60 protein-coding genes and 1 riboswitch (1 of these 61 running past the window's edge) are annotated in these 57,671 nt (G+C 31.7%); of the genes, 22 read left to right on the forward strand and 38 right to left on the reverse strand.

The features are described from left to right. Both K337_RS18375 and K337_RS20290 read left to right on the forward strand, forming a co-directional pair. A partial coding sequence (locus K337_RS18375) for a YadA C-terminal domain-containing protein (RefSeq protein ID WP_037029855.1) occupies positions 1–1,237 on the forward strand: 1,237 nt, incomplete at its 5' end. Positions 1,238–1,266: 29 nt separating this feature from the next. After that, positions 1,267–2,220: an OmpA family protein gene (locus tag K337_RS20290; RefSeq protein ID WP_051251756.1), complete on the forward strand. Its 954-nt coding sequence runs from the start codon at positions 1,267–1,269 to the stop codon at positions 2,218–2,220. 45 nt (positions 2,221–2,265) lie between these two features. Here K337_RS20290 and K337_RS0111650 read toward each other — a convergent pair whose 3' ends face one another. After that, complete coding sequence (locus tag K337_RS0111650; protein WP_028856763.1) at positions 2,266–3,753, reverse strand: SulP family inorganic anion transporter; 1,488 nt, start codon at positions 3,751–3,753, stop codon at positions 2,266–2,268. A 132-nt stretch (positions 3,754–3,885) separates the two neighbouring features. Here K337_RS0111650 and K337_RS19265 point away from each other — a divergent pair, with 132 nt between their 5' ends. After that, complete coding sequence (locus K337_RS19265) at positions 3,886–4,305, forward strand: MarR family winged helix-turn-helix transcriptional regulator (RefSeq protein WP_051251757.1); 420 nt, start codon at positions 3,886–3,888, stop codon at positions 4,303–4,305. A gap of 159 nt (positions 4,306–4,464) precedes the next feature. On the opposite strand, the gene K337_RS0111660 is transcribed toward K337_RS19265, so the two are convergent. Then, positions 4,465–4,782, reverse strand: coding sequence for a hypothetical protein (locus K337_RS0111660; RefSeq protein WP_028856764.1), 318 nt, complete (start codon positions 4,780–4,782; stop codon positions 4,465–4,467). 200 nt (positions 4,783–4,982) lie between these two features. Between K337_RS0111660 and K337_RS0111665 the strand changes: the two genes are divergently transcribed. The 6 genes from K337_RS0111665 to K337_RS19270 all read left to right on the forward strand — a co-directional run bounded on the left by K337_RS0111665 (position 4,983) and on the right by K337_RS19270 (position 8,401). Then, a complete protein-coding gene (locus tag K337_RS0111665; RefSeq protein ID WP_028856765.1) occupies positions 4,983–5,270 on the forward strand; it encodes a putative quinol monooxygenase in 288 nt (95 codons plus the stop codon). A gap of 31 nt (positions 5,271–5,301) precedes the next feature. Then, positions 5,302–6,117 carry an aldo/keto reductase gene (locus K337_RS0111670; RefSeq protein WP_028856766.1) on the forward strand — a complete coding sequence of 272 codons (816 nt, stop codon included), beginning with the start codon at positions 5,302–5,304 and terminating at the stop codon, positions 6,115–6,117. Between the two features lie 61 nt (positions 6,118–6,178). Beyond that, positions 6,179–6,814 carry a flavodoxin family protein gene (locus tag K337_RS0111675; RefSeq protein ID WP_028856767.1) on the forward strand — a complete coding sequence of 212 codons (636 nt, stop codon included), beginning with the start codon at positions 6,179–6,181 and terminating at the stop codon, positions 6,812–6,814. A gap of 129 nt (positions 6,815–6,943) precedes the next feature. Further along, a riboswitch (cyclic di-GMP riboswitch) is annotated at positions 6,944–7,030 on the forward strand. 18 nt (positions 7,031–7,048) lie between these two features. Then, positions 7,049–7,420, forward strand: a complete 372-nt coding sequence (locus tag K337_RS18390) for a tetratricopeptide repeat protein (RefSeq protein WP_028856768.1) — start codon at positions 7,049–7,051, stop codon at positions 7,418–7,420. Positions 7,421–7,529: 109 nt separating this feature from the next. Further along, positions 7,530–7,904 (forward strand): hypothetical protein, encoded by a 375-nt coding sequence (locus K337_RS0111685; protein ID WP_028856769.1) that lies wholly within the window; start codon positions 7,530–7,532, stop codon positions 7,902–7,904. A 152-nt stretch (positions 7,905–8,056) separates the two neighbouring features. Then, the gene (locus K337_RS19270; protein WP_051251758.1) at positions 8,057–8,401 is read left to right on the forward strand and encodes a TehB-like domain-containing protein; all 345 of its coding nucleotides are present in this window, start codon (positions 8,057–8,059) and stop codon (positions 8,399–8,401) included. Between the two features lie 47 nt (positions 8,402–8,448). Here K337_RS19270 and K337_RS0111695 read toward each other — a convergent pair whose 3' ends face one another. The 3 genes from K337_RS0111695 to K337_RS0111710 all read right to left on the reverse strand — a co-directional run bounded on the left by K337_RS0111695 (position 8,449) and on the right by K337_RS0111710 (position 12,298). After that, a complete protein-coding gene (locus K337_RS0111695; protein ID WP_028856770.1) occupies positions 8,449–8,937 on the reverse strand; it encodes a flavodoxin in 489 nt (162 codons plus the stop codon). Positions 8,938–9,257: 320 nt separating this feature from the next. After that, a complete protein-coding gene (locus tag K337_RS0111705) occupies positions 9,258–9,932 on the reverse strand; it encodes a response regulator transcription factor (RefSeq protein ID WP_028856771.1) in 675 nt (224 codons plus the stop codon). Next, a complete protein-coding gene (locus K337_RS0111710) occupies positions 9,929–12,298 on the reverse strand; it encodes a response regulator (RefSeq protein WP_028856772.1) in 2,370 nt (789 codons plus the stop codon). The genes K337_RS0111705 and K337_RS0111710 overlap by 4 nt, the downstream gene beginning before the upstream one ends. Positions 12,299–12,476: 178 nt before the next feature. On the opposite strand from K337_RS0111710, the gene K337_RS18400 reads away from it, so the two are divergent. The 3 genes from K337_RS18400 (at position 12,477) to K337_RS18405 (ending at position 15,920) form a co-directional block, all read left to right on the forward strand. Continuing rightward, positions 12,477–13,811, forward strand: a complete 1,335-nt coding sequence (locus K337_RS18400; RefSeq protein ID WP_051251759.1) for an APC family permease — start codon at positions 12,477–12,479, stop codon at positions 13,809–13,811. Continuing rightward, positions 13,812–14,510 carry a gamma-glutamyl-gamma-aminobutyrate hydrolase family protein gene (locus K337_RS0111720; protein WP_028856773.1) on the forward strand — a complete coding sequence of 233 codons (699 nt, stop codon included), beginning with the start codon at positions 13,812–13,814 and terminating at the stop codon, positions 14,508–14,510. It begins immediately after the preceding gene. A 126-nt stretch (positions 14,511–14,636) separates the two neighbouring features. Then, complete coding sequence (locus K337_RS18405; protein ID WP_037029858.1) at positions 14,637–15,920, forward strand: APC family permease; 1,284 nt, start codon at positions 14,637–14,639, stop codon at positions 15,918–15,920. Positions 15,921–15,969: 49 nt separating this feature from the next. On the opposite strand, the gene K337_RS0111730 is transcribed toward K337_RS18405, so the two are convergent. The 12 genes from K337_RS0111730 to iolG (K337_RS0111785) form a co-directional block, all read right to left on the reverse strand. After that, positions 15,970–16,791 (reverse strand): class II fructose-bisphosphate aldolase, encoded by an 822-nt coding sequence (locus tag K337_RS0111730; protein ID WP_028856774.1) that lies wholly within the window; start codon positions 16,789–16,791, stop codon positions 15,970–15,972. A gap of 8 nt (positions 16,792–16,799) precedes the next feature. Further along, positions 16,800–17,810, reverse strand: coding sequence for a 5-dehydro-2-deoxygluconokinase (gene iolC / locus K337_RS0111735; protein WP_037029860.1), 1,011 nt, complete (start codon positions 17,808–17,810; stop codon positions 16,800–16,802). 15 nt (positions 17,811–17,825) lie between these two features. Beyond that, positions 17,826–18,899: a transaldolase family protein gene (locus tag K337_RS0111740; RefSeq protein ID WP_028856776.1), complete on the reverse strand. Its 1,074-nt coding sequence runs from the start codon at positions 18,897–18,899 to the stop codon at positions 17,826–17,828. An 89-nt stretch (positions 18,900–18,988) separates the two neighbouring features. Beyond that, positions 18,989–20,431: a CoA-acylating methylmalonate-semialdehyde dehydrogenase gene (mmsA, locus tag K337_RS0111745; RefSeq protein ID WP_028856777.1), complete on the reverse strand. Its 1,443-nt coding sequence runs from the start codon at positions 20,429–20,431 to the stop codon at positions 18,989–18,991. Between the two features lie 9 nt (positions 20,432–20,440). Further along, complete coding sequence (gene iolG / locus K337_RS0111750) at positions 20,441–21,451, reverse strand: inositol 2-dehydrogenase (protein WP_028856778.1); 1,011 nt, start codon at positions 21,449–21,451, stop codon at positions 20,441–20,443. Positions 21,452–21,470: 19 nt separating this feature from the next. After that, positions 21,471–22,367 carry a myo-inosose-2 dehydratase gene (iolE, locus tag K337_RS0111755; RefSeq protein WP_028856779.1) on the reverse strand — a complete coding sequence of 299 codons (897 nt, stop codon included), beginning with the start codon at positions 22,365–22,367 and terminating at the stop codon, positions 21,471–21,473. A gap of 12 nt (positions 22,368–22,379) precedes the next feature. Beyond that, the gene (gene iolD, locus K337_RS0111760) at positions 22,380–24,302 is read right to left on the reverse strand and encodes a 3D-(3,5/4)-trihydroxycyclohexane-1,2-dione acylhydrolase (decyclizing) (protein WP_028856780.1); all 1,923 of its coding nucleotides are present in this window, start codon (positions 24,300–24,302) and stop codon (positions 22,380–22,382) included. 30 nt (positions 24,303–24,332) lie between these two features. Next, on the reverse strand, positions 24,333–25,127 hold the full coding sequence (locus tag K337_RS0111765) for a 5-deoxy-glucuronate isomerase (RefSeq protein WP_028856781.1): 795 nt from the start codon (positions 25,125–25,127) through the stop codon (positions 24,333–24,335). Positions 25,128–25,167: 40 nt separating this feature from the next. Next, positions 25,168–26,190, reverse strand: coding sequence for an ABC transporter permease (locus K337_RS0111770; protein WP_037029861.1), 1,023 nt, complete (start codon positions 26,188–26,190; stop codon positions 25,168–25,170). Between the two features lie 16 nt (positions 26,191–26,206). Then, complete coding sequence (locus K337_RS18410) at positions 26,207–27,733, reverse strand: sugar ABC transporter ATP-binding protein (protein WP_211226103.1); 1,527 nt, start codon at positions 27,731–27,733, stop codon at positions 26,207–26,209. Positions 27,734–27,845: 112 nt separating this feature from the next. Next, positions 27,846–28,814 carry a substrate-binding domain-containing protein gene (locus K337_RS0111780; RefSeq protein WP_028856783.1) on the reverse strand — a complete coding sequence of 323 codons (969 nt, stop codon included), beginning with the start codon at positions 28,812–28,814 and terminating at the stop codon, positions 27,846–27,848. Between the two features lie 66 nt (positions 28,815–28,880). After that, entirely contained in the window at positions 28,881–29,903 is a 1,023-nt protein-coding gene (iolG, locus tag K337_RS0111785; RefSeq protein ID WP_028856784.1) for an inositol 2-dehydrogenase, read from the reverse strand. A gap of 301 nt (positions 29,904–30,204) precedes the next feature. Between iolG (K337_RS0111785) and K337_RS0111790 the strand changes: the two genes are divergently transcribed. Continuing rightward, complete coding sequence (locus K337_RS0111790) at positions 30,205–31,179, forward strand: LacI family DNA-binding transcriptional regulator (protein ID WP_028856785.1); 975 nt, start codon at positions 30,205–30,207, stop codon at positions 31,177–31,179. A 92-nt stretch (positions 31,180–31,271) separates the two neighbouring features. Here the strand turns inward: K337_RS0111790 and K337_RS0111795 are convergent, their stop codons facing one another. Beyond that, a complete protein-coding gene (locus tag K337_RS0111795; RefSeq protein ID WP_028856786.1) occupies positions 31,272–32,171 on the reverse strand; it encodes a DMT family transporter in 900 nt (299 codons plus the stop codon). Between the two features lie 588 nt (positions 32,172–32,759). On the opposite strand from K337_RS0111795, the gene K337_RS19275 reads away from it, so the two are divergent. From K337_RS19275 to K337_RS0111810, 3 genes are all read left to right on the forward strand, one after another. After that, positions 32,760–34,109 (forward strand): pyridoxal-phosphate dependent enzyme, encoded by a 1,350-nt coding sequence (locus K337_RS19275; RefSeq protein WP_028856787.1) that lies wholly within the window; start codon positions 32,760–32,762, stop codon positions 34,107–34,109. Positions 34,110–34,295: 186 nt separating this feature from the next. Continuing rightward, entirely contained in the window at positions 34,296–34,496 is a 201-nt protein-coding gene (locus K337_RS0111805; protein WP_028856788.1) for a cold-shock protein, read from the forward strand. A gap of 243 nt (positions 34,497–34,739) precedes the next feature. Next, positions 34,740–35,834, forward strand: a complete 1,095-nt coding sequence (locus K337_RS0111810) for a leucine-rich repeat domain-containing protein (RefSeq protein WP_028856789.1) — start codon at positions 34,740–34,742, stop codon at positions 35,832–35,834. Positions 35,835–36,205: 371 nt separating this feature from the next. Here K337_RS0111810 and K337_RS0111815 read toward each other — a convergent pair whose 3' ends face one another. The 20 genes from K337_RS0111815 to eutS all read right to left on the reverse strand — a co-directional run bounded on the left by K337_RS0111815 (position 36,206) and on the right by eutS (position 51,312). Next, positions 36,206–37,327 (reverse strand): 1-propanol dehydrogenase PduQ, encoded by a 1,122-nt coding sequence (locus K337_RS0111815; RefSeq protein ID WP_028856790.1) that lies wholly within the window; start codon positions 37,325–37,327, stop codon positions 36,206–36,208. A 9-nt stretch (positions 37,328–37,336) separates the two neighbouring features. After that, a complete protein-coding gene (locus K337_RS0111820; RefSeq protein ID WP_028856791.1) occupies positions 37,337–37,780 on the reverse strand; it encodes a cupin domain-containing protein in 444 nt (147 codons plus the stop codon). Between the two features lie 5 nt (positions 37,781–37,785). After that, positions 37,786–38,889, reverse strand: a complete 1,104-nt coding sequence (gene eutH / locus K337_RS0111825) for an ethanolamine utilization protein EutH (RefSeq protein WP_028856792.1) — start codon at positions 38,887–38,889, stop codon at positions 37,786–37,788. Next, positions 38,879–39,157 carry a hypothetical protein gene (locus tag K337_RS0111830; protein WP_028856793.1) on the reverse strand — a complete coding sequence of 93 codons (279 nt, stop codon included), beginning with the start codon at positions 39,155–39,157 and terminating at the stop codon, positions 38,879–38,881. Before K337_RS0111830 ends, eutH begins: the two co-directional genes overlap by 11 nt. Next, complete coding sequence (locus tag K337_RS0111835; protein WP_028856794.1) at positions 39,150–39,410, reverse strand: EutN/CcmL family microcompartment protein; 261 nt, start codon at positions 39,408–39,410, stop codon at positions 39,150–39,152. Before K337_RS0111835 ends, K337_RS0111830 begins: the two co-directional genes overlap by 8 nt. Before the next feature lie 4 nt (positions 39,411–39,414). Then, complete coding sequence (locus K337_RS0111840; protein ID WP_028856795.1) at positions 39,415–39,987, reverse strand: hypothetical protein; 573 nt, start codon at positions 39,985–39,987, stop codon at positions 39,415–39,417. Further along, entirely contained in the window at positions 39,984–40,604 is a 621-nt protein-coding gene (locus K337_RS0111845) for a phosphate propanoyltransferase (protein ID WP_028856796.1), read from the reverse strand. The genes K337_RS0111840 and K337_RS0111845 overlap by 4 nt, the downstream gene beginning before the upstream one ends. Beyond that, entirely contained in the window at positions 40,594–41,349 is a 756-nt protein-coding gene (locus K337_RS0111850; protein ID WP_028856797.1) for a hypothetical protein, read from the reverse strand. Before K337_RS0111850 ends, K337_RS0111845 begins: the two co-directional genes overlap by 11 nt. Before the next feature lie 8 nt (positions 41,350–41,357). Next, complete coding sequence (locus tag K337_RS0111855; protein ID WP_028856798.1) at positions 41,358–42,812, reverse strand: acetaldehyde dehydrogenase (acetylating); 1,455 nt, start codon at positions 42,810–42,812, stop codon at positions 41,358–41,360. Positions 42,813–42,822: 10 nt separating this feature from the next. Next, positions 42,823–43,338, reverse strand: a complete 516-nt coding sequence (locus tag K337_RS0111860; RefSeq protein WP_037029868.1) for a BMC domain-containing protein — start codon at positions 43,336–43,338, stop codon at positions 42,823–42,825. Positions 43,339–43,407: 69 nt separating this feature from the next. Continuing rightward, complete coding sequence (locus tag K337_RS0111865; RefSeq protein WP_028856800.1) at positions 43,408–43,695, reverse strand: BMC domain-containing protein; 288 nt, start codon at positions 43,693–43,695, stop codon at positions 43,408–43,410. A 20-nt stretch (positions 43,696–43,715) separates the two neighbouring features. After that, the gene (locus tag K337_RS0111870) at positions 43,716–44,111 is read right to left on the reverse strand and encodes a BMC domain-containing protein (protein WP_028856801.1); all 396 of its coding nucleotides are present in this window, start codon (positions 44,109–44,111) and stop codon (positions 43,716–43,718) included. An 11-nt stretch (positions 44,112–44,122) separates the two neighbouring features. Further along, positions 44,123–44,776: an ethanolamine utilization microcompartment protein EutL gene (gene eutL, locus K337_RS0111875; RefSeq protein ID WP_028856802.1), complete on the reverse strand. Its 654-nt coding sequence runs from the start codon at positions 44,774–44,776 to the stop codon at positions 44,123–44,125. Positions 44,777–44,788: 12 nt separating this feature from the next. Further along, positions 44,789–45,655, reverse strand: a complete 867-nt coding sequence (gene eutC / locus K337_RS0111880; RefSeq protein ID WP_028856803.1) for an ethanolamine ammonia-lyase subunit EutC — start codon at positions 45,653–45,655, stop codon at positions 44,789–44,791. A 12-nt stretch (positions 45,656–45,667) separates the two neighbouring features. Further along, entirely contained in the window at positions 45,668–47,029 is a 1,362-nt protein-coding gene (locus tag K337_RS0111885) for an ethanolamine ammonia-lyase subunit EutB (protein ID WP_028856804.1), read from the reverse strand. 19 nt (positions 47,030–47,048) lie between these two features. Further along, positions 47,049–48,473 (reverse strand): ethanolamine ammonia-lyase reactivating factor EutA, encoded by a 1,425-nt coding sequence (eutA, locus tag K337_RS0111890; RefSeq protein ID WP_028856805.1) that lies wholly within the window; start codon positions 48,471–48,473, stop codon positions 47,049–47,051. 100 nt (positions 48,474–48,573) lie between these two features. Then, positions 48,574–49,971, reverse strand: coding sequence for a sensor histidine kinase (locus tag K337_RS0111895; protein WP_028856806.1), 1,398 nt, complete (start codon positions 49,969–49,971; stop codon positions 48,574–48,576). Further along, positions 49,952–50,545 carry an ANTAR domain-containing response regulator gene (locus K337_RS0111900; protein ID WP_028856807.1) on the reverse strand — a complete coding sequence of 198 codons (594 nt, stop codon included), beginning with the start codon at positions 50,543–50,545 and terminating at the stop codon, positions 49,952–49,954. The genes K337_RS0111895 and K337_RS0111900 overlap by 20 nt, the downstream gene beginning before the upstream one ends. Continuing rightward, complete coding sequence (locus K337_RS0111905; protein WP_028856808.1) at positions 50,542–50,964, reverse strand: EutP/PduV family microcompartment system protein; 423 nt, start codon at positions 50,962–50,964, stop codon at positions 50,542–50,544. The genes K337_RS0111900 and K337_RS0111905 overlap by 4 nt, the downstream gene beginning before the upstream one ends. 3 nt (positions 50,965–50,967) lie before the next feature. After that, complete coding sequence (gene eutS / locus K337_RS0111910; protein ID WP_028856809.1) at positions 50,968–51,312, reverse strand: ethanolamine utilization microcompartment protein EutS; 345 nt, start codon at positions 51,310–51,312, stop codon at positions 50,968–50,970. Between the two features lie 1,672 nt (positions 51,313–52,984). Between eutS and K337_RS0111915 the strand changes: the two genes are divergently transcribed. The 6 genes from K337_RS0111915 to K337_RS0111940 form a co-directional block, all read left to right on the forward strand. Beyond that, entirely contained in the window at positions 52,985–53,608 is a 624-nt protein-coding gene (locus tag K337_RS0111915; protein WP_245584895.1) for a GntR family transcriptional regulator, read from the forward strand. Positions 53,609–53,973: 365 nt separating this feature from the next. Then, entirely contained in the window at positions 53,974–55,278 is a 1,305-nt protein-coding gene (gene citS, locus K337_RS0111920; protein WP_051251761.1) for a citrate/sodium symporter CitS, read from the forward strand. Positions 55,279–55,472: 194 nt separating this feature from the next. After that, positions 55,473–56,858, forward strand: a complete 1,386-nt coding sequence (locus K337_RS0111925) for an oxaloacetate decarboxylase subunit alpha (protein WP_028856812.1) — start codon at positions 55,473–55,475, stop codon at positions 56,856–56,858. 13 nt (positions 56,859–56,871) lie between these two features. Beyond that, positions 56,872–57,177: an OadG family protein gene (locus K337_RS0111930; protein WP_028856813.1), complete on the forward strand. Its 306-nt coding sequence runs from the start codon at positions 56,872–56,874 to the stop codon at positions 57,175–57,177. Positions 57,178–57,195: 18 nt separating this feature from the next. Further along, positions 57,196–57,540, forward strand: a complete 345-nt coding sequence (locus K337_RS20395) for a biotin/lipoyl-containing protein (protein WP_028856814.1) — start codon at positions 57,196–57,198, stop codon at positions 57,538–57,540. 10 nt (positions 57,541–57,550) lie between these two features. Beyond that, positions 57,551–57,671: the start of a sodium ion-translocating decarboxylase subunit beta gene (locus K337_RS0111940; RefSeq protein WP_028856815.1), read on the forward strand. 992 nt of this gene lie beyond the right edge of the window; only the first 121 of its 1,113 coding nucleotides appear in the window; the start codon lies at positions 57,551–57,553; the stop codon falls past the right edge of the window.

A 57,671-nucleotide genomic window follows, 5' to 3' on the forward strand; every position in this document is an offset into this window, starting at 1 on the left:
TAATCAAAAACAAATTACTGACAATAAGAATAGTCAAAATGTAATTAATACTAAACATGAGAACCTTATTGGGGCTAATACTACTGCTACTTCTAATGAAGTTTCTAGAGCTAAAACGGCAGAAGAAGTTAATCAAAAACAAATTACTGACAATAAGAATAGTCAAAATGTAATTAATACTAAACATGAGAACCTTATTGGGGCTAATACTACTGCTACTTCTAATGAAGTTTCTAGAGCTAAAACGGCAGAAGAAGTTAATCAAAAACAAATTACTGACAATAAGAATAGTCAAAATGTAATTAATACTAAACATGAGAACCTTATTGGGGCTAATACTACTGCTACTTCTAATGAAGTTATAAGAGCTAAAGACGCAGAATCAATTAATGCAAAAAAAATAGCTGCAACATCTTCTCAAGTCAATAATATTGGTACCCTAACTGTAGATAAAAATGGGAATCCAACTCCCCTTATTGGTAAGAGTTCAGATCAATTTGATCTCACTGGTAGTAGTGGACAATTAAAAGCTCTTGCAAGTGCTCATAATAAAAATGCTCAAGAAATTGGAGATTTAAAAAACTTAGAACACGATCAGATTAGATCTATCTATGCTGATCCTGTAACTGCACCTGCATCACCTACACCTGGTTCATCTAGTACTGTCTCTAGTGTTCCTCACGCCAACAGTAACGGAGAAATTTTACAGAGAGGCGGGCAAGACCTTACCGTTGTAAAGGCTTTCAATACTTTAGATAGTGATATCCTTATAAATCATGAAGATATCATAAAATTAAATGATAAAACTGTGAAAAACACCGGAGAAATTTCTGACAATAAAAATAACATTGCACAAAATAAAAGTGATATAAACAAATTACAAAGTCATTCTAATTCAAGTGCAAAACATATCCAAAACAATGACAAGAGAATTACTAAAAATACCCAGGATATTCATCATAACACAGAGAGAATAAATTCAGTAGAAGCACAGATGAAAAAAGGAATTGCAGATGCTGTTGCTGTTGCTGAAATTAAATACCCTAAGATGGAAAAAGGTGAGATGGGAATCGGAGCTGGATATGGAACCTATGAATCTGAAAATGCTATAGCTATAGGAGTAGGTTTACAGGCTACCGATAACTTATTTATCAATGCTTCAGTAGGTGCGACTTCTGGTGCAGATGACAGTGTAGTTGGCGGAGCTGGAGTTTCATATAAATTTAAAGTATTTTAAAAATATAAGTTTATTTCAAGGAGGAAAAAATGAAAAAAATTATTCTATTAGCTATGATATTAGCAGCAGGATCTACTAGTTATGCTGATGGTTTTCAATTAAATCTGGGTTATGATGTCTGGAGGTCTGTTTCTGATGTCCCCAATGGTGAAAAATCTGGATCCATGGATCAAGGGTATACTATCGGTGGAGAATACATTTGGGACTATCAGGATAGGTTTCATTATGGAATAGGAGGAGAATTTAGATCTAAATTAAAAAATGAAGATATTACTCTCAACGAATCTGTCCCTGCATATCTGGTAGGAAAGTATGATATTTTAAATCACCAGTTATATTTTGTGGGCAGATTGGGATATAATATAGGTCTTAGTAACGCTGACGGAGGCTACTATGCAGGTATTGGTATCGGGAAAAATGTAGGCCTTATTAATATAGAAATATTATATGAAAATATGGGTTATACCCTAAAAGAAAAAGAAGACATTGATGGAACTCACAGCAGTGTAGGAATAAAATTTGGATTTAAATTAGGAGATATCTACAATGCATTTACAAATTCTTCTGAGGATCTCCCTGAGGCAGAAGCTGCTCCAGAGCCAAAAATTATCGAACCTGAAGTTATTAAGCCAGAAGTAATTGTAGAAGAGAAAGTTATTCAAAAAACTGTGATCAGGGGACAACACTCTAATTTTTCTTTGAATAAATTTTCGTTGAGTACAGATGAAAAAATACAATTAGATCGTTTAAAAAAAGAAGAGCTCAGTGGAGCTAAAAAACTTATAATTACAGGTTATACAGATCATGAAACAGGTACAACAAAATATAACCAAAAACTATCTGAGGAAAGAGCAGAATCGGTGAAAGACTATCTTCAAATTCCTACTAATGTAGAAGTCCAAGTAATTGGAATGGGAGAAAAAGAAACATTAGGAGGAAGTCCAGAATTAGATAGAAGAGTAGAGATCGAAGTAATTAAATAAAAAATATTAAATAAAAAATGAAAGGATTAATCTCCTTTCATTTTTTTATAAACTGTCTATGGCAAATTTAATAGATCCTATATTCTTTGCATTTTGTAACAACATTCTACAATTCTCATTTGGTCTTATTAGGGTGAATGTCTTCCCCAGAGCCTCATATCTTTCTGCAATTGCATTGATTGTTTCTATCCCAGAGAAATCCATTACCTTAGCATATTTTAAGTCTAAAATTACATCTACAGGATCCTTATTTACATCAAATATCTCTTTTAATTTATAAACTGAACCAAAGAATAAAACACCATTTATCTTATAAATTTTTTCTCCATTCTCACCAGTTTCAATATTAGCATATATGATCTTTCCTTTTTCCCAGGCAAACATAAGAGCCGATAAGATAACTCCTACAATAACTGCAGTTGCCAGATCTTGAAATATAGTTATAAAAGTTACTGCTAAAACAACTATTACATCGGACCTGGGAATCTTTCCTCCATATTTTAAACTCTCCCATTTGAATGTACCTACAACTACCATGAACATAACTCCTACCAATCCAGATAATGGAATTGCATTTGTAAAGGCAGAACCAAATAACATGAATATCATTAGGGTAACCGAAGCAATGATTGCTGAAAACCTAGTTCTCCCTCCTGATTTAACATTTATAATTGACTGGCCGATCATGGCATCTCCACCCATACCTCCGAACAGACCATTTACTAAGTTTCCTAAACCCTGAGCAAAGAACTCCTTATTAATTTTACTTTTAGTATTAGTCATCTCGTCTATTACCCTTCCAGTTAACACAGCCTCAGTAAGGCCTACAAGTCCCCCTGTCACAGCATATGGAAAGATTATTTTAAATGTCTCCAGACTAAAACTTACATGGGGAATATAGAATTTTGGAAGATCTCCCTTTAACTCCATCCCTGCAAAATCCTGGACGGTTCTTAAAGAATAAATATCATAGTGGCTCATAAGACTGGAAATAATTGTCACAGAGACTATAGCAACCAGACTTGACGGTATTGCACTGGTTATCTTTGAAGTAAAGTGAATTATAGCCATAGTTACCAGTACAAAGATAATCATAATCAATAGATCTTTTGTTGGCAGCCAGTTCCCGTTAATTTTAAACTGGGAAAACTGAGCAAGAAACATAACAATAGATAATCCATTTAAAAATCCTAACGTTACTGAATATGGAATGATCTGGGTATACTTCCCAAGTTTAAAAACTCCCAATAATATCTGGATGATCCCCATTAAAATAACTGTAGCAAATAAATATTCCAAACCATGAGTTGCTATTAAAGATGCAAAAACAACTGAGATGGCAGCTGTAGAAGAACTTATCATTGCCGGTCTTCCAGTAAAAATAGCCGCGACCAATCCCATAACTACTGCACCTTTTAAACTTAAAATTGGGCTTACCCCTGCAACAAAAGCAAAGGCGACAGATTCAGGGATAAGTGCCAATGCAACGGTTACTCCTGATAAAACTTCATTTTTTAATATTTTACTAAACATACTAACCTCCTTAAATTAAGTTGTTCGAACTTGAACAACTTAGACACTATAACACACTTCTCAACTTTGTTCAACTACGAACAAAAAAACCGTGTGGTATAATAGATATATATTAAAATTAAAGGGGGAAAAATGAAAAATAGTGTAGTAGAACTGATAAAATGTGTAAATAAAAGATTTAATGATAATTTAAAAGCAGAGTTTAAAAGCAAAGATATCCCAATAAAATTAAAACATATCGACCTTTTTATGATTTTATATGAATATGGAGAAAAAATAGAATTTAAAAATTTAGTTAAAATCTGGGGTATCTCTAAATCAACTGTATCTGAAACTATAACAAGATATGTTAAACTTGAGTTATTAAAAAAAGAGAACACGACTACAGACAAAAGACTGGTATATATATCCCTTACTGAAAAAGGAAGTGATTATACAAAAAAAATAAATGATATTACTCATGAATTTTCAGCTAAGATCAATGAATTATTAGGAGAAGATAAAAATAATTTAAAAAATATTCTTAAAGAGATTATAAAATCAGACATATAAAAAAGCGACTGGACGTTGTATCCAAGGAGCTCTAACTATTTATGATGCCGCTGGCTGGCAGTATCTTGAGATACTCTTGCAGGTATAATTTCTTCAACTAAAAAAAGATAAAGCTCACGAGATGAACTTTATCTTTTTTTAAATAATTTAAAACTAAATCTATCTACGCATATTTACAATCATAAACTCAAAATCAGCAATTATTCCTAGACATACAAGGATCATAAATAACATATATCTGCCATTTATTCGTTTAGATTTAATGAAGTCATCTTTAGCTTTTCCATCTACTGATATAATATCTTTTAAATAACAATGGTAGTTATTATCAAACCAAATGATATAATCTAAACAGGTATAATCTCTTTCAAACTTAACAATTTTACTTTTTTTTATCTTTTTATTGTGATCATAAAATTCAACTAACCCAGTTAATTTTTTTATTTCCTTCCCTTTTAACCTTAAAATTTCTTCCATAACATCTCCTTTTATACATTTTTTTAGTGTTTTTTAGTATTTTTTTAATCGATTGATTATATTACAAAGTTAGAAAACAATCAATACTTTCTATATGGAAACTACCTAACTATATGGAAACTACTTCACATATAAAACTTTTAATGATATTGTTTTATTGTGAAGAAAAAAACTAAAAAATTTTAGGAGGATCTCAAAATATGATTGCAATGGTTGTAAAAATAATAACAGAAACAAATGATATTCAAAGAATAAAAGAAGTTGCAGAAAAATTGGTAGTGGAAACTAAAAAAGAAAAAGGATGTATAGAGTATGATCTATATATAAATATAGAGGATAAAACATCTATGTCTTTTATTGAAAAATGGGAGACAAAGGATGACCTGGAAAACCATTTAAATTCTGAACATTTCAAAAGGTTGTATCCAGAGATCTGTAAATATAAAATTGACGGTGAAACAGTTTTATACGAAAAACATAGTGTATAGTCAGTTAATATAAAAAATTTGGAGGGGAATTATGCAGAGAATAACTTTGAACAATGGTATAGATATTCCTATTATTGGACTGGGAACATTCCGTGCTAAAGAAAAAGATGTTTATAATGCTGTAAAAACAGCTTTGGATTCTGGGTACAGACATATCGATACTGCTATGATCTATGGCAATGAAGTAGAAGTAGGAAGAGCTATCAAAGACAGTGGAGTTCCCAGAGAAGAACTTTTTATAACAACTAAATTATGGAATTCAGATCAGGGTTATGAAACTACTAAAAAAGCATTTGATGACTCATTAAAAAAATTAGGGCTAGAATATATCGACCTATACCTGATCCATTGGTATAAAGGGGAGGAAAAAGCCGCTGATTCATGGAAGGCCATGGAGGAACTCTATGAAACCGGCCATATAAAATCCATAGGAGTATCCAACTTTAATGTAAATCATATTGAAGATCTGTTAAAAACAGCCAAGATAAAACCTGTGATAAACCAGGTAGAGATCCATCTGGGGCTGCCCCAGTATAATTTGCAAAAATACTGTGAGTCCATGGAAATAAAGTTAGAAGCATATGCTCCTATGCAGTCAGGAGGAATTTTTGCCAATGAAGATATTAAAAAAATTGCCCAAAAACATAATAAAACAATAGCTAATATAGCTTTAAAATTTTTAGTAGACCGTGGAATAATTGTCCTTCCTAAATCTATCAAAGAGGAGAGGATCCTAAATAATAAAAATATTTTTGATTTTTCATTGGATGAAAATGATCAAATAATTTTAGAAAAGCAATGTAACGGTATGAGACTGTTCCCTGACCCAGATAACTGTTCTTTTTAATAAAAAAGAAACGCGAATTTACATCCAAATAATAATAAATTTTAGGAGTTGAGATATATTTATGAAAGTAGTAGCATTTAATGGAAGTCCCAAGGTAAATGGTAACACTAAGCAGGCTATCGATATTGTAGCAGCTGAATTAAAAAAAGAGGGAATAGAAGTAGAAGTTATCCATGTTGGAAATAAAATCATCAGAGGCTGTTTAGCATGCGGTCAATGCAGAGTCAAGTTAGATGATAAATGTATCATAAAAGATGATAACCATGTAAATGAATGGATCCAAAAAATGAAAGAAGCAGACGGTGTAATCTTAGGTTCCCCTGTACATTACTCTGCTATTGCAGGGACAATGAAATCATTTTTAGATCGTGCATTTTATGTGATGGGTGGATCATCTATGTTAAGAAATAAAGTAGGTGCCTCTGTTGTAGCAGTCAGACGTTCTGGTGGAATACCGACTTTTAATCAGCTGAATAACTTTTTAAATTATTGTGAACTAACTATGCCTACTTCTAACTATTGGAATGTAATCCACGGTACAGCACCTGGGGATATCGAACAGGATGAAGAGGGAAAACAAATCATGAGGGTTTTAGGGAAAAATATGGCTCACCTATTGAAATTAGTTGAAAATGGAAAAGGTCACGTAGAATCTCCTGAACTTGAACCCAAAACATATACTCACTTTGTAAGATAAAGAAGAGTTAAAATAATAATCTTCCTCCTACCTGTAGAGAAATCTAGTTTTGTAGGAGGTTTTTTTGATAAATAATGTTATTTTTAACGTTTTTTGCTATAATATGAACATAATGTATTAAAAATATGATTTTGAAAAAGGCAAAACAAGGGAAACTTTGTGACGCAAAACTATAGGGTCTAAATCTCATAATGGATATGACAGCCAGTTACCAAAGTTTCTTTAGGGGGCAATATGCTTAAGATTCTTATCAAAAAAGTTATTCAAAATGATTATTTAGATGAAAAAATAAAATTAAAAGAGGAAAATAGATTACTAAAAAATTGTGATAAAACCATTAAACGTAACCCAGATAATCCAATTAGTTATTTTAACCGAGGAAATCTAAAGTTTAAATCAGGAGATTATCAGGGTGCAATGAAAGATTATAATGCAGCCATAAGACTGAATCCTGAATATTTAGAGGCATATCATAGTAGAGCAATAATAAAAGAAAAATTAACTTATTATAACGGAGCTATTGCTGATTATAACTTTATTTTAAAAATAGATTCATTAGATCCATTGGCACGAAAAAATAAAAATATTATCCAGCAAAGATTTTAATCAACCTATAAAATAAATTATAGAGAAATCATAAAAAATTTGGAGGAACTTATCACTTCTTTAGTATATGAAAGGTGTAATAATATTATTTTTAAAAAGGAGTAAATATATGAAAAAAATTATTTTTTTATTTTTTATTTTATCTTTTATCTCATTCGGTTCATTTAACCCCTTCAGTCATCAAAGGTATAACTTTACCCTGGATAAGGTCTCACTTTTAAACGTTAAACTAAGTGAAAAAATTGGAGGAAGAAAATATTTTGAAGGAATCATTAAAAATAATACAGATAAAAAAATTGTAAAAGCTGAAGTTACTGTTATGTTTAAAGATAAAAATACTCCATATCATGTTGTGGGAAGGATGAATTTTTATAATTTAAAACCTAATGAACGTTCTAATTTTTTTGGGCAGAGTGTTCATGTGAATAATATTAAGGGAGAAAATTTTAAAGTTGAACTCAGTGAAGTTGTAATGGAAAAATAAATTTTTTGTATTACACTTTACTACTTTCCTCTAAATTTATAGATAGAATTATATTTATTTGCGATGTAACATGTGTTACAGAAAATATGTTAAAATCCTGGTAGAATATCCTTAAGTTAAAAGTTCAAATATAAATAAAAGAGGTGATCTATATGTTTTCAAAATTAAAACTTCCAAAGAATACAAATAAAATGGGTGAAACGCCTATTATGAATGAAAAAAATGTTTTCCCTGAAATATTAAATAAACACATGACTCCCAAGGGAAAATGGGCACAAATTGTCGTAATTAACGGTAACCTTAAATATATCCATGACGATGAGCCTGAAAAGATATTAGTAGCAGATAAGAATCATTCGATAGTTATAGAACCTGAAAGATATCACCATGTTATTTTAGATGGTAATGTTGAATTTAAAGTTGAGTTTTATAAGGTTCCGGAAAATTTAGAAAATTTTGATGATAAAGCTTCTAGACCGGGGGAAAATTTCTTATAAAATAAATAAAAAAGAACTTCTAATCTATAGATTAGAAGTTCTTTTTTCTATATCTCTTTTTTTAATTGATCTATCCACTCTTCAATTCTAGAAGATGTAAGATTATCCTGGTTATTTATATCCAGTGCCAGACCAACCAATTGATCATTTTCCAAAGCTTTACTGTCGGAAAAACTATAGCTTTCTCTTGAAGTCATACCAATTATTTCCCCACCGGCATCTCTTGCCGCTTTGGCTATAATACCTAGAGCATCACAGAAAGTATCCCCATAAGATTCCTGATCACCAGTTCCGAAAACACCTATTTTCTTTCCTGACAAATTCACATCTTTTAAAATTTCGATCCTATCACTCCAATCATCCTGAAGTTCACCATATCCCCAAGTAGAAGATCCAAACAAAATTAAATCTAAACAGTCAATATTTTTTACTCCCTGGGATATAGGCACAACTTCTGCTTCTAATTTTCCACCTAAGATTTGAGCTATTGATTCCGTATCACCTATTGTACTTCCATAATAAATTCTTACTTTCATCTTGCCCTCCTTTTTGCTTTCCAAAAGATTTGTAATTCAAAGTATTTTAACTTAAAATCATTATATGAATAAAGGGATAAATTGTCAAGAAATATATTTAAAATTAAGAGAACTTTACAGTTCCTAAAAAATCACAAAAAAAAGCAGATAGGATAACCTATCTGCTTTTAGTTTAAACTAATATTTTATTTTAAAATTTTAATTACTCTAAAATCCCCATATCACTTACCTTATGAGGTTCTGTATTTTTTTCTTTTAAGAAAAAATGAAGAATAGTCATCACCAATGGCTCCAACAAATCAACTTAAAAACTTCTAAGTTTACAACCTTTCCCTCAAAATATATCCCCTTCCCTGGAGAGATTCAATGTGGTTATCAAAGGTAGAAAGTTTATTCTTGAGTTTTCTTATATACACATCTATAATTCTATTCCCCTGAATAAATTCATCCTCCCATACCCTCTCATAGATATTTCTCCTGGCAAGAGCCACTCCCCTATTTTTTGCTAAAAAAACAAGGAGGTTGTACTCAGTTTTAGAGAGTTTGATCTCCTGACCATCTTCCTTCACACTATTAGCAGAGAGATTGATAAGAATATCTCCTATCTGAAGAACCTCTACCGTAGCAGTATTTTTTCGTTCCACAGCTCTTATCCTAAGGATCACCTCATGGATATTAAATGGCTTTTTTACATAATCATCTGCCCCTTTAGTAAAACCGTCTACTATATCCTGCTCCTCAGTTTTTCCTGTGAGCATTATTATGTGGGGAGCCCCGTAAACTCTCGGGTGACTTCTTATCTTTTCACAGACCTCCAGGCCATCTATCCCCGGCAGGTATAGATCCAAAAGTATAAGCTCTGGGCTCATATTTACTATCATCTGTAAGGCAGCTTCCCCAGATGAAGTTGTACTCACATCAAATCCCTCTTCCTTTAAAGCTTTTTCCAAATGATTTCTTGTTATCAGACTGTCTTCTACAATTAATATCTTCATATACTATCCCCTTTTTCAATTCTCTCCCTTAAACTATTCCATCTAATTTCTATATTCTTTAAATATTTTATTTTTTGTTCTAAGTTTTCTGAATCCCTTTCAATTTCTTCCAAAAGAATTCTTATTTTATCCTCTTTCAGATATGAAAATTCTCCTTTAAGTTTATGGGCATAATATTTTATTTTCCCATAAGATTTTTCTTCCAATGCTTTTTTCAGCTGGGAAATCCCTTTTGGTATTTCCTTTAAACAATCAGCTATTATCCCTTCGCTACCCAACTCATCGACTAATCTTTCAACCTTTAGTTGAGGTATAAGATTTTCAATGGCCTCTATAAGATCATCTCTTTGAAAAGGTTTGGTCACATAGGCATCCAATGATCCCTTCAGAGCTTTTATTCTATCCTCCAAAAACGCATTCGCAGTTATTGCCACAACAGGTAGTTTCATATCTATTTTTTTTATTCTCTCAGCCAATTCATATCCATCCATCTCGGGCATCTGTATATCTGTAAACACGATATCAATATCATCTGTCAGCAATTCCAGTGCTTTTGAACCTCTCGAAGCAGAAATAACAACTATCCCAATCTTTTCTAAAAGCTCTTTTAACACATTTAGGTTTAAACTACTATCATCTACTATCAAGGCTTTGATATCTCTTTTTTTTGCCTCTACCTCTTCCACTTTTATTTTCTCCATACTTCTATAGATCTTCCAGTTAAACAATGGATTCATACAAATAACAGACACTTTTTTCAGTTCTACAGGAGAATCAGATATCACTGTACAATCTAAACTATGTTTTTCCGGCAGGTATCTATCTTCTCCTATAAAGATATGAGGATAGTCCTGAATTACTTCCTCATCCTCAGACAGATCCACAAATGCCTCTTCATCGGATATAATTATATAAGGACGGTTGTAATCATCTCCAAATTGTTGAAAGATCTCTTTTATCTCTTTAGAAGCTGTGTACAAAATAAAACCTTCGGTATTCATCTCTAACTTATCTTTTCCCTTGGGAAGGGATAAATTAAAATAAAAACTACTTCCCATCCCCACAGTACTTTCAACCATGAGTTTTGATCCCATCAAAGATAAGAATCTTGATGTTATTGCAAGACCCAATCCTGTTCCCTCATATTCCTTTGAGTTCCCTTGCTGTCCCTGAATAAAATCTTCAGTTATCTTCTCTACCATCTCTTCCGGGATACCTATCCCGGTATCTGTTACTCTAAAATAAATATCTTTAGATTCATTTATTTTAACATAAATCGTAATTTCCCCCTCATGGGTAAACTTGACTGCATTTCCAACGAGGTTTATAAGGACTTTCCTCAGAGCCAGCCTATCCCCTACCACAAAATGGGGGATATCTTTTGCACAAATACAGATAAGTTTTAAATTTCTCCTATTTATTATACTCTCAAATATTTGAAGCACCTCGGTCAACGTTTCTCTTAGAGAAAACTGGTTTCTGTGAATTTCTATTTTATTTGCTTCAATTTTAGAAAAATCAAGGATGTCATTTATAATCTCTAATAAATGATGGGAAGCTCCACCTATAACTCCTATTTTTTCACTGATCTTCCTGTCCATGGGGAAATCTTTAAGAGTTTCTATAGTTCCTATTATCCCGCTGAGAGGAGTCCTTATCTCATGGGACATATTTGCCAGAAATCGGCCCTTTTCTAGACTGGCCTCCTCTGCCTTGAGCCTCGTTTCTATAAGTTCCTTTATCAGCTTTCGTCTGCTTATTATCAGATAAAACATAATGAAAGAAACTATTATTGTCAAATGGAAGGAGATTATTATCTTATTTAAATTCCTCTTGTCTATCACAAAAAAGTGTCCGTCCATATTATAAAAGGAATATCCTCCCTCTAAAAGAAAATAATTTAGTTTATATTCTTTTGCCTTGGGGTAGTTAAAAAACAACCTTTCCCTTAGAGAGGAACCACTCTTTTTTTCGTTGGGATAGAGTACCATAGCAAACTCATCTTTAGGAGTATAACTATACCCATAAACAGGATAGTTAAGTTTTTTTAAATCCGAGGTTTCCCTCCTATCTTTAACAACCAATGCTCTTGTTGTTCCAAATTCTTTTCCATTTTTTTCCATGGAAAAATTTGAAAATTCTATCTTTTCAAAATGCTTCTTCAAACTATCAATTTCTTCCTTTTTAAAACCTAAGAGATAGATCTCCTCCGTTGAAGGCTGAAGATAAAGTATTCTTTCAAAATAAGACTCCAACCCATGAAAATTTAGGAGGATCTTCCCATTTTTTTCCATATTTATTGCAGATTCTATTCCAAATGCTGACATACATATTATTATATATAAAAACATAGTTATTCTTTTCATCTATTTCCTCCTCAAAAGCATTATATCTTTTTTAAAAAATAAAATCAAAAATTAACAAAATGTTAACAAGTTAATATTATACTTATTTTGAACTTAAAGTTCTTAAAGAAGTCGTATTGGTATGAAATTTATCAATATTTTTAAAAATTATCACATAATATATTTAGGGAGGCAATGTATGAAAGGAAAGTTAGGATTTTGGAGTATTGTACTTTTAGGTATCAACTGTATAATTGGTACGGGGATTTTTGGATTACCCAATAAAGCTTATGCTATGATTGGTGAAGCCAGTGTAGGAGTTATTATTTTTGACGCACTATTAGTTATATCTATTGCTCTGTGTTTTGCAGAAGCAGCAGGTCGTTTTAAAGTAAATGGGGGTCCTTATATCTATGCTAAGGAAGCCTTTGGAACATTTTTTGGTTATGAAGTTGGACTTATGAAATGGCTTATGGGAATTATCGGATGGGCTACATTTGCAGTATTTTTAGGAAACAGACTTGCTCTAGTTTTTCCAATGTTTGATACATCATTTGGCAGAATGGCTATTGCAATCTTTAGTATCCTTTTCTGGAGTGTAATCAACTTGATGGGAGTTAAGTCTTCTAAAATAGTTAATAATATAGTTACTATGGGAAAATTAATACCATTATTTTTATTTATCTTTGCAGGGATCTTCATGTTTGGTAAGGTTGATCCAACAACTTTAACTGAAACTGCTGCCATAGCTGCACCTAATGGAAATACCTTAGTAGAAGCCGCGATATTATTTTTCTTTGCTTTTACAGGTTTTGAAGCTATCGGTATCGCAGCCGGAGATATGATCAATCCTCAGAAAAATCTTCCTAAGGCTATAGTTGTAGTAATGTTAATTGTATCAACTGTTTATATTGCTATCCTATTAATATGTATGAAAGTGCTTGGACCATCTCTTGCCTTTAGTAAGGCTCCTGTTGCAGATGCAGCCGGTGTTCTTTTAGGAAGTGCTGGAAAATCATTTATCATGGCAGGTATATTGGTCTCAATAATAGGTATAAATATGGCAGGTTCTTATACTTCTACAAAATCTGGAGTAGCTTTAGCTGAAACTGGTCTTGTTCCTGAGTTCTTCTTAAAGACTAATAGTAAAGGGGTTCACTATAACGCAGTTCTAGCATCTATGATCGGAACTATGGTATTAGCAATGAGTGGTAGTTTTACTGTTCTTGCATCTATCGGTGTTATTGTTAGATTTATCCAGTATATTCCTACTTGTGCTGCTGTTCTGATCTTTAGAAAAAGAGATAAGGAAAGAGGAATAAAGCATGACGGCTTTACAATTCCATTTGGTCCAGTTATTCCTGTTATTGCTCTAGTTGTAAGTGTAATCCTATTAATCAAAGCAGGGATAGCTACTCCTCATAAAATTGTTTATGGTTTAGGAGGATTGGTTGTTGTAGCTCCATTCTATAAGTTCTCTAAGGACAGGATGGAAAGGGTAGAAAGAAAAGAAGCCCTGGGAGGTGCCCAATAGATGAAGGTAATTGGTATTTCAGGAAATAAAAAACTTTTAGATGGTTTCAACAGAGATTATGTTTTTGATCATTATTCTACTTGTATTGAAAAAATTGGTGCTGTACCATTAATTTTACCAATAACCGATAAAAAAGAGGTTGCCAAAGTATATATCGATAAGATAGATGCCCTGATTATGACAGGTGGGATCGATGTAAACCCTTTCCTATATGGTCAGGAGGCAGTAAAGGAAACCGAGGTTCCTTTCACTCAGAGAGACACCTTTGATTTTCTGCTTATCGAGGCTGCACTGGAGAAAAATATCCCTATTTTAGGAATATGCAGAGGGATGCAGATCATGAATGTATATTTCGGTGGTTCACTGCATCAGGATATCAAATATTACGGGGAAACAAGTATACAACATGTACAGGGATCAAAACACCATGAACCTGTCCATCTTGTTGATGTTGAGAAGGATTCTATCCTCTATACTCTTATTGGGGAAAAACAAAAAGTTAACTCAGTACACCACCAGTGCATCAACAAATTAGGGACGGGACTGGTAGCTTCAGCAGTATCTTCTTCTGATAAAATAATTGAAGCCTATGAATCTAATGGGGAAAATAGGATCTTAGGTATCCAGTGGCATCCTGAGATGATGTTTGCTGAGGGAAATAACGAGATGGAAGATATCTTCTCATTTTTAGTTAAGTAATCTCAATAACTATATATTTAAACAGAGGGGTCTTTTAAAAGAGAACCCCTCTTTTAAATTATAGATACAGATGGTATACTATTTAAAATATTATAAATATCAATTTTTATATCAGGGGGACAGATCATGACAAATAAATTAGGTTTTTGGAGTATTATATTACTTGGAATAAACACTATTCTTGGGTCAGGGATCTTCCTCCTTCCTGGAAGTTTTTATATAGCTTTAAATGAAAGAGGGATCTTCCCTACACTGATTGTTATTGCTACTGTCCTTTCTATCTCCCTTTGTTTTGCAGAAGCCTCTGGAATTTTTGAGGGTTATGGGGGCCCATACATATATGTAAGGGAAGCCATGGGAGAATTCATGGGTTTTCAGGTTGGATTTATGAAATGGGTTATCTCCCTTCTTGCCTGGGCAACTATGGCTGTTGCCTTTGCAGATCTTTTAGTGGCTTTTTTAGATATAGGTCATATCCCTTATATTGAAAAAATTCTTGCGGGACTTCTTATTATCATTCTTTCCTATATCAATTTTTTAGGAGTAGAGTTAACAAAGAGTCTAAATAATATTGTTTCCCTGGGAAAGATGGTACCAATTTTATTATTTGTTTTTATAGGAATTAAATATATAGGACAAAGCAACCTTCTCCTTATAACAAGGGGGCCAGAAGGATTAATCACAGGGATCAAGGACCCAATCTTAATCTTATTCTATGCATTTACAGGTTTCGAATCAATCGCAGTAGCAGCTAGAGATATGAAAACACCTCTTAAAAACCTACCAAAAGGTATTATTGGTGTGATGATTGGTATAACAATACTTTATCTGATTCTAATTTTTTCTATACTGGGAATTTTAGGAAGAAATATAGACCCTGATTCATATCCTATATTTCATGCAGCCTATCTTCTTTTGGGACCTCTAGGAGGGAGTTTTTTCTCATCGGGAATAATAATGTCTATTATTGGTATCAATATTGCATCCTCATTTACAAGCCCGAGATCTATCGTAGCACTGTCTGAGAAAAAAACTATGCCGGAATTTCTTTCCAGAAAAAATAAATATGGTACTCCCGGTGCTGCTATCATCCTTACTGGGGGTCTTTCATTACTTATAATTCTTATTGGGAATTTTAACACCTTAGTTTCATTTTCTGTAATTTCGAGAATTTCCCAATATCTGCTTACATGTGTGGCTGTCATTATATTTAAAAAACGGGGTATTAGAGGCTCTTTAGTCTTACCAGGAGGATACCTGATTCCTCTCATTGCCTTAGTAACTATGGGTATTTTATTTTATAACTACCTGATCTACATAGCTTCTGTATTTTTAATATTTTTTCTGATTGGAAAATATTTTTATAGCTATGATGGTAAATCTTATAAAGGCTTTAGAACTAATCCTTAATTTTAAAGTTTAAGAGAACAAAAAAAGTGCCGCATTTGCAGCACTTTTTTTAAAACCCCAATAATTTATATTTTTCTAAAATAACTCCCTCTATATCTTTCATAGGTTTTTTAAATAACTTTATTCTGTCAAACTCATCTGTTTCAAATTGAGATTTTAAGCTTTCGCCAAATTTCATTCGAATGGCTGTACCTATATTTACTTTTTTTACAGATGTATGAGACAACTTAGTTAAATCATGATCTTTAACTCCAGTAGATCCGTGAATTACAAGGGGAACATCCAATTTTTTTTCTATATTATTTAAAAGCTCATAGTTAATAACAGCTTCCTGCCCGGTCATCCTGTGAAGAGTTCCCACCGCTACCGCCAAAATATCTACTCCTGTTTCATTATAAAATGCCTTAGCTTCTTCCACGTCTGTATATTTCCCCTGGATCTTTATGCTTGGGTCACTATATCCCACTGATCCAATCTCAGCTTCTACACTTACATTATATTTTTTAGCAAACTGAACTATTTTGTGTGTATTTTCAATATTTTCATTGATAGGAAGACTAGATCCGTCATACATAACAGATGTATAACCTGATTTTATGGCTTCTTCTATCTCTTCCATAGATTTTGCATGATCTAAGTGAATACAGATCGGTATATCATAATCTTTACTGATAGATTTAAGTAAATTGCATAAATTTCTCGAACCCATATGCATAACAGCATCTCTATTTATCATAAGAACAGCAGGAGCTCTCAGCGAAGATGCCACATCTAATATCACTTTAGCATCCTCATAACCATATACATTAAAAGCAGGAACCGCTTGATTTTCACCTAATTCATTTATTATTTTTTTTAAAGTAACTAGCATACTTCCTCCTATCCTCTGGCAACCATTTCTCCAAATTCAGATTTTTTAAGATCTATAAAATTTTGAATTTCATCTGCAGTAGGCATATCCTCTGAACAACTGTGACTTGCTACCAGCATAGCAGCCGAAGCACTTCCAAATTCCAAGGCATCGATGATATCCCAACCCTCCATTAATCCATAGATAAATGCAGAAGCATATGCATCTCCTCCGCCAAAGGATTTAAGCAGTTTTACCGGGAATGGTTTAATCTTATAAGATGAATTTTTAGTGTAGGCAACGGATCCTTCTTTTCCATGTTTTATAACAACAATTTTATTTTCATAAGCTAACCATCTATTGGCAATTGCTATATCACTTTTATCTTCAAAGTTAGCAATTCCTTCCATCAATTCAAATTCTTCCTTAGAACCTATTATCAGGTCACTTAATCTTCCTATCAATGAATAATAGATCGCCACTTCTTCCTTAGATTTCCAGGTATAACTCCTATAATCCACATCAAATATCACAATAGTTCCATGTTTTTTAGCATATTCTACTGCTGTAAAACAGGCTTCTCTCGACGGGCTGGCCGATAATGCTGTTCCGGATACAACAATTGCTTTAGCATTTTTAATATACTCTTCTGAAATTTCATTGGATTCCAGCATAAGATCGGCAATACCATTTCTATACATCAATATAGAACTTTCAGTTGGACTTTTTATTTCAGTAAATGTAAGTCCAAGAGATTCACCATTTTTACAAGTTGCTACCTCTGATGTATCTATATTATTTTCTTTAAAAAAATTGGTAACAAACTTTCCAAAACTGTCATCTGAAACTTTTCCGATAAATCCCACTTTTTTGCCAAGTCTCGAAAGACCTACTGCTATATTTGCAGGTGACCCTCCAACATACTTATTAAAGTTTTTACTTTCCTCCAGGGGTTTATGGATATCTGTAGGATTAAAATCTATTGCAACTCTTCCAATAGGGATGATGTCCATAGGTCTGTTTTGATCAAATTTTAACATAATTTCCTCCAGTTTTTATCTGACTATAAGCATGTATCCTCTAATGATTGAAACCAGTTCATCATACCCTTCGCTGAATTGAAGCAGAGTTTTTGTTACTGCTCCATAGTTATCAAATTCTTTTTCTTCCATTCCCTCCGGAAGATAGGCTTTTTTGAAGTCATCAAACTTATAGAGAAGTTCATTTATTATCTCAGGTGCTACTGAATCACCTATTCTCTCCTTCACCTCTATATTTGAACCGTTGAATCTCTTCTGCCATTTATACGGGATAGTCTCCAGTATATCTCCTCCAATAAACTGAGACCATTGATGATGGTTTCTATAAGCTGCTGCCAGGAGCTTGGTTTTATATCCTCTTTCCTGGAATATATTATAAGCATTTTTCATTACAGCGACACCGGCCCATTCAAGATATTCTGGATTTGTAATTATATGATCTCTATTAGCTACATCTTTTAACCAGTCATCTACCCTTCCAACCATGATGGTACACACAGGGTTTATATGACTGTTGTCCAATCCCTCTTTTTCTCTTCTATTAAGACCTCTTTCTACCGCTTTTGCTACAGCTATAGCTTGTGGAACTGTAAAACTAACCGTAGCATTGATGCTTACTCCTCTATATGTAGACTCTTCAAAGGCTTTTATTCCTGCACTTGTAGCCGGGATTTTTACCTGTATATTTTCAGCAAGATCGCTAAAGTGGAGAGCCTGTTCTATAAGAAGTTCTGACTTTCTATAATATTTGGTATTTGTCTGGATGGAGATCCTTCCCCTCCCTGTCTCAGGATCAAAAACAGGTTTTAGGAGTTTAGCTCCCTCCACGGCCATATTTTCAATAAGTACCCAGGCGATCTCATCCTCTGTTGCCTCTGGATTATTGGCAATGAGCTCTTTTACCTGTTCCTCATAGTTTTCAAGCTCTGCCTTTAATACATTTTTAACTATCACGGGATTTGTAGTTGCTCCTACAGCACCATTTTCTATTGCATAGGATAATTCATTTATAGAACAAGAATCATTCCAATAATCTGTTTTAGTAGTAAGAGCCATCTCATGAAGAGGTCCTCTATATTTTTTTTCCATATTTCCCCCTCAATGGAACCCACTTAATACTTTGGGTTCCATTTTACAGTTATTTTTTATTAAATTTTAGTTGTATTCATTATTTTTTATTAACTCATCCAGTCTACTTTATGCTCTGGATTCCATTTTGTAGTTATTTTTATTAAATTTGTCCAAAAATCTATGGAAGAAACCCCTGTAATATCTCCGTATCCAAATTTAGAATCTTTTATCCCCCCAAATGAGAACGGCTCTCTTGGAACAGGTACTCCGATATTAACCCCTAACATTCCTGCCTGGAATTCTCTGATAGCTTCATCTACAAATCTACCATTTTGAGTAAAGATTGCAGCGGCATTCCCATATGGTGACTCATTTTGAATAGCTGCAGCTTCAGCTATTGTATTAGCTCTTCTTATTTCCAAGACAGGTCCGAAAATCTCTTCACCACTCATATTTTTACTGTTGCCCCAGTCAATAATAGATGGTCCTATAAAGTATCCCTCATCTGTTTTAACCTTTCTTCCATCAACTACAATTTCAGCTCCATTTTCCTGGGCATAATCTAAGTAGTCCTCTATTTTTTTTATAGCCGCCTCCGAGATAACCGGAGGAAGATCCACACCGGGAACCATATTTTTAGCTTTATTAATAACTTCTCCATATACGTCGTCTATACTTCCTACACCGATCATTACCGATACAGCCATACATCTCTGTCCCGACATTCCAAAGGCAGATGAAATAATATCTCTACTTCCTGCATCTTTATTGGCATCCGGCATTACTACAATGTGGTTTTTTGCTCCACCCAATGCTAAAACTCTCTTGGAGTTAGCCGATCCTCTTTTGTGAACAATTTGGGCTACAGGTGTTGATCCCACAAATGATACAGCTACGATATCCTTGTTGTCACAAATCCCTTCAACAACTTCTTTTCCACCGTTAACTACATTAAAAATCCCTTCAGGTAATCCTGCCTCTTCCCAAAGTTCTGCCATTTTCATAGCTGAGACAGGTGTTAATTCAGACGGCTTTAAAATTATTGCATTTCCTAGAGCTATTGCATTTGGAACGGTCCAATGGGGAACCATTACTGGGAAGTTAAACGGAGTAATAGATGCCACAACTCCTAAGGGTCTTCTTTCTTCCTTACAATTGACTCCTCTACTGACATCCTGGGTTTTCCCAGAAATTAGCTGTGGAATAGAACAAGCAAATTCTGTTAATTCAATGGCCTTATCCACACCGGCATAGGCCTCTTCCATTGATTTTCCATTTTCTTCACAGTTAACCACAGATAATTCTTCTCTATACTTCATAAGTAATTCTCTATATTTATAAATAACCTTAGATCTGGATTTTGCAGTTAAACCTGCCCAAGATTCCTGAGCAGCCTTAGCTTTAGTTACGACTTCGTCCAATTGAGCTTTAGTCGCAGCTTTAAATTCACCAATAATTTCTCCGTTGATAGGAGCATAGATATCATATTTTTCTCCCATTCCTGATACAAACTTACCATTTAAATAATTTTTAATTTCATTATATTTCATCTTTTCCTCCTAAAATATTTCAGAGATCTTTACAGGTCTCTTTTCTTCTAAAGATTTTTTTGCCGCTAACCCAATCAATACAGGTTGTAATCCGTCATTTGCATTAACAGGAACATCTTTATCGTTAACTATTGCCTCTACAAATTGATTTACTTCTTCTCCAAATGACTGCATATATCTCTCCAAGAAGAAATAAAGTGGTTTTTCTGATACAATACCGTCTTTTGTTGAGATAACTGCCTTTGATCCGCTGTCATTTGAGATAGCCACCGAACCAAGTGATCCGAATACCTCTGCTCTCTGGTCATACCCATAAGCTGCTTCTCTGGAATTATCGATTACACCTAAAGCTCCATTTTTCAACTTCAATGTTATAATAGCTGTATCTATATCTCCGGCTTCTCCAATCTCAGAGTTTACAAGTACCCCTCCAAGGGCATAGACTTCCTCGACTTCACTTCCAGATAAGTGTCTTACCATATCAAAATCATGGATAGTCATATCCAAAAACATTCCACCAGATACCTTAACATAGTCTATTCCCGGAGCTTCAGGATCTCTGGAAGTTACCTTTATAATGTGAGGTGTCCCAATTTTTCCTTCTGTAACAGCATCCTTTATAGCCTTGAAATTATTGTCAAATCGTCTATTAAATCCAACCTGATATTTTATCCCGGCTTTTTCTACCTCTTCCAAAACCATCTGGATCTTTCCCAGGTCATGATCGATTGGTTTTTCACAGAAGATATGTTTGTTAGCTCTTGCTGCCTCTATTGATATAGATGAGTGAGTATCTGTTGAAGAACAGATCAAAACAGCATCGATCTCTTTATTTTCCAATATTTCTTTATAATCAGTAGTTATATTTTCTATTCCAAGTTCATTGATCCATTTTATTTTATCTTCATTCATAAATGGATCTGCAATCATATGAACAGTAGCATTTTTAACATTATTGGTGATACTTGTTGCATGTACCTGCCCAATTCTTCCGGCACCTATAATTCCTAACTTTAGCATTTTTAAACTCCCCCCTCTATTAAAGACCTGTTTTTTCAGCAATAAATTTTCTAGCTCTTACAGCATATTCAAATGGATTGGCAAGTGCAGGATCCTGTTCTGCCTCTACAACCATCCAACCAGTATAATCAGCATCTTTTAATGTTTTGAATATAGGATCAAAATTAATTATTCCATCACCAGGAATAGTAAACGCACCTTTTTTTACCCCTGTTAAGAAGGAAAGATTGTTTTCTTTAACTTCTCCTAATATATTTTCTCTCACATCTTTTAAATGAACATGAGCAATTCTATCTATATATTTATTTAAAACCTTTTCAACCGATGATTGAGTTCCTTCAGAATAGTACATATGACCTGAATCAAATAATAAATAAACATTCTCATCAGTTATTTCCATGAATTTATCCACTTCTTCCGGAGTCTGAACACCTGTTCCCATATGGTGGTGAAGCGATACTTTCATTCCTTTTTCTTCAGCTAATTTAGCTAATTTATTGTATCCGGCAGCCAATCTATCCCATTCTTCATCTGTGAAAACAGGCTTTTCATTGAATATCGATTTATCCAGTCCCTGAATACTGTGTGACTGCTCGGAACACCCTATAACCTCAGCACCCATAGTATGTAAAAAATCTCTATGTTTAATAAATTCAGCAATAGTTTCCTCTTCTTTTCCTACAGCAAAGAAGGTACTAAACCATGCATTACAAATTTGAATTCCTCTGATATCTAACTTTTCTTTTAAGAGATCAGTATCTTTAGGATATTTATTTCCTACTTCACTTCCAGTAAATCCGGCTAACGCCATTTCAGATACACACTGCTCGAAAGTATTTTCACTCCCTAGTTCAGGCAGATCGTCATTTGTCCAGGCAATTGGTGCAATTCCTAATTTTACTTTTTTAGAATCCATTTTATTCCTCCATTAATACTTTTTTATTTTTTTCTTTTCCTGCTTCGATGCTTCATATGCCTTATTTATTTTTTTATTATCAGATACTGAAGCATTCCCCACATGCCACCATGAATCATATCCATCTGTCATTGTTTTAGGTAACACCTTTATATCTATTAATGTCGATACTGTCTGCTTTTTACTGTCTTCCAGTGCCTCTATTAACTCCTTCTCATTCTTAACATTATATGTCTTACATCCATAAGATCTTGCATTCATAGCAAAATCAATGGGGATCAGTTCCCCGTCTAAGTTTCCTGTTTCTGCATTTCTATACCTAAATTCAGTTCCAAAACTTCCCATTCCATTTCCCATTTGAAGATTATTTATACAACCAAAAGCCATATTATCCATTAAGATTATATTTATCTTTTGTTTTTCCTGAATAGAAGTAACCAGCTCCGAGTGCAGCATCTGATATGATCCATCTCCAACCAGGGCATATACCTCTTTAGTCGGTTCAGCTATTTTAACCCCCAGAGCTCCTCCAATTTCATATCCCATACAGGAATAGCCATATTCCATATGATAGTCATTTTCACCCCTGGTTTTCCACATTCTCTGCAGGTCTCCAGGTAAACTTCCTGCAGCTCCTACAACTATTGAATTTTCCAGATTTTTATTTAATACCCCTAAAACATTAGTCTGGGTCAGGGATGAATTGGTATCTTTTTTAAACTCTTCCAATACATGGTCCAGTCCTCTTACTTCCGGAATAAAGTTTTCACCATAAGTTATATCCGCTAATCTATTCCACTCTTTTTCCCAAAGTTCCTTAAGGTCTTTAATTTCATTTTTATACTCTGTTTTATAACTGTCCAGCAAAGATTTTCTTAATTTTTTTAATGTCTTCCCGGCATCAGCAGTAATTTTAATCCCGTCTAGTTTTTGTGAATCAAAACCAGCAATATTAATATTTAAAAATTTTACATTTGGATTTTGAAAGATCCATTTAGATGCAGTTGTAAAATCAGTGTACCTCGTTCCTACTCCTATTATTAAATCTGCATCCTTCGCTATTCTGTTAGCTGCTAAATTCCCAGTTGTTCCCAGTCCTCCCAAATTCATACTATGATCTGAGGAAATAGCTCCTTTCCCAGCTTGAGTTTCACCAAAGGGAATATTAAATGTCTCACTAAATTCTTTAAAAGTTCCCTCTGCCTCGGAATATTTCACTCCTCCTCCACAGATTAACATAGGTTTTTTAGAAGCTTTAATAGCTTCTATTGCATCCTTTATCATGAAATCTGTAGGCATTATTCTTTCTATCCTATGAATTCTTTTTTTAAAAAATCCATGTGGATATTCATAACTTTCCCCCTGAACATCTTGTGGCAATGATATTGTCACAGCACCTGTATTTATAGGATCAGTCAATACTCTCATGGCATTTAACAGAGCCGTCATAAGCTGCTCAGGTCTATTAATTTTGTCCCAGTATTTAGATACTGGTTTAAAAACATCATTTGTTGATATCGTTAAATCATGAAATTGCTCGATCTGTTGTAATACTGGGTCAGGCTGTCTGCTTGCAAATGTATCCCCAGGAAATAAGAGTAACGGTATCCTGTTTGCAGACGCAGTTGCCGCTGCAGTCACCATATTTGCAGCTCCCGGACCTACTGAACTTGTACATGCTATTATCTTTTTTCTCTTATTTTGTTTTGCAAAGGCCGTTGCTGCATGAGCCATTCCCTGCTCATTTCTTCCCTGATAGACTTTTAAACCATGGTTTCCTTCTTCCAAGGCCTGGCCTAATCCAAGAACATTACCATGCCCAAAGATTGTAAAAATTCCTTCTATGAATTTACTCACTTCTCCATCAAATTCAACATATTGATTATCTAAAAATTTAACAAGAGCTTGAGCTGTTGTTAATTTAATTGTATTCATATTTACCCTTCCTATTTAGATTTGATATTTTTATTTTTCAGGCCAAATTTTATTTTCCTTATCATGCAGCCATGTATGTGCATCATCGTCAATTCGTTTTGTCCAAGGGTTTTTGTCTAAATGTCTGATCATCCAGCAATAATACATCCCATATCCCGGAGCTGATGTTTGAGGATGTGTAAAACCACCATCTATCATTAAAGCTGAGTTATTTTGTATTTTATATACATTTTCTCCTACAAATGCTCCTCCAAAACCCTGAGGTTTTGTGAATTTATAAAAATAAATTTCCGGCTGAGCATGACTGTGGGGTGGATAACTTGACCATTTCCCAGGATATGTTATTACTTCTCCTAAAACCATATTTGAATAGGGAGCATTTTCATATTTAAAAATATCCCTTACAAGTCTCCTTGCAGTTCCATCCATTATCCCGTCTCCAAAAATATTATCTTTGCAGTCTTCCGGGGTATATAATTTGGAATCAAATAAATTATGATTTATGGTTTTTTGAACTCCTATTTCTCCGTCTTCGATAAACTCTATAATCACCTTTTTATCATTTGAAACATGCAGTGTGTAAGGACCACAGTCAAAAACATTTTCCCTTTCCGCAAGCAGTTCTTCCCCTTCCCATAAAAATTTTATTTTCCCCTGAAAAAGGATAATTGCCGTTTCTTTATCCCTGTCATATAATTCTACTTTTTCTCCAGCCTTCATTTTGTATACACCAAAATCCATAAGCATTGATCTATTTTTTCCATCATCTTTTGATATAGAATTATATCCGTATTTAAATTCATTATTACTTTGATGCTCAAGCATAATTAGTTTCTCCTTTTGAATTTTATAAGTTTCTTTTAATTTAAGATTTAATTTTATTCTTTCTCATATCAAATACAACTGCTGCTACTATAATAAATCCTTCTACAATTTGCTGGATAAATGCATTGATTCCCAAAAGGGTGAATCCATTTGCCATTACTCCCAATATTAAGGCTCCTATTACAACACCCCATACAGTTCCTAAGCCTCCTGAATGACTGGTTCCTCCTATTGTTGCCGCTGCTATGGCTGTAAGTTCTATCCCAGTAGCTGCTGCCGGCTGAATACTTCCGCCTGTTCTTCCCATAAAGATTACTGCACACAGACCCGCCATCAATCCGGCATAAGCATAGATAAGCACTGTATTTCTTTTAACCTTAATCCCTGATATTTTTGCTGCATTTATATTCCCGCCGATTGCATAAACACTTTTTCCAAATTTTGAATAATTCATAATAATAAATGTAATAATTATCATAATTCCATAGATAATAACCGGAACAGGAATGACATTAAATATTCTAGATCCAAAAAATGTTATGGAATGATTAATACTGCTTATTGGTTTCCCGCCTGTATACATAAGTGCTGCTCCCCTTGCTGCAGTATACATTCCCAATGTTGCGATAAAAGCTGGCACCCCGGTATAAGCTATCAGTCCACCATTTATGGCTCCACATAGGGCTCCCAATAATAAAGCTACTATTATCGGCACTATTATCGGCAGTTCCGGTAAACCCGGAAACATCCTGTCAAAGGCGTCCATTGTCTGTCCCAAACTCCCTGCCACAACTCCGGCAAATGCAAGAACCGATCCTACAGAAAGGTCTATTCCCTTAGAAACAATTACAAGAAGCATCCCCAATGCCAATATCCCATAGATAGAAGACTGGGTTATTAAATTAAATATATTTCTAACGGACAGGAAATTAGGTCTTAAAATGGATAAAACCAATACCATACCCATAAGAATCAAAACTATTCCATATTTTTTCAGTAATTCATTTGTATTTTCATTTAGTAAAAATTTTTTTTCATTTTTTATAACAGTTTCTACTGCCATTCTTTAGCCTCCTTAATTATATTAATGTCAATTTTAATTTTTCTTTATTTGTAATATTTCTGTAATCATTTTTTTTATTGGTTGCATATTCCATGAGCTTTTCTTGGGTCAACTCATCATCATTATCAAGAATCCCTGTAATTTTCCCCTCATGCATCACTACCACACGGTCAGCCATCCCTAAAATTTCAGGCAATTCCGAAGAAATCATTATTACACTCTTTCCTTCACAGGCTAATTTTGATATCAATCTGTGAATTTCAGATTTTGCTCCTACATCTATTCCCCTTGTAGGTTCATCTAAAATAAGTATATCCGGATCTGTTAAAAGCCACCTTGCTATCAGTACCTTTTGCTGGTTTCCCCCGCTTAGATTTCCTATTTTATGGTTTAAACTTGGAGTTTTTATCCCCAACGCCGATATATACTTTTCTCCGTCTTCTTTCATTTTTTTATAATTTATTAATTTGTTAGGATTTATATAGGCATCTATATTGACTATAGTCATATTGTCTTTCACCGACAACATCGGAAAAATACCCGTTTCTCTCCTATCCTCTGTCAATAAGGCCATTTTATTCTTAACAGCTTTAGATGAGGAATCCATATTTATTTTTTCATTGTCTATTAAAATTTCTCCATTAATAATCGAACGAACACCGAACAGGGCTTCCATTACCTCTGTTCTCCCGGCACCAATCAATCCGGCAAAACCTAAAATTTCTCCTTTTTTCAGGTTAAAAGAAACATTTCTAAAATGATTTCCATCACTTAAGTTTTTTACCTCTAATTTTGTTCCGGATATCTCACTGGGTGTCTTGGGAAACAAGTCCTCTATGTCACGTCCTACCATCATCTTGATCATTTCATCCATGGACATATCTTTGCTGGGCTTGCTGCCTATATAATTCCCATCACGAAAAACCGTAATCGTATCAGCTATCTTAAATATTTCATCTAATTTATGGGAGGTATATATTATGCTTCTTCCCTCAGATTTCAATTTAAATATTATTTTAAATAACTGATCTATTTCTCTGTCTGTAAGTGCTGAAGTTGGTTCATCCATTATGATTAACTTGGCATCGTATGATATTGCTTTTGCTATTTCTATCATTTGTATCTTTGCAATACTTAAATCTTTCATCAAAGTTTTAGGGTTTATGTCCAAATTTATCATCTTCAATACTTCTACGGTATTTTTATACATAATCTTGTGATCAATTAAACCCAATTTATTCTTAGGTTCTCTCCCAAGCCAGATATTTTCCATGATAGACCTGTATAATATCGGACTTAATTCCTGATGTATCATTGAAATCCCTGATTTTAATGCTGTTTCTGTATCATATTTTTTCATTTTTTTACCGTTAAAAATAATCTCTCCCGATGTCTGTCTGTGTATCCCTATTATGCACTTCATAATAGTTGATTTTCCGGCACCATTTTCTCCCATGAGAGCATGAATTTCTCCGGTTTTAACCTTTAAATTAACTCCCTTCAATGCCATTACACCTGGAAATTTTTTAACTATCTTATCCATTTCTAAAATATATTCATTAACCTCCACTACATCACTCCTTATCCTATTTAAAATTCAAAGAATGTTAACTTAAAATCATATTTTAAGTTAACATAATTTCAAATAATATTTTTTACTTAAAATCATTTAAATTTTCTTTGGTAATAAGTTTGAATGGAATATAAGTTATTTTATTTGCAACTAATTTTCCTTGAATAACATCAATAACATTTTTGGCTGCTGTTGACCCTTGACCTTTAGCATCTTGAAATACCGTAGCACTAAGTTCTCCTTTTTCCACGGAATTAAGAGCATCAGGTGTAGCATCTAACCCAATAACTTTAACTTTTTCTAACAAACCATTACTTTTTAAAGCTTCAATTGCACCCAATGCCATCTCGTCATTATTTGAAATAATTGCAGAAATATCATCTCCATATGTTGTAATCCAGTTTTCAGCAATTGCTAATCCTTTGTCTCTTTGCCATAAACCAGTTTCTTCTGCAAGTACTTTAACTTCAGGATATTTTTCTTTTATTACTTCTTTTACACCGAGAGTTCTCTTTAGGGCACCTTCATTTCCTAAAATTCCCATAAGAATTGCAATATTTCCCTTACCATTCATTTCTTTCCCTATAAAATCCATCTGCATTTGTCCGCCTGTAATTTCATCGGCACCGACATAATAAACATTTTCAGGCATTTTATCTTCTTTTCCTGCATATGGATTTCTATTTACATAACATAGAGGAATTTTGGCGTCTATGGCAGCATCGGTAATAGGTCCCATAGCACTTGTATCAGTAGGAACTACTATTATAGCGTCTACATTTCTTTCTATTAACGAATTTACTAAGTCTTGCTGCTTGATAACATCTTCTTTTGCATTTTCTATAATAAAATTAACATCATTTTCTTCTGCATAGGCTTGTGCTGCATCTAATATAAAGGTCTGGAATGTGTCATTTAAATTATTGATAACGTAAGCAACTGTTGGCTTTTCGTTGTCTATTTTTTGAGCTTCCTCCTTGGATGATTCTCCGCATCCCTGAAGTAATCCCATTGTCAAAACTAACCCTATTATCATTAATAATTTTTTCATTAATTTTCCTCCTAAGTTAAAATCATGAAGTTCCCATAACAAAATTTCTAATCAACATCTATTTTATTAATTTTCTTGAATATCAATGAGTTTACCTGTCTCAAATGACTCCTTGCAGGCATAGGCTATAATTGTAGTTCTTGTCCCATCATATACAGTTACCTCTGGTTTTCTTTTATTTATAATACAGTTTACAAATTCTTTTAATTCATCTACATATGCAGTTTCAAATCTTTCCAAGAAATCCTGGGAACATTCTTTTCTCACACCACTGGGATCCAAAACTTCCACTAAATTTTTCTGGGGGACATTGGCAATTCTTAATATTCCCTCTGTTCCAATGATTTCAGTTTCAACATTATATCCGTGAGGAGCCGTTCTTCCGGCAAAGATAAATGCCATTGCATCATTTTTAAATTTTAAAAGTGCAGATACATTGTCCCCATCTTTATGTTTTCCAAACTCATCATGCTTATAGCATCCGCCTATCCCCCATGTTTGAATGGGTTCGGAATCTAGAAGCCATCTCGAAAGGTCTATATCATGTACTGCCATATCGATAAATTGCCCCCCTGAATGTCCTGCATAGGCAATTGCTCCGGCTATTGCAGACTCTGGATCCTGGCTGTATCCTCTGAATAAAAATGGTTTCCCTATTTTCCCCTGGTCTATCATCTTTTTAGCGTATACATATGAAGGATCATAGCGTCTCATAAATCCCAGCATAAACACCTTATCTGGATGGTTTTCAATGGCCTTTTCTGCTCTTTTACACTCTTCCAATGTTATTCCCAAAGGTTTTTCAGAAAAAACATGCAGCCCTGCCTTCAATGCTTTTTCAATCTGGTCACAGTGCAGATGTGATGGCGAACATAGGAACACTGCATCTAATTCATTGTTTTTAATCATCTCGTCAAAATCAGTATATCCATATGGGACACCCCATCTTGTTTTAACTTCTTCTACTCTTTCCTCTTCAATGGCACAAATAGCAGTCAATTCTGCTTCAGGAATTTTAAAAGCAATGTTTTCAGCATGTTGAATTCCAAGTCTTCCAAGACCCACCATTCCAAACTTAATTTTTTTCATTATTCATCCTCCTAAAAGTTTTTCCAATAATTTAAAACGTTTTAAAAAAGTTTCTATTAATTAAATACTTCTTTTTTTTTTATTTGTCAAATCTTTTTATAACTTATTTAGAACAAAAGAACCAAAAAAATATACAAATATGTCTTTTAACTGCTATTTTTACTGATTTAGATTAAATTATTGCAAGCTGAAATATTGTATTAAGTTATTTTTTTAACAGTTTTTTATTTAATAATTTGATATTTAAAACGTTTTAAGTTATAATTTTAAAATAAGAATTAAAATTATTGGGGGAATCCAGATGGGAGTTACACTTAAAAATATTGCCAGCCAGTTAGGTTTGTCTTATACCACGGTATCCAGGGCTTTAAATAATCACAAAGAAATAAAGCCTTCTACCAGAAAACTGGTAAAAGAAACGGCTGATTCCATGGGATATGTACCTAATTCAATAGCCCAGGGATTGGTTATGAAAAAAACCAAAACTCTTGGTCTTATTCTTCCGGATATAACCGATGGCTTCATGGCAGAATTAGCAAGGGAGATTGAAATAGTTTCTAACCGTGCCGGGTATACAATATTTCTCTGTAATACCAACTGGAGTAAGGAACGGACAAGGGATTATGTAAAGAAATTAATAGAAAGAAGGGTAGATGGTATCATTATGATCCCTACATCCAATGATATAAGTTTTTTAGAGACTGCTCTGAAATATGATACGAGAATTATATTTATAGGTTCAAGTTTGAAAAAAATAGAGGTTAAGTCCATCCAGATAGACAACTACAAGGCGATAAAAATAGCTATCTTTCATCTTCTAGGGAAAAACAAAAGAAAAATCGCTTATCTTGGAGGGGGAAAAGAACTTTTTGCCAACGAGGAAAGATTTTTGGCCTTTAAAAAAATATTAACAGATAATAACCTGTTTGATCCGAAACTTATAGCAAACTCACACGAATTTAGAAAAGATGGTTATTTACTGGTAGAAGAACTCTTAAAGAAAAAAATAAAATTTGATTCAATTATCGCTTTTAATGACGTTATCGCAATGGGAGCCATAAAAAAATTAAAAGAATTGAATATAAAAGTCCCAGAAGACGTAGCAGTTATTGGATTCGATGACAGTCCAATTTCTAAATTTTTAGGAGACGGATTATCTACTATAAAACAACCCATCGAAGAAATGGCCAAATTAGCCTTCAATGAAGTTATAAAAAGTAAGGATAATAAAAGAATTCTGCTAGACCCTATTTTTATTCAAAGAAATAGTTCTTAACTATTTAGCAGTGTAAATAATTTTTAGATATTCGAATAAACTTTAAAGGATAAATAAAAAATCCACCTAGGAATCTACCTAGGTGGATTTTTTTATGCTCTTTTGTGTTTAGAACCAATCAATTTTTTATTCTTTTGTCCAGTACTCATACTATACAAAAAAATACCTAATCCGATAAAGATAATTCCTATAATCATATTTGTACTTAAAACTTCTCCGAAAACCATAACAGAAATAAAAATAGTAGAAATACTCTGGGTAGACAATATTACAGAAGCTTTTTCAGCATCTACAAATTTTAGTGCTTGATTCTGTGCTGTATATGCAAAAGCTGTAACTACAATACTCAGATATAATATATTCATTGTTAAAGCTTTCGTCAAAGGAAAAGGCTTTTCATTAAACACATTAATAAATATCAAAGAAAAAAAGCCGCATAAAAACATCTGGATAACAGAAAGTTTTTTATAGGACATCTTATTAGAATTTTGTTCTAAATATACTATGTTTAAAGCAAAACAGAAACCACTTAAAATCGAATAGAAGTCCCCTATACTAAATCCATTGAGCGAAAGACCATTTTTATTGACATAGAAGATCCCAATTATTATGAGGAGTGAATAGGATATATTTATTGCACTAAATTGCGCTTTTTTTAAAACTCTTTTAATTATTAAGGTGAATATTAAATAGGAAGAAAATAGTGCAGCACCTCTTGATGATGATATATAGAGTAGCCCATAGCTCATAGTAAAGAACATTATAAATACAAATACAGATGACCAAAAACATATTTTTATCTCCTCTATACTTAACCCTTTGAGTTCTTTAAAATATATTATGGATAATATCAGTCCACCGATAAAAAATCTAACAGTCAATAAAGAGAAGACCCCTACCCCTAAATTAAAAGAATATTCCATGGAAGGATAGGCACTCCCCCAGATTAATGAAGCAAAAATCAATAATACAGTCCCATATAAATTGGCCACTTTATTTCCCTCCCTATTTAAAAATAAAATTTCTTCAAATATTATTTCAGTACAATTCTCTTTAAATAAAAATTTCCATCTTTTTTAATCGCGATTAACTTATTAGTAAGGTTATAGTTCATAAATTCACACAAGTCAATACAGCAGCCTGATGAAATAAAGATTTTAACTAATAAACAAACTAAAGCTTACTAAATATAGCTGAACAGATAGATTTTTTTATTTCATTTAATCCTCTCTATTCTTTTATTTTAAAAAAAAAATTAATTTTAAACTTTTTCCACCTAAGTGGCGTCTGATAAGTATAAGCAAATGAAAATAATATTTTTTTCATTTCTTTCTTTCCTTAAAATAAAATATAAAAATAAAAACCTCTTAACTGTGTGACTATTACAGTTAGGGGGTCTTTATTTTTTTGACTATATTTAAAAATAAATTCCATAGCAGATTAAGTCCCCTATAATTTATAGGTATATCCAATGACTTAAATAAAATCTAATATAGATCTTAGAGGATTTAGGTTGCTCATTCCGTAATAATATACATGAGTTTTAATAACTATTAATTGCTGGAAAAGGAGGATATAACATGTTAAAAAGTGGGAGAACACCCTTACTGAGAGCACATAAACTTGAGAAGCTGTTAGATGTAGGAGAGATCTATATAAAATTAGAAGGTGCAAATCCAGCGGGTCATAAGCATGACAGGATAGCTGAGGTACTAGTAAAAGATGCCATTGCTCACAAATATACAGGAATTGTTGTAAATGGTTCAGTCAGTTATATTAATTCTATCTTATATTACGCTGCTCTGGAAAATTTAGATATTGTGATTCCCTTATTTAAGGGAGAAAGGTGGAAAATAGTAAAATTTAAAGATCAGGGAATCCTGGATTTAAGATCTTTAAAATATAAATCACAATTAGAAATAATAACAAAAACTGCAGAAGATAAAGATTATTACCTGGCAGCTGAAGGTTATACCAATACTCATATAAACCAAATGATCTTGGAAAACTTAACAGATGAGATTTTCAAGAAGCTGAATTATAGAGTAGATACTATATATACCCAGTTAAGCTATGGGTATACATTAACCAGTATACATAACTATTTACTAAAAAAATGGATGAATGGTGAAATAGAAAACTTTTCAAATATTATATGTGGAACCTGGGGAAAAGGAAATGCAGTATTTCAATACTTTCAAAGGACTAAAGAAATTAAAAATAACGTTCTTGAAGGATTTAAAGATAAAGAGTTATCAAGAAATCATATATTATTGGATATAGAATTATTGGAACAGACTTTTCTCGACATCAATGAAACCGATGGTGAGGTTATTTCCATCAGCAAAGAACTGTTAAAAGAAAGTGTAAAAATTTTAAGACAGAAGGAGCAGATAAAGGTAAATGAACAGGAGGCATATTCTTTTGCAGCTTTTTATAAATTAGTTAAAGATAAAAAAGTAAAAAATGGAAGACATGTAATTATCCTGAATGAGGGCAAGAGTATCATAAATATTGAAAATTTAAATGACTACGATGAGGTTTCTAAAGACAAATTGGTCAAATTAACCCGGGAATTACTGGTGCAATATTCAGATTCTGTAGCAGAAACAGAGGATGCAATAAAAAATGCTATCGATAAAGGGTTTATATTATTAGCTTCTCGTAACGGTATATATGAAGGTGTCTGTATTATTGTCAATCTGGGGTTTGAAGAATTCATACCAAAATATCATTTGGCATATATCGGAACCAATAAAGTAAGCAAGGGAAGGGGAGTCGGAACTGAATTAATACAACGTGCTATTGATCTAACCGATGGCAATCTATCGCTCCATGTAGATTTAGATAATAAAGGAGCTAAAAAACTATATAAAAGGCTCGGATTTAAACATGCTTATAATCGTATGATCTACCAGGGTGAAATATAGACTTATTCTAAATTGAAACCTCACTGAAAAATAAAACTTTACTTTCTGTAACATTTATGGTATTATATTTGTAGTAACAGAGAGTCAGACAAGAGCTTCATTGGTTAAGAAACCCTTTCAGAGGGTTGAAAGTTAAATGGATTTTAAGAAAAACTTATCTGTATTAAAATTTTACGGAGGTAACAAATGTTAAAAGGAACAGTTAAATGGTTTAATGAGGAGAAAGGATTTGGATTTATTTCAGCAGAAGACGGAAACGATTACTTCGCACATTTTTCTCAAATCAACAAAGAAGGATTTAAAACTTTAAACGAGGGAGAAGAAGTAACTTTCGAAATCACTCAAGGCGATAAAGGTCCTCAAGCTTCAAAGATCGAAACTGTATAATTATATATAATTTTGAATATTCAAAGTGGTAGAAATTTCTACCACTTTTTTTATTTTAAATTTTTCCACAATCATTGCATCAGAATCATATATTTACCTAAGTAATTATAGCCTGTTATGATAAGTAATAATATTTTTTATGAACAATTTAGTAACTTTTGAAGAGGAATAAAAAAAAGTGATTGTATATTATAAGAGTAAATATTTAGTGCATAATTGGTGGTATCAAGAGGAGGAATAAAAATGATTTTACCGATATCAAAAATAGTAGAAATTAAGTGGACTGCCGTAATGATAGATGACGAAAGCCTTAGGGATTTAATCTGGGAGGCATTGAAACTGGCGGCAGCTGAGAAAGATGTCACTCTCTCATCCAACCCTTATAACTTGTTCACACATGAACTGATGCTGATAACAAAGTTGACAGCAATAAATAAAGGAATTATAGAGCTGAAGTGGATAGATCATCTCGTGAATCTGAGAGAACTTGATCTCAGTCAAAATAAGATAGTAAATCTAGAGGGAGTGAAGTTCCCTGGCACCCTGACAGAACTTAATCTCAATCACAACCAGATAGCGAACCTGAAAGGTGTAAAGTTCCCTGATAGCCTGACAAGCCTTGATCTTAATAACAACAAGATAGCTAGCCTAGAGGGAGTAAAGTTCCCCGGTGGTCTAATAGAACTTAATCTCAAGCACAATCAGATAGCTGACTTGGAGGGTCTAAACTTCACCGGTCTTGATAACCTGACTATTCTTGGTCTTAATAACAACAAGATAGCGAGTCTTGAGGGGATGAAGTTCCCCGATAGCTTGACAACTCTCCATCTTTTTAGCAACCAGATAGCTAACTTGGATGGTCTAGACTTTACTGGTCTTGATAACCTAGCTGTTCTTGGTCTTAATAACAACAAGATAACGAATCTCGAAGGGATAAAGTTCCCCGATAGCCTGACAACTCTCCATCTTTTTAGCAACCAGATAACAAACCTAAAGGTAGTAAAGTTCCCCGATAGCCTGCAAAGCCTTGATCTTCTCAGCAATAAAATAACGAGCTTAGAGGGGGTGAACTTCCCTAATAACCTACAGAGTCTCGATCTCCTCAGCAACCAGATAACGACCTTGGAGGATGTAGAATTCCCTGATAATCTACAGAATCTCGATCTTTCTAATAACCAGATAGATACAGTTGCCGGATTTGAAAAAGCATTCTCTAAACTTAATAAGTTTTTTCATGTCTGTATGCGTAGCAACCCTATCACAGAGAATTCAGAATACCGTACGGTAACACTTAAGATAGAAGCAGATAACCCACACATCAACTTTACTCCTAGGTAGATAAAAGATAGGTTCAGCAGATTTATACAATGATAATTGTGAAGAGGCAAGAATTAAAATAAATTTTGCTAATTTAAGTACTCAAAAAAAAGTCTACCAATTAAGGTAGACTTTTCTTATTAAATATAATTTAGGAGTATTTAAAAATAAATTCTCTGCAACCTCTTTATTTTCAATGATTTTTATAGATACAAATCTATTCCCACTCTGTAATTTTAATCTTTTTTGTACTCTCAACCTCTGTTTTTGATACTTTATATCCCATTATTCTCACATAAATCAATTTTAAATTTATGTTTCAAAAAATATTAGTACGTTTTTAGTACTTTATTTTTTTTAAATTCTATTTTTAATAATCCCAAAAGTTACTATCATCTACACTGTCCATAATAAATTTTGATTAATAGCTCAATATACTCTTCATTATTAAATTGATTAGGATTTCCAATTGTACAAATATCTTTTTCTATATCTCTTAAAAAGTTTGGAATTAGTTTTTTATAATCTTTAAACTCTATACCTAAATCTTTAAAAGAATTTGGAATTTTCATTTCCTTTTTTAAAATACTAATCAACGCTATCAAAGAATTCTTACCTTCCTCTATATTTTCTGAAGGCAACCCTAACATTTTAGAAATTTCAAAATAATATTCATGAGCATTTTTATTACTTTCTATTACATAAGGCATTATTATTGCGTTTGATCTCCCATGAGATAAATGAAAATTAGATCCCAAAGTATGAGCTATACTATGATTTATCCCTAAAGAAGAATTATTAAAGGCTAGGCCGGCCATGCATGAAGCATGCTGTATTTCTTCTCTAGGTTTTAATAATTCAGCATTCCCATAATGCTTTAATAAATTTTTATAAACTATTTTAATTGCTTCTAAAGATAAAGCATTCGTAAACGAATTCCTAGAAGTAGATACATATGCTTCTATTGCATGAGTTAATACATCCATTCCAGTATCAGCAATTACGACTCTAGGTAAAGTTTTCATAAACTCCGGATCTAATATTGCCATAGTTGGTAACATTTCATCATCAGCTAAAGCTATTTTATTATTTTTATTTGTAATAACACTATAAGAAGTTACTTCTGAACCTGTCCCACTAGTTGTAGGAATTGCTATAAATGGAATTCTTTTTATATCTCCTTTATGTTCTTTTTGAATTTTATAACTAAAATAAATTATCCCTTTACAGGCATCTATAGGAGAACCACCTCCTAATGCTATTATTACTTCAGGATTAAACATAAAATATTCTTTTATTCCATCTTCTATAACTTCTATAGTTGGATTAGGTTCAACTTTATCAAATACCTTTACTTCTGATCCATTTAAATTAGATATTACTTTATCAACTAAACCTAATTTAACCATAGTCTTATCCGTCACTATAAGAATTTTTTTTGATTTCAAATTGTTAATCCATACTAAAGATTCGCACCCGTACTTTATTTCAGGTTTTAATTTAAATTCTTTCATTTTATCCTCCTAGTTTTGTTCTTGCCAATTAGCTGGATAAACAACATAAATAAATTTAGCGTAATCTGGAGCACTAAATTTAATTTTTGAACCTTTAGGAATTAGCATTACATCTCCCTTCTCTCCAATTATTTCTCTTCCATCAATAATAATTTTTAATGTTCCTTCAATTATATAATCTATTTCATCATAATTTAATGTCCAGTCAAAAGTAGATTCTTTCATCTCCATCATTCCTGCCCCTATTCTTGGACTTTCAGTTAATGAAAATAAATCAGTAACATAGACTTCATCATTAGGATTTCCAGTATCAAATCTTTCTTGTTCTATTTTATTTGCTTTTATTACTCCTATGCCACTTGGATCAAAGTATTTATTTTTTGAATTTTCCTTATTACCTAATTCTGCTTCAATAACTTTTTTTATTAATATTTCTAATTCTTTTTGATTTATATCCATTATACTTCTTCACCCACTATTTTTTTATTTTTAGATGCACTATACATATATGATGCCAATGTCACAGCAGTAATTCCTCCTACTAATTTTCCTACTACCATTGGGAATATCATACTTCTATCAACTCCTGCAGTAAATCCTAAGTGATCTCCAAAAACAAAAGCAGCACTTACTGCAAAAGCAACATTTAGTACTTTCCCTTTCTCATCCATATCTTTCATTAATCCAAACATAGGAATACTATTTGCTAAACTTGCCACCATTCCTGTTGCAGAAGTTTCGTTCATTCCTAAAAGTTTTCCAAACTTTAATAAGGGTTTGTTAAATACTTTAGTAATAAAATGAACTAATGGAAACGCTCCTGCTAACGTTATTGAAACAGCCCCTATTATTTCAATTCCTTCAGATATTGGTGCCATTCCTGGTATAACTACTATTCCTGTTAAAGTTTCTATTACTATTGCTGCCAAAGCTAATGTAATAACAATTACTACTCCTTGACCAAAAATTGTAAACCCTTTTATCATTTTAGCTGGAATTTTCCATAATCCTAAAGCTATTATTCCAGCAAACAAAATTATTGGAATTAAGTTAACTAAAATTAACTCTAAACTAAATCCACCTACTAATCCACCTACTAAACAACCTAATGGTATAGTTACTACTCCTGCTAATACACCTTTTGCAAGAAATTCCCTATCTTCAACTTTTATAATTCCTAAAGCTACTGGTATTGTAAATACTATTGTTGGACCCATCATAGCTCCTAAAATAAGACCTGCAAATGTTCCTGCTTCTGGAGTTTCTGCTAATTGCATAGCTAAAGGATATCCTCCCATGTCATTAGCAAGTAATGTTGTTGCAAACATCGCAGGATCTGCCCCTAACATTTGGTATAGTGGAGAAACTATTGGTCTTAATACATTAGCTAATACTGGAGCTAACGATATAACTCCTACCATTGCTAGCGCTAGCGCTCCCATAGCCATAAATCCTTCCTCAAATTTTTCTCCATATCCATATTTATTCCCTATACATTTATCAATAGCGCCTACTGCCATAAAAAAAACCATTATATAAATAATAATATCGTTAATTCCCATTTTTTATCATCTCCTCAACTATTTTTGTAATTCTATTTACTTCTATAGTATCTACTATGTTAAATTCTTTTTCTAAGATTGTTTTAATTCTATTTTTTAAAGACATTTTTTTATTTTCTTTGGTTTCACTATAAGATAGTTTTATATCCCTCTCTTTCAAATAATCTTTTACTATAGGTGATAGAACCATATTTTTAGATACATAAAAGTCGCTACCACAAATATATTCTTCTATATTTCTTAAAGTAATTAATACCTTCTTATTCATCTCCTCCTCCTTCTTCTATTTCATCGATAATACCTATAACTAACGAATCTATAGGTACATCTTCTTCATAAGTCCCTTTTCTTGCTCCACTTCCTAGAGTCACTAGAACTTTATCTCCCTCACCTGCTCCTATATTATCACAAGCAACAATTTTTTCACCATTTTCTAGTTCAACTATCAAAAATTTGTATCCATTCAGATTATTTACTTTTCTTGTGGCCCAAACATTTCCTATTACTTTACCTATTTTCATTCCATCACCTTTTTAATAATTTGATTTCATTTTCCCTTGCAAATTCTTTGGCTAACTCTGTTATTTTTACATTTTTAGAAATCTCTATTACTTTACTAGAATTAAATTCATTTTTTATTTTTTTAAAATCTAAAATCCCTTCGGAAACATATTCCCTTTTCTTTATTATTTTTTCTTGTATTTCTAACCTTTTAGATATTTGAATTCCATATTTTTCTATCTCTTTTTCATATTTTTCATAAATCACTTTTAGATGTAATGGAATTTTTTTGTATGCTCTCCAAGCTATTCCTTCTTCTATTAAAAAAATTTTCTTGCCATTTAATAATCCTTTTAAAATTTTTTCACAATAATCACTTTCATAAGTTCCTTGAGAGAGAGCAACCATCTCTTTTATTCCAATAGTTGTAATAATTAAGTATTCACCTTTATCAGAAATTTTAAATTTCTTACTCAATTCATCTTTTAAAAGTACATCTTCGCCTATAATTTCTATATTTTTGTTCAAACTATTTTCCATTTTTATATATTTGCTTACTTCTTTTTTTATTAATTCTATTAAATTTTGTTCATTCATACTATTTCTCCGTAAGAATTTTTATTAAGGTTACATGCATTAGCTTCATCATAATCAATATGCATACTTAATTTAAAAGAATCATTTACTCTTATTAATACTTCTTCAAATATCAGTGGTCTCTCTGAATGTATTTTTACTTTAACTTTATCACTATCTTTAACATTTAATTTTGTTGCTTCTTCTAAATTCATATGAATATGATTCTTTGCGATTATTACTCCCCTTTCCAATGTTATTTGTTTATCTTTGTTTGTCACAATTAATCCAGCTGTATCTCTTATATTTCCTGAATTCCTTATTGATGGTTTTACTCCTAATTTTCGACAATCAGTCAAAGAGATTTCAACTTGAGTTTCTGATCTAGCAGGTCCTAAAACTATTACATTTTCTATTACATCTTTTGGGCCAATTATTCTAACTCTTTCTTCACAAGCAAATTGACCTGGTTGAGATAACTCTTTTTTTTTCTTTAATTCATATCCCTTTCCAAATAAATGTTCTATATCTTTATAACATAAGTGAATATGTCTTCCAGATGCCTCTATCGGTATTTTGTTTGCATTGTAATGTTCTAATTGATCTTTTACAAGCTTTACTATTTCATCAATTCCCATATTCCCCTTTTTCCTCCTTTAGCATCATTATATAAATTGCACTACTTAATCTATTTAGGGCTTTTAAAAGGTCTATCTTTTGAACTTTTGATTCTGATACAAAAGCATCTACAGCCGTCACTTCTACTTCTCTAATCAAAGTTCTTAACTTATTCAGATACAAAGTCCTCAAATTATTTTCAGATGATATACCAAAAAGGTGATCCATAGAAAAATATTTTTTAGGATTATGTGAGATTTTTCTTATTTTTTCTAATGATAAATTAAAAATTTTTAAATCTTTATCTAATTTAGTGTTTAATACTTCTGCTTTTATTATTTCATCTAAAAATTGTTTTATGCTCTTAAAATCTTCTTTTAATCCCTTGTTTTTATCAGTATTAACTTGTTTTTCGATTAGTATTAATTCTGATAAAAAATTATCTATTTTACTTCTAAAAAAAATTATTTTATGATTTTTTTTTATTAATATATTCTCTGAAAGTTGAGTCATATATTCTGGTTTTTCAAAATATACTTCCCCCATAACTCCTTTATATTTAGCAACGACACTTTTCTCTATTGAGTTTTCTGTTGTTGTTTTTTTATTTTGTTCTTGTTCATTTTTTATTTTAGTTATTTCTATTTTCTTGTCATGAAGAAATTGTTTAGCGGAGGGTGTTAATATTGCACCCTTCTCTAAATAATATTTATTAAATTCTTGTTTTTTATAGCTTTCTTTTAAACTTAATTCTGTTACTACCATATAGTTACCTACCTATTTAATAAGTCTTGTACTACTTTTTTTATTACATTTTCTATATCTATATTTGTATTTGAGCATTCTTTATTATTTAAAGTAGAAGTTTTATTAGGTTTTAGATCCTCTAACTCTCTAACTCCCCAAGCTAATCTTCTTATATTTATAAGATTTAATGGTGTAATATTATCCGATGTAGAACTGCCTCCAACTGCCCCGCATCCTAATGTAAGTGCAGGTGCTAGATTAGTTGTTCCTCCTATCCCCCCTAGAGCTCCTGGGGTATTTACTAATATTCTAGAAGCTGGTTTTTTCAATCCAAATTCTCTAATAATTGCTTTATCTTCTGAATGGATACATAATGTATGTCCTGCTCCTTCATTATTTAATATTTCTATAGATCTTTTGCAAGCGTCTTCCCAATTCTTTTCTACGTAAAAAGCTAATATTGGAGCTAACTTTTCTCTTGAATAAGGGTTTATTTTAGATACTGTGGTTTCTTCTGATATTATTACTCTTGTACCTCTTGGAATTTCAATATTTGCAAGATTTGCTATATATTCTACGCTTTTCCCTACTATCTGAGGATTCATCGTCCCATTTGCTCTCAATATAAATTTTCCTAATTTTTCTGATTGTTCTCTTGTTAAAAAATAAGCTCCTTGTTTTTTTAATTCTTCTATTACTTCTATTTTTTTTATTTCTTCTACAATAATTGATTGCTCTGAAGCACATATAACACCATTGTCAAATGTTTTACTGTCTAATATCCTTTTTACAGCAAGTTTTATATTCGCGCTTTTTTCTATAAATGCAGGTCCATTTCCAGGTCCAACTCCTATTGCTGGATTCCCTGAACTATAAGCGGCTCTAACCATTGCTTCTCCACCTGTTGCTAAAATAACTGCAGTATCTTTATGTTTCATAAGAGCTTGTGTTCCTTGCAAAGTTGGAATTTCAATTACTCCAATTAATCCCTCCGGTGCCCCAGCCTTAGATGCTGCATTTTGCATAATTCTAACGGTTTCTAGTATACAATTTTTAGCATTTGGATGAGGACTAACAACTATTCCATTTCCTGATTTTAATGCTAATAAAATTTTATATATTGTTGTAGAAGTAGGATTAGTAGATGGTATTATTCCCGCTATAACCCCTACAGGAACACCTATTTCTAAAATGTTTTCTGTTTCTTTTATTACTCCTATTGTTTTCATATCTTTTATGTATTCATACAGGTATTCAGAAGCAAACTTATTTTTAATAACTTTATCTTCCCATATACCAAAACCAGTTTCTTCTGCTGCTTGTTTTGCTAATTTATCATTATAAGAAGATACTTCTTTTGCAACAATTTTAACTATGTAATCAATTTTTTCTTGATTAAATTCAGCATATTTTTTCTGTGCACCTTTAGAAAGGGCCATTAAATCCCTAACTTGCTGTATTGACAATAAATCTTTATCCATTATTTTCCTCCTAAATATACTTTAATATTCCATTACTAGGATTATTTATTTTTCGATAACTTTTTACCTTGTATGATTCAGTCACTAAAATAATCGCTTCTTCTATAGAATCTATATTTCCAGTTATAACATAATAACTCTTTCCTGCAATACCGTAGCCTAATACTAGCTTAACTATTGCCACATCTATTTTTTTTATTAAATTATCTAAAGAGTAAAGACTTTCAGAAATATTTGAAAATTCAAATACTCCAATAGAACTTTTAATCTTTTTATTATTTTGATTTCTTATTGCTTTCAAAACATCTTCTGAGACCCCTGAGATTGATATTTTTTTTTGTTCTTCCTTTAAATTATTTAAACCTATATTTATGGATTCTGTGTCCCCTAAGATTATAAAGTAATATTTGCCTGGACACGTTGTTCCTGCTCTATATACATCAACATTTACTATTTTTAAAAATTTATCTAGTGTTTCTATTCCTTCAGGAATACTAGAAAATTCGGCTACACCAATGGAACTCATATTAATCACCTTAATTTTTAAACGGCAGAAGCTGTAACGTTATACAGCTTCTGCCAATTTAATTTTTTACTATTTAGTTATTGCTTTTGGTAAAATAATTTCAACTTCTGAATGAGGTCTTGGAATTACATGAACAGAAATTAAATCTCCAACTCTATCTGCTGCTGCTGCTCCTGCGTCTGTAGCCGCTTTAACAGCCCCAACATCTCCTCTAACTAATACAGTAACTAATCCTCCACCGATCATTTCTTTCCCTACTAATGTTACATTTGCTGCTTTTACCATTGCGTCTGCTGCTTCTACTGCTGCTACTAACCCCTTTGTTTCAATCATTCCTAATGCATTTAAAGTTGCCATAATTAATCCTCCTATATTTTTTATTTTTTATTTTTTATTTCTTTTTTTTTAGCTGTTGTTTCTTGTTTTAATTCTTTTATTTCTTTTACCACTAAATCTGTTTCTGTTTTTTCAACTTTTTCTAGTGTTTTAAAATTTTCTTTTTCAAGATTGTCTAAAATTAAATTTGCAATTGATTCACTCGGTCTAGCTATTACATTGCTACTCACATAAAGTCCTAATTTTTTAACAGATTCTTCCGCTGCTTCTATTGCTACTTTAACAGCTCCAATATCTCCAGTTATTTCGACTGTTACTATCCCTGCACTAATAAAATGCTTGTTTAAAATTTCAACATTTGCTGTTTTAGTAGCTACATCTGCAGCTTCTATAGCGCCTATTAATCCTACAGTTTCCATCATTCCTAATGCTTTCATCATTTTGCTCCTTAATACTTAGTTGGATTTGCTGCGACATACTTAACAGCATCTGCAAAAGCCTCACAAGCCGCTTTACACGCTGATTGACTTCCAGTTAATAAAGCTCCACCAAAGTTTGTTTCAGATGGTGGTCCAAAAAATGAAACCATTGTTACATCTGCAGCTTTCATTGCTGTATCTAGAGCATACATTGCTTCTAGAGGAGGAGCTATTAAATAAGCGATGGCTTCTCCTTCTTTTATTCCAGAAGTTTTTGATAAATATGTCCCAGTTCTTGAGATACAATGTGCATAATAAGCTATAGAATCATCCTCGTTAGCACTATAGAAACACGCTTCATTTTCTACAAAATCAATTATTGTATCTAAACCACTCTTTACTTCGGCAGGGGTTGGACCTGCTATAATCCCAATAACTTCTCCTGCTAATTTAGTATTTGCATTTGCTGCACCACCATAAAATGATTTCCCATAAACAACCTCTACTTCTGCCATTTTAGTAGCAGCATCAAGTGCCGTATAGGTTACATCATCACAATCTGCCGTAACAATTCCAATACTTTTATACCCATTCGGTAAATTTAATTCCTTTGCCATCTTATCATCTACATTTGGTATAACCTTTACTCCTAATACTTTTGCTTTCAACGGATCATTAATCATTTTTCCCCTCCACTAAAGTTTTAAATCTTGTCCACTAGCCTTAGCTTCCAAGCTTTGTTTTATAATATGCGCTATATGTGCACCAGCTTCCGCAGCAGATGTCCCGTTTCTATGAATATTTGAAACTACTGTTCTTTTGGCCTCTGGAATTCCTATGTACCCTTTATATGTAATATATGCACTCATACTTTCTGAAGTTGCTAGACCTGGCCTTTCTCCAATTAATACACATGTTAATTCTGCATCCACAATCTCTGAAACTTCATCTGCTGCAGCTACTCTACCGTACTTTACAAAGAATGGAGTTCCTGTTTCTATTCCATAAGATTTTAATCCATTTAATAACGATGGTAAAGTATCTTCAACGTTTGCTTCTATAGCAGTAGAACTTAATCCATCTGAAACATAAACTTGTACTTTTGGTGATTTTTTACATTTTTCTTTAATTTCTTGGACACCTGCTTCAGAAACTCTTCTTCCTAGATCAGGCCTAGTAAGATATTCATCTTTATTTTCACATCTTGTTTCTACTTTAAATAAATCATTTCTCTTTAAAAATTCGTCCGATACATCACTAAATACTGCATCTATTGCTGCAGCATGATCTGCTTTAAACCTCAATGAAGTACTCGTAAGATATCTACTCCCAGCTCTAGACACTCCTACTCTTGCAGGTGTTTTTTGTTTATATTTTAGAAATTCATTCCTATTATACAATTCTTTTAATTCACATATATCTTTAATTTCTTTTTCTGTTATGTCTTCTAGTTCCATATTGCATAATTTTTCTTCAATTATTTTGTTTTCTACTTTTGTTTCAGCCCCCATTTGTTCTAAAACTTTAGAAATTATGCCTTTAAGTTCTTTTTCTGATACCATTTTTTCCTCCTCTTATAAAAAAATTGATCCATCTCCTGATTTTTTTGTTAATTTTTCATTGTTTCTAATCCCCATCTCTTCTAGCCATAAAGAAAATTCTTTAATTGGAGTTTTATTTAATGTTTCTCTCAGAGTTTGTATATCATGATACCCTGTAGTTTGATAATTAAGCATAATATCATCTCCTACAGGAACTCCCATAAAGAAGTTACACCCTGCTGATGTTAATAATACTGCTAAATTTTCTATATCATTTTGATCAGCTTTCATATGATTTGTATAACAAACATCTACACCCATTGAAAGTCCATGTAATTTACCCATAAAATGATCTTCTAATCCCGCTCTTGTTACTTGTTTACTATCGTATAAATATTCTGGTCCTATAAATCCTACTACTGTATTAACAATAAAAGGATCGTATCTTTTCGCAAAACCATAACATCTGGCTTCCATTGTTAATTGATCTACCCCATGATGAGCATCTGATGAAAGTTCTGATCCTTGCCCAGTTTCAAAATACATTACATTTGGCCCGGCTCCAGTTCCTTCTTTTAATGCTAATTGTCTAGCTTCTTCTATCATTTTTGCATTTATTCCAAAAGCTTCATTCCCTTTTTCAGATCCCGCTATACTTTGAAATATTAAATCTGTTGGAGCTCCTTTTTTTATTGCCTCCATTTGCGTTGTAACATGAGCAAGTACACAAATTTGTGTTGGTATTTTCCATTTTCTTTTTATTTCATCAAATCTTTCTAATACTCTAATTACACTATCTACTGTATCATCTACAGGATTAAGTCCTATTACAGCATCTCCTACTCCATAACTTAAACCTTCTAAAAGAGAAATCATAATCCCATCAGGGTCATCTGTTGTATGATTGGGTTGTAATCTTGCTGCAAGAACTGTTTCTCCTCCAATAGTAGTATTACAGTGTTTAGTAACAACTATTTTTTTTGCTGTTTGTATTAAATCTAAATTGGACATTAATTTAGTTACTGCAGATATCATTTCTGAAGTAAGACCTCTTCTAATCCATTTAATATCATTTCCTTTTACCTCTGAGCTTAATAGCCATTCTCTTAATTCTTTAACAGTCCATTCTTTTATTTCATCATAAACTTTTAGATTTAAATCATCTATTATTATTCTTGTTATTTCATCTTCATCATATGGTACTGCAGGATTTTCTTTCAAATCTCTCAAGGTAATTTCAGATAAAACTACTTTAGCAGCTACTCTTTCTTTTGTTGTCTTAGCTGCAAGACCTGCTAATTCATCCCCTGATTTTAATTCATTGGCTTTAGCCATAACTTCATTAAGAGACTTAAAGTGATACTCTACGCCAAATAATTTTGTACTTAATCTCATTTATTCCACCTCTTTTATTTTAATAATTTAATACTAATGTTTTTACTATTACTGGCAATACACTCCCATTTCCTAGCGGTTTACCTAAATCTATGTAATCCCCATCTGCAAGTTTAATCCCGTCTATACAAATAATTTCAGTATTTTTTGGATATTTAAGCACTAATCCTTGCCCTAACACTTTACCTATATCATGTTCAACTACTATTATTATTTTTTTTAGATTTGATAGAGCAAGATGTAATTTTTCATATAGATTTAAAATCTCATAATATTTCATATTCCTTTTTCCTGTTAACCCTATTGCAATTACTTGATCATCACCATTAATCTTAAACCACTCTATTTTCTTAGAAAGTTTTTTTGCAAATTCATCTTTCTCCAAAAGTTCATCTGAAGACGTAAGTTTAATTACTGGTATATTTTTAAATGGAAATGAATTAGTTGTATAAGTTATAGTGCTACCTGAAATTTCTGTAGTATGGGACCCTGCACCTATTACTGTTGCTCCGATAGTTTCTCCCGCTTTTATTGTTTTTATATTTTCGTCCTTTAAAATTTTCTTGATTTCTTCTCCAAGAATTACACCAACATCTTTATAAATAAACTTATTTTCCACAGGGTCTCTATAAATATAATCCGCTACTCCTCCTGAAAAACTTACATATTCAGAAATAACAGAACTTGATGAATCTTTATACGTTATTAATTTTTTATACTCGGCACTTTTTTTTTTAAAATTAAGAGTTTGTAAGAACATATAAGCTAAATATCTACATAAAATTTTTAACTCTTCTAAACTTGCTTTAGAGCCAACTTTTAAGCTTTTTAAGCCTAATTTTTCTATTAAATCCAAATACTTTTCATATATATAATTAATTTCTAATTGTTCATCTTTAAAAGTAATTAAATGGCCTCCAATATCTAAACATGTAGTATCTATTATCTCTCCTTTATCAAACAAAGAAATATTTGTTGTCCCACCTCCAATATCAAAATGATAAATTGTTGTATTATTTTTTTCTGAAAATTCCATTGCCCCAGAACCTTTTCCTGCAATAACACTTTCTAAATCTGGTCCTGCGGTTGCAACTACAAAATCTCCAGCTAATCCACTTAATGCATTTAGAACTTCTCTTGCATTTTCTTTTCTTGCAGTTTCACCTGTTATAATAACAGCTCCAGTTTCTACAGAATTTATATTTACACCACTTGTTTTATATTCAGATTTTATAATTTTTTTTATACTTTCTGCATCAATTACTCTTTGATTTAATAGCGGAGTAAGATAAATTTTACTTCTGTAAAAAACTTCTTTCCCGACTATTTTTATTTGTGGAACTCTTGCTCCTGAAGCCATGTTTTCTAAAATAATTTTTGTAAACACTAATTGGGTTGTAGAAGTTCCTATATCTATTCCAACACTAATTATCTCTTCTTTCATCCCTTCTCCTTTGGTAATAAAAAAAGCCAAAATAACATAGTTATCCTATGTTACTTTGGCTTCATTGCCTTATAAATACACACCTTTGTGCACCATAATATTATATATTTTTAAATTCAAATTCTACAGTAGTCCCTTTTCCAATTTTACTTTTAACATTAAAAGTTCCTTTTAATTTATCTTTCACAATTTTTTCAACTATCATCATTCCTAGGTTCTTATCTTTTCTTTCATTAACATTCATTCCGACCCCATTGTCAGATACGCTAATTTTGAAACAAAATTGTGTTTTTTCAGCATTAATTGTTATATCCCCTTTTTCTCTTCCTACAAAAGCATGATCTACTGCGTTTTGCAATATTTCATTCATAACCAAAGCTATTGCTGTAGAAGTTTCTGAGTTCGTATAAAAATCACTTCCAATAACATTAAACCTTATTTTATTTATTTTGTCAATAGATGTATTTGAAAAATTTTTGTACACTAATTTTAATATTTTTTTTATATTCAAATCATTAAACCCATTTTCGGACAATATTTCATGTGTTATAGCAATGCTTAAAATTCTATTTATTGTCTCATCTAATATTTTTTTTACTTCTTCATTCTCTACTCTTCTTTTCTGTATCCTCAATAAACTAGCTATTGTTTGTAAATTATTTTTTACTCTATGATGAATTTCTTTTATCGCTACTGACCTTAACATTAATTCTTTTTGATCATTTTTTTCTTTTGTAATATCTTGTACAATCATTATCACATTTGTCTCTTTTTCTTCAAATTCTGTTAAAAAATAAGAAACAGCTAATGATATTCCTGATATCGTTATTTCTTTTATTTTTTTAGTTTCAACCTCTTCTAATATTTTAGAAAATTTAGATTTTGTTAAAGTTATATTTTCATAATTTCTTCCAAATATATTGTGATATATTCCTAATTTTGAATAAATTAATTTTGCAACTTTATTTGAATAAACTACATCTCCATTTCTATTAAAAACTACTACTCCATCTTTAACAAATTCTGGAATTTTAGTTCTTGAAACACTTATTTCTTTAATCAAGTTGTTAGTTGTTTTATTTAATAAATCCGAGTTTAGCTTTTTTTCACCATGATCTTTATATTCAACTATTATAACTGCTATAGTCTGATTGTCGTTATTTTTAATAGGGATGACATTTTGAGTGACATCTTCCTCTTCTTGAGTTATAGCTTTATAATTTTTTGAAGGCAGTCCTGTTAAAAAACTTCTAAAAACAGCTGGTTCTTTTGTAGAAATAGCAGTTTCGCCTGATACATTCCTAGTATAAAGGCTATTTTGAGGAGGTTTTGCATGATAAACAACTATTGCTTTTTCTTTATCTTTTGTAGCACAGTTTATAAAGACATCAGTTCCTAAAATATTACTCAACATTGAAACAGTTTCCTTTAAACTCAATATTTTTTCTATATCTTCCTGTATTAATGTTCCAGATATTTTACAGTAAGTAGTTATCATTAAATTCACCTGTCATTAAAATTATTTTTGATAAGCTTAACATACTTACTCTTTTAGCCATACTTATTTCTCGTAGAAGTTTATATGCTTCATCTTCAGAAACTTTTTTAGATTCCATAATTATTCCTTTAGCTTTTTCTATTATTTTTCTACCAACTAATGTTTCTTTAATTTCTTCGACTTCTTTCTTTAAAGATTTTGTATTTCTATGATTATTATAAATTAATTTTAAATGAGATAAAAAAGTTTTTTCTTCAACAGGTTTTAATAAATATCCCATAACGTTATTTTCGGTAGCTTTATTTATATATTCTTCTATGTTATACGCAGTTAACAATACCGTACATCCTTCGAAATGCTCGTTAGACAATATTTTACTGACTTGAAGTCCTGTGATTATAGGCATTTTAATATCGAGTAATGCTATATCTGGATTTTTTTCTTTACATTCAGTTATAGCTTCTATACCATCACTAGCTTCACCTACAACATCATATCCAGCTTCTGTTAATATTTCTGATATATCCATTCTAGTAAGCGGGTCATCTTCTGCTATTACAACTCTAATCTTCATTTCCCCCCCTTTATATAACTATTTAAAGTTTCTATTTTACAGTTTTTCCCAATCTCAATAATTTCTTCAACTCCTGCAAGTTCTAAAAAATTTCTAGCTATTTTTGTATCTTTATTTAAATCTACTTTAGTTATTATTCCTATAACTTTTTTATTTAAAAACATTGATGAAAAATTAGGTGGAAAAACGCTAACTTCATCTAAACTTGATTGAACTAATCCTACAATTTGAGTATCTATAGCTATAACATTTAAAGCTTTATAATAGTGTCTATTTTCAATATATTCTCCAGGAGTATCTATTATTTCACCAATATAATCTACCATTTGAGTTTTTTTATACTCTAATTTTTCTTTATTGAGCCTTTGGGTTAAAGTAGTTTTTCCTACTCCTGTTTTTCCAACCAACATTAATTTCATAAGCTAAGACCTCGTCACTTTGGCAATTGAAAATTTTAAAGTTTCTTCTAAAAAAGAGATTACACTCTCTAAAGACGTTTCAACACTAGAGATGTCACCACTTATAACAACTGTTCCGCTAAATCTATCTAAAAATCCTATTTGGACATCACCATTTTTTGTAGCTATATCTGCTGCAATAATGGATGCTTCCCCAGGTGTTATTGTTAAGATACCTATCGCTCCATCATTATCTCCTACAAGACCTAACTTTTTATAAATTTCATTGTTTGGATGTGCTATTAAATGGGCTAAAGTAACCTGTTTCCCTGGGACATACTCCTGTATAACTCTTTTTTTTTCATCCATGATTATACTCCTTCATTTTAATTTTATAATTTTATTTTATTTCTTATTTGTAATTTTATAACATTAAATTGTTTTATTAACAACTTTATCTGAATATACCTTAATCTAAAAAAAAAGTCAAATAACATAATATTTTTTAAGTTTATTTATTTTAATTTTATAATTCGAATATTAACAATAACAAATTTATATTTTTACTATAACATGTAATTTTATTTTATAATTTAACCATATTAAAATCCTTAAAATACTCTTTTTATTTTACCTTTTTTACCAAATTCAATTAATAACTAAACTTAAATGTATATATTTATTTAAGTTTAAACCCTTTTTAATACTGACAATCTAATACAACCAAATAAAAAAAGAGATTAAGATAATTAAATATATTTAATCAGTAATTTTATTAGTTAGATAATTTTTTTATTTGTAATTTTATAATGGGCTAATAAATTAATATAGCTCCATCTTAAACTTAAGCAAAAAATAATCTATAATTATATCAGAAAATAAATTTAGGAGGATATTGCGACAACAAGGAAGATCACTGGGGAATTTAAATTTAAAATTACTTCAAAAAAAATTTACTAGGTGCTGAAGTGAATGTACTTCCTAATCAAATAACTAGAGGAGTAAAAGAGATGAAATAATGAAAGAATATGACATTTTAAAGAAAAAGAAAGAGCAATTGAACCATCTATAGGGAATAATAAAGAAAACCTCTATAAGCCTTATTTTAAAAGGTTTATAAAGGTTTTCTTTTATATACTATACTAAAAACGTACTATTTTTATTTCTATAATCTATTGCAAGTTTTGTGTAAATTCTAAAAATCAATGTAAAATAAATCAATGTAATGCCCTGTAGATCAATAAAATCAATGTATTTAGAGATGATTGATTACTAAAGATTATTGAAAAATCTATTCCCACTCTGTAATTTTAATCTTTTTTGTACTCTCAACCTCTATTTTTAATACTTTATATCTCACTATTCTCACCAAAATCAAATTTTAATTTATGTTCTTAAAAATATTAGTACGTTTTTAGTACTTTATTTTAATATGATTAACTACTATGATAAGCTCGACCGACTCCAGTAGGTGACATAAATAAAATAGAGTTTTAGAGCAGAGCCTAAGTTTTTCTTTTTTTTATTTAACTAAGCATACATTTTTCCTTAAGGACTACCTACGCAGATCGATCCAGATAACCTTGATTCTATTTTATATTCCTCTGGTATTCCAGCTCTTCATAGAATTAGGATGAAATTTATTAATTGAGTCTGCTAGGCCTAAGAATACTCGAGTAGTAATTATTACTACTTCTATAGAATCAACCTATTTTTTTTAGGAGATATTAATATAGAGTTAAATACTAATGGGATTACATATTTTAATTCTATTGCTTCTCTTCAAATTCTAGCTGAGTTAGTCTAACTAAAGTTAGTAAAAATTCAAAAGATTCTGAGAAAAAAAGATTAGAAACTATCGATCATTTATTGGAACTTAAAAATAATTTTTGATATTTATAAAGTCTCTAGAATAAATATTTAATCTAAATAAAAAAATTGAAAATTTGAAATTATTAAAGAGTAATGATATTATTAGTAATATATTAAATATAATTATAAAGTAGAGGGACCCTATATGATAATTCAAAAAAGTAAAAGAATGAGAGAACTAGTATATGATCAATTAAAGGAATTGATCATAGATGGTACATTACAACCAGGAAGTCGAATTATAGAAACTGATTATGCTGAAAAATTTCAAATAAGCAGAACACCTATAAGAGAAGCTATTAGAATGTTAGAATTAGAAGGTTTTGTAGAATCTCAATCAAAAGGTGGAGTCACTGTAACTGGTATTAACAAACTAGACATAGATGAAATCTATAAGATAAGAATTGCGTTAGAAGAAATAATTCTCAAAGAAGTTATACTTCGAGCTAATTCTGATGATATTCAAAAATTAGATAATCTCATGATAGAAACTAAAGACCTTTTAGATGATAAAAATAGAATAGATGATGTATTTGGCCTTTTTTCATCATTTAATGATATCCTCTATGAAATAGCCAAATTAAATAGAGTTACAGAGATGATTAAAAATTTAAATCTTTATATGAAAAGGTTTAGAAGAATGGCTATAGACAGTGGGAAAAGAAAAGAAATTGCATTTGAAGATCACAAAGCTATTGTAAAATCTATAAAAGAAAAAGATATTATAAAAACTTTAAAACTTAATAAAGTTCACTTAGAAAGATCTAGAGATTTTATTATTAATAACCTTTAAAATAAAAAAAGCTATAATATGTAACCGCTTAATTTTAAGCCAGCATTTTATAGCTTTTTTTTATACACAATTATAATAAAATTAAAACAATAAGGTTGAAAACAAAACAAAAATTTGACAACTTTTCTTTTCTTGAGTATAATTATCTCAAATCTAGAATTCTGTATACAATATACAGTTATTTTAAAAAGATTAAATATCATATCGATGTTTAAATTAAGTTTTAAACCGTAATACCAGATTCAAAACATATTAGAATCTGTGTTAACTCTAAAAATTTCAGATAAAACTTTATTCAATCTGAAATTGGGAGTAAATAATGGAATTTAAATTTAGATTTAAATGTAATTATTTAGGAGGAACAAATGGAAAAAACGATCAGTATTAAAAATGAGAAAAAAGGGTTTAAAGTTTTTGGGATGCCAATTCAATTATTTATGTTTCCGTTAATCGCCGTTTTATTAGTACATTTTACAGATTCATTACCTACAGGTATTGTTGGTGGCTTTGCTTTTATGTATGTATTTGGAATTATTTTTGGAGAAATTGGAGATAGATTGCCCATATGGAAGGAATATATTGGTGGAGCTCCCGTTTTAATATTTTTAGCTGCTGCATTCTTTGTTTATCAAGGCTGGTTTACAGAGAGAGAGATTACTACAGTAACAAATATTATGAAAAAAACAAAATTTTTAAATCTCTATATTGTAGCTTTAATTACAGGGTCAATTTTATCCGTTAATAGAAAACTTTTATTAAAATCATTGGTTGGTTATATTCCAACTATATTAGCAGGATTATTAGGTGCTTCTATCCTAGGAATAATAGGTGGATTTATATTTGGAATTACACCTAAAGAAATTATGATGATGTATGTTTTCCCAACTATGGGTGGAGGAAATGGTGCAGGAGCTATTCCACTATCTGAAATATATGAGTCAGCAACAGGAAACCCTAAAGAAACTTATTATTCTTATGCAATAGCGATATTAACTATAGCTAATATCTGGGCAATACTTGTAGCAGCCGTTTTAAATAAAATAGGAATTAAAAAACCTTCATTGACTGGAAATGGTGAATTAGTTAGAACTGCTATTTTAAATCTTGAAGAAGATGAGGAAGTAACAGTAACAGCAAGAGATATGGCAGCAGGATTAATCATCGGCTTAGCATCTTATACATTGGGATATTTTTTATATAAAAATGTATATAATGGAATCCATTACTACGCTTATATGGTATTAATTATCGCTGCTCTAAATGGATTAGATGTAGTTCCTTTATCTTTAAAGCAAGGATCTAAAAAAATGCAACAATTTTTCTCTAAACAATTTACATGGATTTTAATGGTAGGAGTAGGAATAGCTTATACTGATTTAGGTGAAATAATTTCTGCAATCACACCAACTAACGTTATAATTGCTCTTCTTATTGTAGTAGGAGCTGTAATAGGATCTGGAATAGCAGGTTATGCAGTAGGATTTTATCCAATCGAAGCTTCAATTACAGCAGGACTTTGTATGGCAAATAGAGGGGGATCGGGAGATATAGAAGTTCTTGGAGCTTCTCAAAGAATGAATTTAATCTCTTATGCTCAGATTTCATCTAGATTAGGTGGAGGAATTGTACTTATTATAGCCAGTATTATGTTTAAAATATTAACAAGTTAATTATATTTAAATAGTTAAATGGAAGCCAAGATTTTTTCTTGGCTTTTATTTATTAAAAAAGAAAGTTTTTTAGATGAAACGTATTATTATCAAACAATATATAGTTAAAAAAACATTGACAAAGTGAGATTAAAAGAATATAATTAATCGAAATAAATACTGTATACAATATACAGTATTGAGGAGGAAATAATTTGAAAAGGTTAAAGATTACAGAAACAGCACTGAGAGATGGTCATCAATCTCTAATCGCAACCAGACTTACAACAGATGAAATACTTCCAATCCTTGAAAAAATGGATCATGTTGGGTATCATTCTCTAGAAGTGTGGGGTGGGGCAACATTTGATGCTTGTATAAGATTTCTTGATGAAGATCCTTGGGAAAGACTTAGAGAGATAAGAAAGAGAGTTAAGAATACAAAATTACAGATGCTTCTAAGAGGTCAGAACTTACTTGGATACAGACACTATGGAGACGATGTAGTTGAAAAATTTGTAGAAAAAACTATTGAAAATGGAATTGATATTTTGAGGATATTTGATGCTTTAAATGATTATCGAAATATTAAAACTGCTGTATATGCAACAAAAAAATATGGAGGACACTGTCAAGTGTGTATGGCATATACAACAAGTGAGATCCATACTATAGATTATTATGTCGAGAAAGCTAAAGAAATCGAAGTTATGAAAGCTGACTCTATATGCATAAAAGACATGGCTGGAATTCTACTACCAGAAGTTGCCTATGAGTTGATCACAAAAATAAAAAAAGTAACATCAATACCTATTGAACTTCATACACATTGTACATCAGGGATAGCATCGATGTTATATATGAAAGCTATAGAGGCTGGAGTAGATATTATAGATACTGGTATCTCAGCATTTTCTGGTGGAACAGCTCAACCATGTACCGAAGTATTTGCAGAAGTTTACAAAGGCCATGAAAGAGATCCTAAATTAAATTTAGATCTTCTATCTGAAATAGCTGACTATTTTAAACCGATCAAAGAAAAATATAGAGCAGAAGGAATTTTAAATCCAAAGGTAATGGATGTTGAACCTAAAACTATTAAATACCAAGTGCCCGGTGGTATGTTATCGAATCTTTTATCCCAGCTTGAAGGGCAAGGAGCTGCTGATAAATATGAGGCGGTATTAAATGAAATTCCTAGAGTAAGAAAAGATTTAGGATTCCCGCCTTTAGTTACTCCACTATCACAGATGGTAGGAACGCAGTCAGTTTTTAATGTATTAACAGGATCTAGATATAAGGTCGTTCCAAAAGAAATAAAAGATTATGTTTTAGGAATGTATGGTCAGGCTCCTGCAGAGTTAGATGAAGAAATAAAAAAAATAATCATTAAAGATGAAGAACCAATCACTCATAGACCAGCAGATGATATAGAGCCAGAATTTAAAAAACTTACAATGGAAATTGGCGAACTAGCAAAATCAGAGGAAGATATACTCATGTATGCACTCTTTCCTGAAAATGCTAGAAAATTTTTAGAAAAAAAAGGTAAACCTCAAGTAGAAGAGATAGAGGAATACCAAATTAACATAATAGTTTAAGGTGGTGAAAGAATTGATATTTCAAGCACAAATGACCTTTACACAGGGTTTACAGCTGACGGCAATAGCTATGATAATAGTATTTACTCTATTATTTATCATATCTTTAATTTTGGGATTATTTAAATATATCCCCCAAGAAAAAAAAGTACCTCAGAAAAAAAAATCAACAACAGCTCCAGTATTAGCAGCAGGTGTAAATTGGAATGAATTAGAATCTGATGAAGATATGATGATCGCATCCCTTGTCGCATCTATGGAAGCAGCAAAGGGAAGAAAAGAAACTAACTATAAAATAACTAGAATAACGAAACTATAAACGGAGGGTTATTGAGAAATGAAAAAAATATATAAAATAAAAGTTAACGGGAAAGCATATGAAGTAGAATTACAGGAGATAAGTTCAGTACAGGGTGAAATAAAAGCAGAAACAGTAGGAGAGCCAACACCAGTATCTATAGCAACAGGGGGAGAAAGTGTAACTGCTCCAATGCCAGGAATCATTGTAGATATAAAAGTAAAAAAAGGTGATAGTGTTGCCAAAGGTCAGCTTGTAGCAGTTCTTGAAGCTATGAAGATGGAAACGGAAATTTTTGCATCGAATGCCGGAACTATAATAGCAGTTAATATGGAAAAAGGTGCACAAGTTAATTTAGGAGATGTAATAGTATCTTTAGGATAGGAGGGAGAAAATGCTAGAAATTATAACACAATTTATAGGAAGTACAGGACTTTCTCTTTTGAATATACAGCAAATGATAATGATGATGATTGCATGTGTATTTTTATACCTTGCAATAAAAAAAGGATACG

This window comes from Psychrilyobacter atlanticus DSM 19335, from assembly GCF_000426625.1.
Taxonomy (GTDB): Bacteria; Fusobacteriota; Fusobacteriia; order Fusobacteriales; family Fusobacteriaceae; genus Psychrilyobacter; species Psychrilyobacter atlanticus.

Excerpts from the sequence above, each read along its gene's own strand:
- K337_RS0111730 (WP_028856774.1), bottom strand. The coding sequence starts at position 16,791 with ATGCTAGTTACTTTAAAAAAAATAATAAATGAATTAGGTGAAAATCAA.
- K337_RS0111905 (WP_028856808.1), bottom strand. The coding sequence starts at position 50,964 with ATGAAATTAATGTTGGTTGGAAAAACAGGAGTAGGAAAAACTACTTTA.
- eutC (WP_028856803.1), bottom strand. The coding sequence starts at position 45,655 with ATGGTATCAGAAAAAGAACTTAAAGGCATAATTTCTAAAGTTTTAGAA.
- K337_RS0111685 (WP_028856769.1), top strand. The coding sequence starts at position 7,530 with ATGAAAAAAATTATTTTTTTATTTTTTATTTTATCTTTTATCTCATTC.
- K337_RS0111790 (WP_028856785.1), top strand. The coding sequence starts at position 30,205 with ATGGGAGTTACACTTAAAAATATTGCCAGCCAGTTAGGTTTGTCTTAT.
- K337_RS19265 (WP_051251757.1), top strand. The coding sequence starts at position 3,886 with ATGAAAAATAGTGTAGTAGAACTGATAAAATGTGTAAATAAAAGATTT.
- citS (WP_051251761.1), top strand. The coding sequence starts at position 53,974 with ATGGAAAAAACGATCAGTATTAAAAATGAGAAAAAAGGGTTTAAAGTT.
- K337_RS0111870 (WP_028856801.1), bottom strand. The coding sequence starts at position 44,111 with ATGAAAGCATTAGGAATGATGGAAACTGTAGGATTAATAGGCGCTATA.
- K337_RS20290 (WP_051251756.1), top strand. The coding sequence starts at position 1,267 with ATGAAAAAAATTATTCTATTAGCTATGATATTAGCAGCAGGATCTACT.
- K337_RS0111665 (WP_028856765.1), top strand. The coding sequence starts at position 4,983 with ATGATTGCAATGGTTGTAAAAATAATAACAGAAACAAATGATATTCAA.
- K337_RS0111815 (WP_028856790.1), bottom strand. The coding sequence starts at position 37,327 with ATGAAAGAATTTAAATTAAAACCTGAAATAAAGTACGGGTGCGAATCT.
- K337_RS20395 (WP_028856814.1), top strand. The coding sequence starts at position 57,196 with ATGAAAAAAATATATAAAATAAAAGTTAACGGGAAAGCATATGAAGTA.
- iolG (WP_028856778.1), bottom strand. The coding sequence starts at position 21,451 with ATGCTAAAGTTAGGAATTATAGGTGCCGGAAGAATTGGGCAGGTACAT.
- iolG (WP_028856784.1), bottom strand. The coding sequence starts at position 29,903 with ATGAAAAAAATTAAGTTTGGAATGGTGGGTCTTGGAAGACTTGGAATT.
- iolE (WP_028856779.1), bottom strand. The coding sequence starts at position 22,367 with ATGGATTCTAAAAAAGTAAAATTAGGAATTGCACCAATTGCCTGGACA.
- K337_RS18400 (WP_051251759.1), top strand. The coding sequence starts at position 12,477 with ATGAAAGGAAAGTTAGGATTTTGGAGTATTGTACTTTTAGGTATCAAC.
- iolC (WP_037029860.1), bottom strand. The coding sequence starts at position 17,810 with ATGTTAAAATTTGATCAAAACAGACCTATGGACATCATCCCTATTGGA.
- K337_RS0111740 (WP_028856776.1), bottom strand. The coding sequence starts at position 18,899 with ATGGAAAAAAAATATAGAGGACCTCTTCATGAGATGGCTCTTACTACT.
- K337_RS0111660 (WP_028856764.1), bottom strand. The coding sequence starts at position 4,782 with ATGGAAGAAATTTTAAGGTTAAAAGGGAAGGAAATAAAAAAATTAACT.
- K337_RS0111895 (WP_028856806.1), bottom strand. The coding sequence starts at position 49,971 with ATGATAACTACTTACTGTAAAATATCTGGAACATTAATACAGGAAGAT.
- K337_RS0111695 (WP_028856770.1), bottom strand. The coding sequence starts at position 8,937 with ATGAAAGTAAGAATTTATTATGGAAGTACAATAGGTGATACGGAATCA.
- mmsA (WP_028856777.1), bottom strand. The coding sequence starts at position 20,431 with ATGAAATATAATGAAATTAAAAATTATTTAAATGGTAAGTTTGTATCA.
- K337_RS0111770 (WP_037029861.1), bottom strand. The coding sequence starts at position 26,190 with ATGGCAGTAGAAACTGTTATAAAAAATGAAAAAAAATTTTTACTAAAT.
- K337_RS0111650 (WP_028856763.1), bottom strand. The coding sequence starts at position 3,753 with ATGTTTAGTAAAATATTAAAAAATGAAGTTTTATCAGGAGTAACCGTT.
- K337_RS0111865 (WP_028856800.1), bottom strand. The coding sequence starts at position 43,695 with ATGGCAACTTTAAATGCATTAGGAATGATTGAAACAAAGGGGTTAGTA.
- K337_RS0111675 (WP_028856767.1), top strand. The coding sequence starts at position 6,179 with ATGAAAGTAGTAGCATTTAATGGAAGTCCCAAGGTAAATGGTAACACT.
- eutS (WP_028856809.1), bottom strand. The coding sequence starts at position 51,312 with ATGGATGAAAAAAAAAGAGTTATACAGGAGTATGTCCCAGGGAAACAG.
- K337_RS0111670 (WP_028856766.1), top strand. The coding sequence starts at position 5,302 with ATGCAGAGAATAACTTTGAACAATGGTATAGATATTCCTATTATTGGA.
- K337_RS0111900 (WP_028856807.1), bottom strand. The coding sequence starts at position 50,545 with ATGAAGATTAGAGTTGTAATAGCAGAAGATGACCCGCTTACTAGAATG.
- eutA (WP_028856805.1), bottom strand. The coding sequence starts at position 48,473 with ATGAAAGAAGAGATAATTAGTGTTGGAATAGATATAGGAACTTCTACA.
- eutL (WP_028856802.1), bottom strand. The coding sequence starts at position 44,776 with ATGATTAATGATCCGTTGAAAGCAAAAGTATTAGGAGTAAAGGTTATA.
- K337_RS19275 (WP_028856787.1), top strand. The coding sequence starts at position 32,760 with ATGTTAAAAAGTGGGAGAACACCCTTACTGAGAGCACATAAACTTGAG.
- K337_RS0111765 (WP_028856781.1), bottom strand. The coding sequence starts at position 25,127 with ATGCTTGAGCATCAAAGTAATAATGAATTTAAATACGGATATAATTCT.
- K337_RS0111850 (WP_028856797.1), bottom strand. The coding sequence starts at position 41,349 with ATGGTAGTAACAGAATTAAGTTTAAAAGAAAGCTATAAAAAACAAGAA.
- K337_RS0111915 (WP_245584895.1), top strand. The coding sequence starts at position 52,985 with ATGAGAGAACTAGTATATGATCAATTAAAGGAATTGATCATAGATGGT.
- K337_RS0111705 (WP_028856771.1), bottom strand. The coding sequence starts at position 9,932 with ATGAAGATATTAATTGTAGAAGACAGTCTGATAACAAGAAATCATTTG.
- K337_RS0111710 (WP_028856772.1), bottom strand. The coding sequence starts at position 12,298 with ATGAAAAGAATAACTATGTTTTTATATATAATAATATGTATGTCAGCA.
- K337_RS19270 (WP_051251758.1), top strand. The coding sequence starts at position 8,057 with ATGTTTTCAAAATTAAAACTTCCAAAGAATACAAATAAAATGGGTGAA.
- K337_RS0111780 (WP_028856783.1), bottom strand. The coding sequence starts at position 28,814 with ATGAAAAAATTATTAATGATAATAGGGTTAGTTTTGACAATGGGATTA.
- K337_RS0111810 (WP_028856789.1), top strand. The coding sequence starts at position 34,740 with ATGATTTTACCGATATCAAAAATAGTAGAAATTAAGTGGACTGCCGTA.
- eutH (WP_028856792.1), bottom strand. The coding sequence starts at position 38,889 with ATGGGAATTAACGATATTATTATTTATATAATGGTTTTTTTTATGGCA.
- K337_RS18405 (WP_037029858.1), top strand. The coding sequence starts at position 14,637 with ATGACAAATAAATTAGGTTTTTGGAGTATTATATTACTTGGAATAAAC.
- K337_RS0111805 (WP_028856788.1), top strand. The coding sequence starts at position 34,296 with ATGTTAAAAGGAACAGTTAAATGGTTTAATGAGGAGAAAGGATTTGGA.
- K337_RS0111840 (WP_028856795.1), bottom strand. The coding sequence starts at position 39,987 with ATGAATGAACAAAATTTAATAGAATTAATAAAAAAAGAAGTAAGCAAA.
- K337_RS0111855 (WP_028856798.1), bottom strand. The coding sequence starts at position 42,812 with ATGGATAAAGATTTATTGTCAATACAGCAAGTTAGGGATTTAATGGCC.
- K337_RS0111835 (WP_028856794.1), bottom strand. The coding sequence starts at position 39,410 with ATGAAAATAGGTAAAGTAATAGGAAATGTTTGGGCCACAAGAAAAGTA.
- K337_RS0111830 (WP_028856793.1), bottom strand. The coding sequence starts at position 39,157 with ATGAATAAGAAGGTATTAATTACTTTAAGAAATATAGAAGAATATATT.
- K337_RS0111885 (WP_028856804.1), bottom strand. The coding sequence starts at position 47,029 with ATGAGATTAAGTACAAAATTATTTGGCGTAGAGTATCACTTTAAGTCT.
- K337_RS0111720 (WP_028856773.1), top strand. The coding sequence starts at position 13,812 with ATGAAGGTAATTGGTATTTCAGGAAATAAAAAACTTTTAGATGGTTTC.
- K337_RS18410 (WP_211226103.1), bottom strand. The coding sequence starts at position 27,733 with ATGGATAAGATAGTTAAAAAATTTCCAGGTGTAATGGCATTGAAGGGA.
- iolD (WP_028856780.1), bottom strand. The coding sequence starts at position 24,302 with ATGAATACAATTAAATTAACAACAGCTCAAGCTCTTGTTAAATTTTTA.
- K337_RS0111860 (WP_037029868.1), bottom strand. The coding sequence starts at position 43,338 with ATGAGTTCCATTGGTGTAGCCGAATTTTCTAGTATTCCTGAAGGAATA.
- K337_RS18390 (WP_028856768.1), top strand. The coding sequence starts at position 7,049 with ATGCTTAAGATTCTTATCAAAAAAGTTATTCAAAATGATTATTTAGAT.
- K337_RS0111845 (WP_028856796.1), bottom strand. The coding sequence starts at position 40,604 with ATGGGAATTGATGAAATAGTAAAGCTTGTAAAAGATCAATTAGAACAT.